The organism is Candidatus Thorarchaeota archaeon, from assembly GCA_013388835.1.
Lineage (GTDB): Archaea > Asgardarchaeota > Thorarchaeia > Thorarchaeales > Thorarchaeaceae > JACAEL01.
This window is the reverse complement of record JACAEL010000006.1, coordinates 57,672-115,342: the sequence shown is the minus strand read 5'-3', so window position 1 is coordinate 115,342 and position 57,671 is coordinate 57,672. Positions and strand designations below refer to the sequence as shown.

The following is a 57,671-nucleotide window of genomic DNA, read 5'->3' as shown; positions in this document are numbered from 1 at the left end:
CGGACTCTGCCCGTTACAAGTATACGACAAGGACATTGTGGACCGCAGGCTGGTACTTCTTCTCTGTGCTGCTTGACTCAGATACGATGTCTGCGAACAAGATTTACATCAATGGTGTCGACGAGACGTCGAGTGGTACCGTTGGGACTGCGAACACCGGCTCTCTGTCATTCAGTGGCGACTGGGGACTCGGCGGAGGGCGTGCCGACACGGCTGACCTTGCTTCGGGGTATGCATATCTTCCAGCCAGTAGCGGCATCGATGAACTACGTGTTTCCACTGTTCAGCGTGGTGCAGGCTGGATTGCCACCGAATATGCCAACATCAACAACCCAGGTGAGTTCAGGACTGTCGGTGCTGAGATCGAGCGGACCAGTCTCACACCCACATGGGTCAAGGTGCTCGACTCGACCGCTCCCGCAGGAGTCTGGACTGTAAGTGTCCACTACAAGGACGGCGCGACTGTTGATGACGGGACCGGCCTGTACGAGAGGCGCTTCATTGTGAAACATGCGACCTCCCTATCGCTGAAGTCACCCGGTGATGCCGTGGGCGATGGAGTTTCAGCAAGACTGACCGGCGAAGTCCTGTATGTAGAAGTCGAGCTGACCGACACTGTGAACTCCGAGAAGGTATCAGGCGCGACGGTGAAAATGAACTGGACTGTCTCAGGCAGCCCCCAGGTCAAGACGCTCAACGACTATGGCAATGGACGATATGGGCTCACACTCAACACGAGCGACCTTGTGGAGAACAGGCGCTGGCGCATTGACATCTGGTCGTCGCATGACTACTACATCGCTGCAAGCATGTACTTCAGTCTGGACCTCTCACACACGACCGAGCTCACTTACACAGACGTCACGACAACTCCTGTTGGTCAACCTTTCACGGTCACACTGGTCTATCGTGACACTTTCAGCTCCACTCCAATCACAGGTGCTACAATCAGGTTCTCAAACGGGACTTCCATAACGCCTGTGTCCGAGGGAGATGGCAGATACAACCTGTCACTCTACACTGGCAATCTGGCCCTCGGGGACCACTGGTTTGTGTTCGTCGTATCGAAAGCCGGGGCCTACGTTGCTGATGCCGAGGTGAATGTGACCTTCACGCTGAGATCGCACATCACGACGGTCTCTGTGCAAGGTGACCTTGTAACGCCTGCCAACATGAACACGATGCTGACCGTTGTCCTTGTCGACACGGACACGGGGACCAGTGTGCCGATTGGGAGCGTCTCCTCATTCTCCTTCACTTGGTCCGGTGGCTCGCAGACAGTCAACTCTCCGTCTAGCTACGAAGTGACACTGACGACAAGCACATGGCCAGTTGGTAACAGGTCGGTGACGATTGCGGTCGTGATGAGCGGGTCGACCTATCAGATCCCGACCAACTATGTCTTCAGCATAGAGATACGGAAGCACTACACTTCCGTCACGGTCACAGGTAGCCTCACAGCTCCCTATGGCAATAGCACCCACCTCCAAGTGGTCATAACGGACCTTGACACTGCTGGCACTCTCAGTCATGCCTACGTATCATCTCTGTCATTTGCCACTGCAGGCTATTCTGACTACAACGAGAACTCACCATCTGATCTTGATGTTGACCTCCCGACGAACAGCTGGACCGTAGGTACTCACACAGTTGCTCTGACAGTCACAATGACGGGCATCTACAACAACCCGAGCACCTACAATTTCGACATTGACATCACGGCCCTCTCGACGTATCTATACCATGAGCCAAGCGACCTTGTCTACCCCAATGGAGACGACTTCTACATAGTCCTGCGAATCGAGATCAGCCAATGGGGCCCATACTACGGACAGCTAGTCAAGGGTGAGACTCAAAGCCACTTCTCCGCAAAGAATACATCATACACCTATCCCATATCGCTGAGTGAGATCAGCGCTCCATCGGGCCGCTATGGTCTGACGATTAGCTATACCTTCTTCCCAGAAGGCTACTACACAATCACGGTCACCTTCACACCGACAAACGCCACTCTGCAGAGCTCAAGTCTGGTAATCACATTCAGGTTCAGGCCTGCAAACAGCGAGATGTCCTCACCTGACAGGGCCGTCACGACCCCATTCGACACTGACTTCTTGGTGTCCATCTCATACATTGATACTGACCGGTCTCTGGGAATCACCGGTGCGACCATCTGGGCCGCTGGCATCTCCATCTACAACCCACAGGACCTGGGCAGCGGCAACTACAGGGTAACCGTGAATGTCACAGGACTTGGAGCCGGTGAGCACCTCTACAACCTCACCATAGACAAGTCTGGGTATCAGCAGCAGAGCCTGTCCTTTAAGGTCATCATCAGAATAGCGTACACCTACGCCACCCCCACAGTTGGCGCGCTGGACATTCCTGTGGGTAATGACCCCGTGTTCTATGTGACCTACTGGGACATTGACCATGCGGTCCCAGTGACCCCCGAGTTCCCCTTCGTAATGACCAGCAACTGGGTGAGAGCTGTGACATGGGTCTATCTGCCAGGTGAGCAGCGGTATCGTCTGACCTTCCCAACGGAAGTGAACGACGTGCTTGAGCAGAACCGTGTCGTCACATTCAACTTCTCAAAGGGTTCCAACTATCAGTTTGGCATCTTCAACATAACCGTCACAATCCGTACGCACAACACGGACTTTCGGCTCGTGAGCGCAGTTGAGCCGACGAGTGTGACTGGAAACTTCACGATAGAGGTCTTCTATGGAGACCTAGATGACAATACGGGCATCAGGTCGTTTTACGTGAGTCACAGACTGGCCAATCTGACCAACCCATCTCTCATATCATACCTCTACAACCACACTGTACTCGGAGATGGCTACTACTATATTCATGTACCTGCTTCGCAGTTTGGCCTCGGCATACAGAACTTCACGCTCTATTTCAACTGGACAGGGCCTGTCTACACCTACCAGAACAAGACGATTCTTGTCACCGGAAACGTCATCGGCCAGGACTCGAAGTACGTGCTCCTACTGGCTGCAGAGCCCACGCCGTACCTTGGCAACATGACCTACTCCTTCTTGTATGCGGAGCTCTACAGCGGAGCCGGCAACACCAATGAGACAGGCAACGTTCACGTCTACGTGGTCTTTCAAGGCTACACTGTTGACCTCAAGAAGGTCACTATCTGGGAGGTTGACCGAGTTGGTGCGCCGGGCCGGTACTCCATCCGCTTCAACAACACTCTGCTAGGTACCACCGGTCTGGTGTACATGATTGTACACGTTGACTGGTCCAAGGGAGCACCCCCATATTACACGAACAGGACTGATACAGTCTCGGTGCGTATCCTAGCTAGAGACACACTTGTTTCACTGAGTCCGCCGATTCCGACAGCATATGGTGAGAACGCCACACTGGTGTTCACTTTCGACGATGTCACTGGCGAGAGCAGTCAGCCTATTGCCTACAACCCCCTGAATATGTCAGTCACCCTTAGCTTGGCCGACTATTCTATCACCTACAATGATGCTGACAAGTCCTTCACGGTGTCGTTTAACACCAGTCAGTTCGGCAGTCTGGGGACGAAGGTCTTCACGTTGAGTATCACATGGGCCGGAGCACCCTTCTATGCCAACCAGACTATGAAGCAGGTTGAGTTTACCATACTCATACGACGGACACAGGTTGACTTCCAGAATCCTGACCGGACCCCGTTTGGTGGCCAAGCAGTCTTCAACGTGAGTTATCTTGACATTGCCGGCCCCTCTGTGGTCGGAATCAGTGACGCAACCCTGACACTTCTCTATGGGGCGTCGACCATTCCAGGCAGCTACTATACTGCCACGACTGATGGTTATGGCACATGGACCGTGAGTTTCAATGCAAGTTACTTCTCGTTGCCCGGAACATATCTCCTCACTGTCAACTTCACCTATACGGGGACCTACTACCGAGCAGACGCTTCCGCAACGAGAAGTATTGAGATACGCCTCCGAACCACCATCCTCTCAGCGGAGCCCATAGGAAGCGTTCCTTACGGCACCAACATGGTAACGGTAGTTACCTTCCAGGATGCTCTTACGCTGGTCAATATTGGCAGCTCGACAACGCTTACGATTCTCAATGAAACCGGTGTCGCGTGGGCATTCAATCTGACATGGCGTCCTGCCTCTCAGGACTACCTCTTGTCCATATCCATGGTTGGTCAGCCGCTGGCCTTGGATGTGCAATACACCCTACATCTCAACATGAGTTATGCGTACGTGAGCCCCTACTACAGATGGGATGACGCATATGTGACCTTCTCGATCCGGGCTCGTGCCTCTGCACTGGACGTCCAGCAGTCTGCAGCACCAGCACCATACAACGAGTATGCGGTCTTTGTGATGTACTACTGGGACACTGACTCCGAGACCGGCATATCTGGCTCGGTTTCCTTCTTACTGGAGGAACATGGTGTCATCCCCACGGGAAGTTATCAGGTCACACCTGGTGCATCCGGAGTCTACACAATTCAACTGAACTCCACCGCCCTCACCACTCTTGGCATACACTACATTCGTGTCACGGCCATATGGACCGGCGGAGTGCCATATCACAACAACGCGCAGAGGAACACCACCATCAGAGTGACCGAGCGACCCGCGAACGTGGACATAATCTCGCCACCGTCAAGAACTCAGTTCCTGGACAACATGACATTCACGTTTGCGTATACAGACGTCGTCACCTTGGGATACATTGTTGTGTCGCCAGCTAACATCCGGCTCTACTCCAACGGCACGCTGCTCTTGCAGACCGACTTCATGCTCACTTCGCTTGGGTCCATCTTCGAGGTGAGCATAAACTCCACTGTGCTGGGTACTACGCCCGTCACCAATCTGAACCTGACGATAGTCGTAGACTGGAACTCACTGGTTGTCCCGTACTATACTGACGATGCGACCTTCCTTCGTGTGTCGACCACCGGTCGTTCGATGTTCGTTGAGCTACGACCAATCGAGGTCACGCCAATACTGGACCTGATGAACATCAGCTTCTTCATAGAGGACACCGACACAGGACGACCCGTAGAGAACGCCATTATCCTGTTCAGTTCAATCACCGTACCGGGCTCTATGGTGGAAGGAGTCACCTACTGGCTCTGGCGCGGCACAGGCGTGGATGCCGGCTGGTACACAATCCGAGTAGACACGGCAGTCCTTGTGACAACTGGCGACTTCCTGTTCTCCCTGACCGTACAGTGGGATCCGAACGTGAGCCCATACTATGCGAACCGGTCCGCCATCACGCTCACCGGCTCAGTTGACCTGATATGGGCGGTACTTCAGACAGACCTGCCACAGCCGTCATCGGTGCAGGTCACGGATGATGTCTTCGTGCTCGTTCAGTACAGGGACAATGACCACGGTCAGATTGGCGTGTCTGGCGCGTCGATTGAAGTCAGATACATCAACAACGGTCAGATACCTGCTGGTCTGACCATCATCGAGGTCTCGCCCGGTGTGTACAACGTCTCCTTTAGCACGATAGACATCACGACGACAGGGACTTGGACACTCAACATAACTGCCACAAGGTCCCTCTACACGAGTTCTAGCGTCCAGCCCACATTCACTGTGCGTCTCATAGACACTGCCCTCGAACCTCTGCAGACCACCATCATAGCCAACTGGAGCGCTCCTGTCACCCTGACCGCGAACTACCTCGACCTGCTACATGGCAACTACACATCCGGCGGGACGGTCACCTATTCGGTTGGAACAGTGAATGGCACACTGTTTGAGCAGGGCACCTCCGGTACCTATTCGGGAGTTCTCGATACGACGCAGGTGGGCTCGGGAACGCGCGTGGTCACAATGTCGGCCACTGCAAGCGGCTATGTGCAGGCTGTCGCTGTAATCACGCTGGTCCTGCAGCCACTGCCAAGTGATGTGAAGGCAATAGACCCAACCGAACAGATCATAGAGACCTCAAAGGGCTCGCCCGTGAACATCACAGTCTATCTGAGCAATCCGCTGACGGGTATTCCCATTCCCAGCATATATGTCCAAGAAGTGAAGGCTTACTGGGAGGGTAACGGCGTGTACTATAACTTTGCGTGGAACGGGACCGAGGGCTACTATGTTCTGTATCTGCCAGGGTCCGCTACGGGAGCGGCACCGACCGTCGGCACCTACGACCTCAGGGTCTCAGCGAGACTCATCAACTACAACCCTGGACTGTCGCAGTATAAGATCATCCTGACACAGACCAAGACCTATGTGGAGTTGGATGAGGAATCTGGTACGACTGAACAGATGTCAGCTGTGTACTCGCAGATGGTGAACGTGACAGTTCGGCTCACGGAGTTCTTCAACAGGAACCAGAGTATCAGTAACGCGACACTGACTTGGACTGTTACCGCGCTCGATGTGACTGGGCCGCTATACCCCACCGGCACACCTGGATACTTCAGCGCGCTGATCAACACATCAATTCTCGCGTATGGCGACCAAGCTGTGACCATTCGTGCGGTACCGGGCGACTCGGAGCTAGCCAACAGCTTCAGAGTGATTACTATCTCGATTGCGCGTATAAACACGGAAGTACTGCGACCGCTCGAGTTCGTAGTGCCGTGGGGATGGGCGGGGCCTCTGGACTTCGTCTACTGGGACTCTTCATTTGGCAGGCCCATTCTGAACGCAAGTGCCGCATATGTGTGGGGCCCATTCACAGGTAACGCCATCGAGCTGGGCGCAGGAGTGTACCGAGTGTATATCAACACGAGCCTCCTTGTCCCTGGGACCAAGTATCCAATTAGCATGAACTTCGTCAAGGCCAACCACATAGAGGGTAGCGGCACCGTGACGATGACCCTGCAGTTGATTGCGACTGAGGTGCTCATTGATGTCGACGAGCAGAATCAGATAGAAGGCAGCAGTCGTAGACTGCGAGTTCCCATGGGCGACACTCTGAACATAACCCTCTTCTATAACGACACAGAGATGTTTGTGGGTGGCATCGAGGGGGCATATGCGACATCTGAGAGCAGTCTGCGCAACCCCGATGCAATGGAACCGCTGCCGGTGATCCTGACCGAACTGGGCAATGGTTACTACTCCTTCATCTTTGATACAAATGACCTCCGTCTGTATTCGCTCCTGAACTCGACCAAGACAATACTCCGCGACCCGTACAGACTCACAATCCAGATTGCATTGGGCAACCGGAGCACTGTGGAGTTCAGGATTGACATCTACATCATTGAGATTCCGACCTCACACTCCGCGAGCGTGACAGGAACCACCTTCACACTGACTCATCTGAGCCCACTTGAGTTCACTTTGTACTTCAACGACACATGGCACGGGATGGGTGTTTCAGGCGCGGAGTTTGTCGTCGAGAGTACGAACCCAAGTGTGGCACTTGTGGCCGAGTCCCGACCTGTCGATGGCCAGCCCGGCCTCTACTACGTGAGGCTTGAGACTGTGGGTCTTGGTACCACCACGGTCATGATATCTCTGGGGAAGCAGTACTACAGTGACATCTCCTACTCCATAGTCATTGTGGTTGAGCCGAACGAGACCGACATACTCATCAGCCGCGTGACGACAATCGGGCTTCCAATCAGTCTGGTCGTGATACTACTGCTCGGTACGTACGTGAAGGTCTGGAGTGTCCCGAAGCGTATCCGTCAGATCAACGGCCAGCTGAAGGCAATCCGAAAGGGCCGGATGCCAAGACCAGTACCCGGTGTGAAGTCGCGTCAGGAGCTCTTGGCATCGCTCTTCAACAGCATGTTTGCAGAGATGGGCATTACGCGCACTGCTGCCCAGATGCCTGAGGAGTCGGTTGGTGTAGATATCCCTGAGATGGGTGAGCTGCTCATCCAGCTCTCAATTCTCACCCGGCTGAGCCCCCAGGAGCTTGGCGACTTCAAGGCTGACATCTCCAAGATGCGTCTGAGTGAGCAGGCCACGTTTGTGAAAGAGGTCATAACACAGGAGGCGCTTCGTGCTGCCCGGCGAGACAACAAGAGCGTCGAACAGGTCCTTGAGGAAGTTGCTTCCGAGGCCAAGCGCAGGCTTGGTGAGATTGAGGCCACTCGTGCTGTGGTGGCAGAGGAGGCCGAGGAAGAGGCTGTGATTCTGCGTCCGGAAGACGAGAGGCCTTCTACAGGTGGGCCTGCAGTGTCCGACAGGGACGTCAGGCCTCGGACTACTCCCTCTAGGGAATTCGAGACCACCACAGCCCCGTCGGAGCGACTGAGCCAGTTCGAGCTAGAGGAGCTGCGCAAGGAACTTGAGGCGAAGGGTGTGCCGCTCCATGAGATTGACACGATCATGGAACAGGCCAAGACTCTCCCACGTGACCTCGTGGAAGAGCTTGTCCGAAGCCTGACTGGTGATAAGTAGGAGACTCCTCCTACTTGTCCCTGCCAGTTGTTTCCCATGGTTAGTGGAACATGGGTTCTCGTCGGCCTAGGTGACAATGCTTGGTCTGGAGCAGTGTTGTGCTTGGAGCCTTGAGCCTGACATAGTTTGAGACAGTACTGCCTATTCAAGGCCATCTATGAAGTGAGAGAGTGGCAGAGTGGTACCGAAGTCGGACTGCTTGGTTCGCAGGACTTGTCTGACTGTATACAAAGGGTGTTTTGTAAGCGTGTATCTAAAGTAGGATTTGCTCTCCTCTACCTTGATGTGCACCTGAGCTGCGGATGCGAGGGTCCTTCCCCCCATTGGATGGTCGGGGTTCTTCTGAGAGGCCGGTGCAGTCACCACAGTCACAATCTCTCTGTTCATTGTGAATGTCTTCAGTCTGGATGCCATGTGGGATATCTGCTGGTTTCCATCTGCCGTCACACTTTCGGAGATATAGAGGTCTGGCAGACCTGCAACAATCAATAGTCTTGCTGCGACCCTATGGAAGAAGCCCTCCAGCTGTTCCATCACTAAGGAATAGGTCTGTGAGGCATTGAATGCACGGGACACGTATATCCTGTCCATCACATCCTCTGGTTCCAGTCCGAACTCGAATGCATAGTCCGTTATTCTCTCAATCTTGAAGGCGTTAGCACTGTCTATTATGACGGTGGGTGTAGCAAGACCGCCTTTGCTCTTGGGAAGCTGTGCATGAACTGCCAGTCGGAGAAGGTCATTGTGGAGACTCCGGCTCCCATAGAACAGATGTGTCAGTCCCACCTCCAGCCCGCCTCCAAGCAGGTTGTCCAAGGCCTTCGTTCCCGTACTCAGCAGAGTGGGAGGACTTACCTTGTCTGCAGTGACAAACCCGTACTTGGACAACTGATCGAGCGGACTCATTTCTGATACGTCTGTGTCTGTAGAGGGTTTTAACCACCCCCTGAACGGGCGGCTCGGATACGTTGGTGTTTAATAGCCCAAAGTGTCCAGCCTCTATTACACCGGGAGAACTGGAATGACGCGGAAGATTCGAGTCTGTCCGAGATGTGGCAGTACCAAAATAAGCGAGGCCAAGACCTCACTCAGTGGATGGCTTGTTCCTGCAACCTACTTCTGTAGTGACTGTCACTACTCCGGCATGGTCTACGTGGAGATAGACGCTGAGGATCTGGACAAGTTACAAAGCACAATTAACGGCGATTAGGGGATAAGGGAGACTCTCCGGGCGGCTCTGCTGAACTCAAGTCCAGAGTCGACAGAGGAAACCGCATTGCCTGATTTGCACCGAGTATGGACATCTAACGCCACCGTTCATTTTTGGTTGGACAGAGTTGGACATCCATGGGATGCCAACCTGTTCCGTCCAGGAGCGGCACTGGACATAGACAGTTGCGAGCAGCATTGATGTCAGCGTGAGCGTGCGTGTGATATTATGGGCAGTGGAAGTACTCTCCGCCTCTCACCTCGTGTGTGGACTGGAGGTCGGACGTTCGAATGCCCATATCTCCACAGACGTGGCACGTGCGAGACGTCCCTGCTGCGTTCACTGTCCATATCCCGCCGTACGGGTGGTGGCCCAGCGCCTGCCTCATTTACCGGGTGGTGCCAAGCACCTTTGCCCACAGGTTGGACGACAGGTCCCGTGACAGTGTCCGGTCGCCGGCGGGTGGCTGGTAGCTCTTCAGGCCCTCCATGTAGAGCGTGCGGACACCGTGTGCCTCGCACAGCCACACGAGTTGAGAGGGAACCTGTCTTGCGACCTCGGTGTCGAGCCTGCGCACCCGGGCCCACAGCGCGGAGAGTTGCCTCTCCCTCTTCAGGATGGCCAACGCCTCGCAACGATACCGAGAACAGCCGCAGGGAACTCTGGCGGACTTGGACGTTTGTGAGGCCTATGTGCCATTAGTGCATTCACTGAAGCTCACGTTGTCCTCGCTACGAAGAACAAGACCGCCTCTACACGCATCACCTGACAATGAGGAGAGGGGACGGCGTACAGGTCGGCTCTTGGAGTCCCTCTTCGTGGAGCTCTCAGGACGTGGAATGCACCTCGTGCACACCCGGCACAGAACCTCCAAGACAGACTCCCCATGCTGCGAGCACCAAGGCACTAGACGCAGGAGCGTAATCGCGACTTGACGAGGCTGACGGTCACACGACTCCATTTCCAGTTAGGTTTAATAGAGGTGTCTGGCTGCGGGTCTGATGACCCCTCAGACCTGCCGCAGTAGCCTAGCCCGGTGGGGCGCGAGACTCATAATCGGCCCGGCAGTGTCCGGGCTCAAGCGGGGTCATGAGAATAGCGCCCTATGCAAATGGGAAATCTCGAAGTCGAGGGATCGAAGCCCTCCTGCGGCACCATTTCTGTTTCTCTCCCGCGCACTGAGCCGGTGACGAGCACACTGCCAGTGGTACATGGAAGTCCTGTCTGGGCAACTGCTCCCAAGACCCTAAACTACTCTAGGAGAGCCCGTATCTCATTGAGAAGAATCTCCTTGACAAGACTGCCATCAATCTTGCCTCGGAGTTCCTTCATGGCGACTCCCATAAGCCCTCCAATTGCACGCTCACCTTGTGACCTGACATACTCGGCTCTGGACTCCACCAGGCGATGCAGAATCTCCTGTGCTTCTCTTGGCTCGAGTTTCCCAAGGCCGGTCTGATGCAGAGCACTTGTAACCGTTGAATCAGGATGCTCAGCGAGGTAAGACAGCACGCTTGGTATCGCCTCTTGTGACATTCCACCGCTTGTCACAGCTTGGAACAAACCCATGAAGTGAGCATCGGAGAGACGCTCGATAGGCACGCCCTCGCGATGAAGACTTGTCAGTGTATTCTCGAGCGTGGTTGCTACCAGCGTTGGTGATGCCTTGCACTCTCTTACCGCTCGTTCGAAGAGGTCTAGGTTCGCGGACCGCACTACTCTTGAAGCAAGGTCTCGACTGAGACCAAGTTCATTGATGAGTCTTGATTCTGTCGCGTCCAGTGTTTCCGGCAAGGACCTTCGGATACCTCTGAGGCGCGAAGCGGACACCCTTACAGGTCGGACGTCCGTTTCTGGATACATCCGTTTGGCACCAGGACGAGGACGAGCAAACTTTGTAGTTCCATCGGGCAGAGGAACTCGTGTTTCCGCCGGCACCCCAGTCACCGCCTCTTTGGCACGCCTAACAACTGCGTCCAATGCATCAATGCAATTCTGTCGGCCTGCCGCCACGAGGACTACTGCATCTTCTGGCTCTGCTTTGGTCGACAATCTCAGCTGCTCCACATCATTGTCAGTTATGCCGTACTTGGGCAGTTCATCAGTATGAAACAGACCACCCACTCCACCCCAGAACTTGGCATGGTCTGACATCTCCGTACCAAGACGACGACCGGGTTGAACCTCTCTTCCCAGAAGACCTGCGAAACCCCTTAGTCTGACAGCACTGACAATCCCATCAGAGTCAAGCGCCCTTCTAATCATCTTTGACTCCGTCTTTTCGAAGATACGAGTGACGTCGACAAAGTCAGGCACAATGTCCTCAGGACGCACTCCTCGCTCTATCAGTTCATCGCGTATTTGCAGAAGGTTGACCTGTCGCAATGACTCTAGCTCAACAACCTTACCCAGAAGCTCAAGTTCCTGCAGGCCCTTTATCTCGGTGATTGCACCACCCTCTATCGACACATTGACATCCTGGCGAATGGTTCCCAAACCTCGCTTCACTCGTCGGGTGGATCTCAAGAGCAGGCCCAGTGCTAATGCAACTTCCTGAGCCTCTTCTGGGGTGTGAATGTCCGGTGCCGTTGCGATTTCTATGAGAGGGATTCCGAGGCGGTCAAGACGGTACACTCTTGTACCAACTACATCGTCATCGGAGATTTTGCGAGCCGCATCCTCCTCAAGACTAATCGTCTGAATCCCAATCTGCCTGCCGCCAACTCTCATTTGACCGCCGAGTGCAACGACGGCAGTGCGCTGGAACCCAGTAGTGTTGCTTCCATCTATGACGATCTTGCGCATCGGGTGTATCTCATCCACTGGCTTTGATTTGAGAAGGCATGCTACCGTCAGACACACATCGATTGAGTCTTCATCAATACTATGGGGGGGCTCCTCGTCCGCTTCCACGAGGCAGGTGATGTCGTTGTAATACTCGTAATAGAATCTCCTGTTTCGTTGGAACTCGAAGAGAGCGGAGGGGTCGACCTCACCCATCTCGCTCTGAGTAGGTCGTAGCCTCCTGACAAAACCCCCATCAGGGTCTCTGTTGCTGACAAGGGCTGGACAATGGCAGAAGAGCTTTCGAGGTGAGTCAATCTGCTGATGGAGTTCCAAGCCCACTTTGAGACCTATCAGCGCGTACTTGTCGGACTCAATCGTTTTGCATCACTCCCTCAGGTGCCGGAGCCCTGATATCTCAGAACGAGCACTCATCTCGCCGGCCAACGGGCGAGTCATGAGTTCTTTCACGTCATCTGTACTCCTGCAGTTGGCGAGAAGCCACATCATCTTCACGAGGGCGGTCTCAGCGAGCATATCCGCACATGGAATGACACCAATCTCTAGTAGTTCCACACCAGTCCTGTACACACTCATGTTCACTCGTCCCCAGATACACTGCGAAGTCATAGCAACTACTGTACCTGAGTCAACAGCAGCCCTGAGGGCTGGAAGGAGATGCTCTGGGGTGTGACCTAGACCAGACCCTTCGATGACTATACCCCTGTGTCCAGAAGACACAAGGTACTCGATTGTGTCACCGCGCATACCTGGATACGTCTTAAGAAGAAACACATTGGGATCGAACTTTGGCTTCACTAAGGCCTTCCTGCTCAAGTCCCGGCGAAACAGGGGGAGGTTCAGCTCCTGTATCTTGGTGTCTTCGATTCGGAACAGGGGTTGCGAGTTGACAGAAACAAAAGCATCACGCCTGCTCGTGTGACACTTCCGCACCCGGGTACCTCTATGAGCGAAGGTGACGGTATCGTCAGTCTGGCCATGCATGATTACTAGGACCTCCCCCACATCCGCCCTTGCAGCAAGCTCAATGGCAGACACTAGGTTCAGGGCCGCGTCCGATGATGGTCTGTCAGAAGACCGCTGAGAACCGACCAATACAACCGGGACGGGCAGCTCTTGGACGGCGAAGGCGAGAGCGGACGCAGTCAGAGCCAGTGTGTCCGTCCCGTGTGCAATGACGATGCCATCGACCCCCTTCCGAATCTCTGAACCCACATTGCGGGCAATCTTGGACCAGTCGGATGGGAGTATATTCTCAGAGAGCTTGCTCATCAGCACCTTGACCTCAACAGCAGCATGGTGAATGATTTCGGGAACAGTTTCATACAGATCCTGTGCAGAGAGAGCAGGGTTTACTGCTCCTGACTTGTAATCGACCTTGCTAGCGATAGTACCACCTGTACTGAGCAGCGTTACATGAGGAAGACTTGACGCAATCGGACGGACTACTTGTCTTGAGGGTAGCGTCCGCGCACGCTCATCTCGTGAAATAAGAGTGACAATTGAGTCCTCAACAAGCCGGACACCTACGTTGTAGCCATTATCAAGTTTGACTACGACGTGAGCTGAATCACTGCCCACCTGTGCACGTGGCATCAAGAGACCGGTGTATTCTGCATCCGTCTGAACCACATGTATCCGGTCCCCTATATGTGCACCAATGGCCTTCAGCTTCTCGAGTACAATGCCACAGTACCCAGATTCTGCCAAGCTCAAGAGGTAGGTCACCCCGTACTCTCGGTCTTCACTGCCCGCCACGGACATAAACCTTCCCAAGAAACCTCTTACATAAATCAAGCGCAGCGGCGCAAGTCTTGCTTCAGTCGCACAGAATGCCCGGAGTCTTGATGCGCACCTGCTCAGCTTGGCACCATGCTTTGCTCGCGCTGCTCAGCGGACAGAAGCGGAACGAAGCTGTTTCTGTGCATTCCAATGGTCATACTCTGGCAACTTTCGAAGACCGCTCTTCACAGGATACCAGTTGTAATCAGCAAACCGAACACCACGAAAATCACACCACTTGCAACTCGAATGTGACGAGCCTTGACTCGCAGGGCAAGACCAGTTCCGGCGAAGACTGCCACCGCGTTGACAGTCAAGAAAGCCAGAACAGCTCCGGCAAACACCAGAATTGGAAGAGAAGACTGAGCCGAAAGAGCGAGAATCGCAAGCTGTGACTTGTCACCAAGCTCGGATATGAGGATGAAAGAGAACATGCTGGACACCGTGCAGGGGTTTTTGCAATCGATTGTATCTTCGAGGGAACTGATAGAGAGAGAATAGACGCCCAGGATGAGAAAGATGACTCCTGCAATAGTCGAGAGCAGGTCCAATGGCAAGATTGTGTAGAGCGTTGTTCCTATCAAGACACCTACAGCTGTCGCTGTTACCAGAGCGGACATTGTGGCTAACAATACAATCCACGGACGATGAGACTGAGCACTGAGGCACATGGTTGTCAACATCGTCTTGTCGCCCAGCTCCATAAGCAGTACCAGCGCAAATGCTACCAGGAATGACTGTGCGGGCAATGCAAATCCTCCAATGCTTCTCGCTCCAGCTAGCCGATGTATTTGGCCTGCATTTCCTCACTGATGGTGTTGCTTCGGATTATGTCACGGAACACAGAAGCACTCCGTCTAGGCCTGCGCTCCTGTGTCTTGTAGTCTACTTCGATAAGACCAAAGTGACTGCTGTAGCCATGAGCCCACTCGAAATTGTAGGTAAGCGACCACACCAAGTACCCCAGCACATTGGCACCCTCGCTAATTGAACGATGTACTTGCTGAAGGTGACTCAGGATGTACTTGCACCGCAATCGGTCATCCTGAGTGCCAATCCCGTTCTCTGTCAGAAAGATGGGACGTCGATAGCGCTTCCAGAATGAGTTGATTTCATGGTAGTATCCCAGTGGGTAGACTTCCCAATCGAGGCCTTCACACCGTTCAAGCCCAGGTTCCTTGGGCGGCATCTCACCTGCCAAGAAATCAAGTCTGCTGGACACCCTCATGCGGCTATAGTAATTCAATCCTATGAAGTCAGCTGAGTCAACCAGAGGTTCGTAGTGTTCCCAGTCTTCAAAGGGCTTCTGGAAGTCCGGGATTCTTGCTTCGACAACACCTTGGATCCACATATGGTTGTACAGGTTGTCAAGGTATCTTGCGAGATCGACATCCTCTTGATTATTCTCATCTGCTGGCATGAAGTGAGAAACGCTGAGAACAGGCGCGATTCTGGGCTGGTCTAGGCCACGTTCAGCATACACCTCACGAATCTGTAGGGCGGCTTGCCCGTGTGCCATCGCCAAGTGTCTTGCTGCAATCATTGCCATTCCGTAGTCTCGGTGGCCTGGTGGAAACTCACCGTAAAGATAACCCATGGCGACGAGGACCATAGGCTCGTTGATAGTGTTCCAGGTTATGTCATAGTCGCATAGTGCTTCGGCCACCTTCCTGCAATATGGAGCAAAGACGAGGGGACTCTTGGGGTTCAGCCATCCATCTGAGTCACGAAACCAGATTGGATTTGTGAAGTGATGTAGAGTAACCATTGGTTCTATCCCACGGTCGACAAGCGACTTTACAACGTCACGATAGTGGTCGATTTCTCTCTGATTCCATGCGCCGCGCTGTGGCTCAATGCGACTCCATTCAACTGAGAAGCGGTGAACTTGGTGTCCATACTTCTTGGCCAAGTCGAAGTCCTCACGGTACCTCTTGTAGTGCTCGCAGGCGACCACTGAGGAGGACTTGTCCCTTATCTTACCAGGTACCTTCTCCCACTCAGACCAGTCATTGTGATTGCCTCCTTCAGTCTGATGGGCGGAGGCAGCACTCCCCCACTTGAAGTCCTTGGGAAAAGTTAGTCGATGATATGTCACTCGCGTCCACCGTATTTCAGATTTCGGTGCTTCGTCATAAACGTTGAGGATGGTGCGGGAGGTGGCTCGATCCCACGAACTCCTGCGAGAGCGGATTTCTTTTCAAGGACCCCTGGTGCTAAGATCTTAAGTCCGCCGCCTTTGACCAGCTCGGCAACTCCCGCAATTCTAAAGCGTCTTCCAAGTCCGACGCCATACTGAAACCGGAGATATTTGGTGGGGTGGGCCGGAGATTCAGCTGTGACGCAGGACCGTCCGCAGCTTTTGAACCAGCGATCATCTCGGTGTAAGCGAGATATCATGGCCGGGCTAGACCACCACCCCGTTAGGGTATCTCCTAGAGTCGAGGGGCGTATTCAAGATAAAGGTTTGTCAGTTCATCTCACGTAGCGCGTTCAATTCCCGCGGTATGAACAGGTGAATGGGTACGCCGGTCAGCATTGGTCCAATGGAAGACACGATTCCGGACGCACGGGTCGAACGCTTGCATACCAACGAGAACTCGTATGGGCCAAGAGTCTCCACTTGATATACATCGGACAAGTGTCCTGACTTTGCAATAGCCCTCTCCAATGTGGCTTTATTGGCGCCAAAGACCAAAAGACGTTCATGATCATCGTTCGTCCATGCATTAACTCTGCGAAGAAAGGAATCGGTCAAAGCACCTTCAATCTTCTCAGTGCTGAGGTTCACATCCTTAATTGTCACGTTCACCGGGAGGTGTTCAACAAGCACAAGGGCCTTGGCAATTGCCCTCAGTGATTGCGTATGCATCTGCGCTTGCTCTCTCAGTGTGTGCAATGGGATTAGGACATCAACCGGGCGAGTCGTAGAAACACCAATGTCCGAATAGAGTCCGTATCCGACCCGGCATACATCGACTAGGCTGCCCCAGAGCTCCTGACCGTGAGTCAATTCAGCCATTACGGGGACTCGGCCATACTCGTCATAGAGAAGATTTGAAGCAAACTCGCAGTCCTCGCCAGTGACATCGAGGGTAACATGGCCGCGGGAGCTACAGGAAAGATGCTCGATTCTGATATCAAGACCGGAAGTAAGTTCCGCAATCTCAGAAGCGAGTTCGCGCAGGAGCCGGTCCTTCTGTGCCCCGTATACTCTACGTTTCAGTCTGAGAGAGACCAAGTGGTTCACCAGCATCTACAAACAGCAGGTATGACTACTGGTGCTAGATAGAGGAGGTGGCTTCGAGGTCCGCCTTCAGCTCTTCCACTCGCTTCCTCAGGAAGCTTATTGCTCGTTCGTTGTCTACATACTCCAGTTGGCCATTGCAGACCGAGCATCGAAAAGACAGGTTCATTGCCTCTTCAAACGGGACTGGTGATGAATCTCTGTTGACGCATGCATAAAGGTCATTGCTCGTTTCGTGTTCAAGCCTCTGTTCCAGAAGAGTGAGTACCATGCGCTTCTTCCTGTTAACAAGTGCCTGAGCCTTCTTCGGGTCGATGCGCCAATAGTAGAGGAACCACCCGGTGTTTGTATCCCGAATTCTACGATATGATGCGAGATGGTTGTCATGGAGCTTGTACAGGATCTTTCTGACAACATTTAGCTTCAAGTCTGTCTTCGTAGCTATCTCTTCGTCAGTTGTCTCCTCAGTGTTAGCGAGTACGGTCGCGACATCCACCCCTTCCTTGCCGGCAATCTCCTCGACTACGAGTCTGAACAGGTCATGATTGAATGTCGGATGTGCCATGTGTATGCCACCAGAATATGAGTTATCGGAGAGTGAGCAATCGTATCACATGTTGGAAACACACAGTTGACGGACGGGGGTCTATGCTTGTAGTATTATTGGATAGCCTAGTATATAAGAGCTCTGTCATGTCATGCCTAGGACTATCGCTTGGCTACTCTGCCTTCTGGCTCTTCTTCCGTTTGACCTTGACCACGTCGCCAAGAGTCGGACCAGCCTGCCCGGATTCGCGAGCTATCTTCAGAGCAGGGATTCCCACAGGTTCCAACAAGGATATACCCAGCTCGCGTTCCAGTCCTCGTGTCACCCGTCCCGTGGGCTTGATTCGCCCACTCTCAATGGCCTGAAGGGTTGAAATCCTCTCACCCACCTTCTGTGCCAGATCTTCTTGGCTTAGCCCTTTCCTCTGTCGGGCCGCTCGTATCAATTGTGCATAGTCCTCGACAAGTATCATGTCGTCAATCGTTGGAGCATCAGAGGGAACGCGCTTTGGTAACGGTTTCTTCGTCACGGGTCGAACAGGTCGTGGTGGACGAGGAGAAGCGGGAGGTTCGGCGCCCGACCAAGCGGGCATTTGTTTCGGACGAGATGGACTGGGTGCGGATGGACTCTCGCTCGGGGAAGCAAAACGCGCAGCACAGTCGACGCAGACGATGAGTCTTGCACCCTCGATAGTCACTTCTCGGCCGTGCCCCTTCATCGTTCTGCCACATAGCTCGCAGCTGCCAGACAACCTGCGTTCCTCACGAATCAGAGGGGACCATTGCAAATAAAGGTTGTCGGCAGAGGATTGATGCGAAGATAGCCTTAAAACATCAGGAACAGATGGGGAGCTGAGGTGTCGGATGTTGCCGAGTACTGCTGACGAAAAGAAGGATGAATCGGTTGAGGAGGGTGAAGAAGTCTGCTCGCAGAGCTACACAAGACACCTTGAGAGAAGACTGAGGGCGCTAGAGACCGAGAAGCAGATACTGCATGCGGAAAGGAGCAGACTCGAAAAGGAAACCCAGACTCTCAGGACTGAACTCGAGAAGCTTAGGCAAGCACCCTTGATTACCGCAAGCATAATCGAGATGCTTGACGACGGTAGAGCGGTTGTCAAGAGCTCAACTGGTCCCAATTTCGTGGTGCATGTTTCCTCGTCAGTGCCAAGGGAGAAGCTGCAGCCAGGGGCGCGCGTGGCGCTGAATCAGCGGTCGTTTGCTGTGACACAGGAGCTGCCTCCTTCTCGTGACCCAATGATTAGAGCCATGGAGATTGAGGAAGCACCTAACGTTTCCTATGCGGACATAGGTGGTCTAAGGGAACAGCTTCAGGAAATCAGGGAAACTGTCGAGCTGCCGCTATTGAAGCCAGAGGTCTTCAAGCAGGTGGGAATTGAACCTCCAAAGGGAGTGCTCCTCACAGGTCTTCCCGGTACAGGAAAGACCCTATGCGCGAGGGCAGTGGCACACGAAACCAAGGCTACATTCATCCGAGTCATAGGATCTGAGCTCGTACAGAAGTTCATTGGAGAGGGAGCTAGGCTTGTGCGTGAGATTTTCATGATGGCCAAGGAGAAGGCCCCTGCCATCGTGTTCATCGACGAGCTGGATGCCGTTGGGTCTCAGAGGCTAGACGTTGCAACTTCTGGGGACCGTGAGGTTCAACGGACACTGATGCAACTGCTTAGTGAGCTAGACGGCTTTGAAGCAAGAGGAGAGGTGGCAGTACTAGGTGCGACGAACAGACCGGACATTCTCGATCCGGCCCTACTGCGCCCTGGCAGGTTCGACAGAATCATAGAGTTCCCACAGCCAGATGAGTCAAGCAGGCGTGACATATTCTCCATTCACACTAGGGGAATGAATCTTGACCAGGATGTTGACTTTGGTGTACTTGTGTCTGCTACAAAGGGCAGGACTGGAGCAGACATAAAGGCCATTTGCACCGAGGCGGGAATGTACGCCATACGCGACGACAGAGTCATTGTCAAGCAGGAGGACTTCAGAAGGGCGATTCAGAAGATGGAGGGTAGGACCGGAGAGAGAAGTCCTGCGGGCATGTACTGCTAGTGAATCCTGCCGCAGCGTGGTAATGATGGACTATTCATCGTTCCTCAGGACGAGACTAAGCGGCCTGGTACCTGAGGATGCCAAGACTCCACCCGGGTATCATCTCGTAGGACATGTTGCCCTACTACGCATTGATGAGCAGTGGATGCCATTCGCGGAGGAGATAGGCAGGGCGACTCTCGACTACAGCAAGAGGATACGGTCCGTCGCTGTGAGAGAGGGACCCACAGCTGGGGTGTTCCGAGTGCCGCAGTACAGGGTGGTGGCTGGTTCAAGAAGCACAGAAACGACACACACGGAGTTCGGGGTGCACTATCGACTTGACCCAACACGAATTACCTTCTCGCCGGGTAACCTGAACGAGAGAAGGCACATGGCACGTTTGGTTCAGAAATCTGAGCGTGTAGTAGACATGTTCGCATGCGTCGGGCAATTCTCGCTTCCTATCGCACGAATTGCAGGCGCGGAGGTAACATCAATCGAAATCAACCCGGAGGCGTACTCCTATCTACTAGAGGGCATCCGACTCAACGGACTGCAACGCCGCGTCCATCCGATACTTGGGGACTGCAGAGACGAGCATCCGGTGGGAGAGGCGGACCGAGTCCTGCTAGGCTACTTACACAAGACCGAGGACTATCTCCCTCACGCACTCTCGACTCTGAGGGAAACAGGTGGGTGGATTCATCTGCATCGTGCGATTCATCCAAGTGAACTGAGCAGTTTCAAGTCTGAAGTCATTCGGAGATGCGAGGATCACGGATTCACCTGCACCTTACAGGTAAGGCATATCAAGACGTACTCGATGGGAGTCGTACATATCGTCCTTGACATTGCTGTTTCACGTTGACCTACGAACACTGAAGCACAAGCGTTTTATCCCATACATGGAATCTTGTTGATCGAGACACTAGTCAATCCATGCCGTTACGGCGAGGGGTTGGTCATGGGTTTTAGAGGAACATCCCCCAAGCAACTGGCCCGCATGATGAAGAGGATGGGTATCGAGCAGAAGGATCTATCGGGTGTCAGAGAGGTACTGATCCGTTTTGATGACAAGGAGTGGCTGATCAAGAGCCCTCAGGTCACAATGATAAGACAACCGGGGGGAGAGGTCTTTCAGGTGGTAGGCTCAAGAACAGAACGGCCTCGCACCAGTGGTGCTCAGGAAGAGCCCGAGAAGCTAGCTCCACAAGTGAAGCAGATTCCCATGGAAGACGCAGCTCTCGTGGCGGGACAGACGGGTGTTAGCATCGAGGCAGCGATGGAAGCACTCAAGGAAACAGGAGGCGACCTAGCAGCTGCGATACTGCGGCTGCGTCACTCCTGAGAGGAAGAATGTCCTGCTCGGAAGCCATATGCACATGTGAGCATGTCCTCTTTGGTACGTACCTTCACCGTGCTACACTCAGGAGTAGGACACTGGTGTGAGTACAATGCAAGTTTGCGTGGATGCACTCTATTGTTGCGGGCGTGCGTTTGAGATGCCATGTCGGGATGCCATGTGGGCCAAGCTACGCAGAGATTAGAAAGCCCGACTGTGATACTGTACACGTATTAGTAGTAATACAGTCAGCATAGAACGAGGTAATCTAGTTAGCGCCAAGAAACCGGATACATAGTAGGAACATCGCAGTAGCAGGACACAATCGAACTAGGCGTGGACTAGCTGCTGCTTTACAAGTTTGATGCGATAGAAGTCCTCACGCTCCCGTTCCTCCAATGCGAGTTTGATGAATTGTGCTGTGGCCTCAAGCCTGGGAATCACAACTGATTCGAGTGCTGAAACCCTTCGCTTGGTTCGTTCAATCTCCAGAGCCAATCGTCGGACTGTCGATTCGATTTCAGCAAGTCGTGCTATTGCCTTAAGAGCTGCAGCGAACTTGCTGCTCATGGAGTCGAGTTGCGAGCTCGAGTCGACGAGCGAGTAAGGCAGCTCCGGAAAACGTTGTCGGATGGATATCAAAGGTACACGGACGCCCATCATGGATCGCGTCGAGATGTCCATGTCAGTTTCAATTCTGCTAGCGTAAGAGAACTCCACCACGCGAGAAGGGCCCATTATCATCTTTGCCTTGGTGAGAGACGAAAAGGCTTCGGAGAGAGCCGAGTCGACCTGAGACCTAGCCTCCTTGATCTCGGCTATAGCATTGAAGAACTCCATGATCAGCGAGTCTCTCTTCTCTTTGAGCAAATCGTGACCACGCTCGGCAAGTCGCATGCGGTTCCTGAGTCGGAGAAGTTCCATGCGAGTGGTCTTGGTGCCGGGCAGTATCTTGCTCATTTCAACCAACCTGAGTAGGATAGGCTGTTTCTATGCTAGGGTGAAGACTATTGCTGAGAACAGCACAACAAAGGCACAAGCGGATAGCCACTGCGTCAGGTATCTACGGAGCATGGCCGGATTGTCTTCGATGCTGCCTGAAACCACAAATGTCATTATAGATATGAAGAGAAACACAAAGGGCAACGCGACTGCGCGAGGACTCAACGGCGTGTGCGTTGTCTGGATGACAAGCGCTAGACCTCCAAAGATGAGGAAGGAGAGAATCATCAAGGATGTGAGGACGTTCTGAACTGACTCCAGTTCCATAGATCTCGACTCCTTTCCTAGAGTGTAGGTAGTCACCTTCGTGGACGATTGAAAAAGGTTGTGTATCAGAGGACTCTGTTGCAGAAGTCAGGTAAGGAGTCTGCAGATTGGTCGTCGCACTGCCTGGTTCGTAAGAGATGACACACGGGGCCACCTCATATGCCGCTTCTAGCCCTGAAGTGAGGAGTTGATGCCAACCATGCAAAGTCCTGTGAACCGCATTGCTTATATTGGCAGCCATTGGATTAGGCTGTATTACGACAGATACCAGTGATACAATATTATGGAGATGATCAGTTACGACGATTGCCATTCATGAGAGTGCGCTCGTACGCCACTTCAACACCCGTAAGGAGGTCCTTCGAGCATGGGAAGAGAAACTAGGATTTCGATTCTCGCCCTTCAAGGGTTACAAGATGCCGGACTCTCGCACGTATGTTGAGTTTCCAGACTTCCTTGACAGCATAGTGGACCTAGTGCTAACGAACGAGCGTCACATCTTCATCAGGGGACCTGTTGGGTCCGGCAAGAGCACGCTCATGTTGCTTGCACTTAGAGACCTGCCCACACTAGCGGACCGAAAGGGAAACCGCTTCATTACTGGATACGTGGGCATGACTGGACTCTATGAGAAACAGATGTCAGCTGCCATCGCAGACTCCTTGAGAGTGAAGTACCGCAGGTCATGGGAATCAAGTCAGATTGTAGAAGCGGTAGCCGAGGAGTGTGTGAGGAGATACCTTGAGGAGAAGTATCGAACCGCACTCTTCATCGAGGATGTCGCTGACAATCAGGAGGCGGCCTTTCACAAGCTCAGATACCTTGCCGACTTGCCATCTCAAGAGATGGTCGACACTCACAAGGGAGAGCTCGACGAGCCAATAGTGACATTGGTAATGAGTGGGACAATTGAGTACTGGAATGCTATGCTCAGCTATCTGCCTCAGATTGCGGACAGAACGGAACCATTGGATGTTCCACCGCTAGATGATTTGAAGGCAAGGGAGTTCATAGGGAGAAGACTAGCCTATGCGCAGGGTAAGATAGATCGTTTCGACCCAGAGAACTTCAGCGTGTATCCATTCTCAGAGGAGACAATAGCAGTGCTAAATGCGGCAGCAAAGGGTAATCCCAGGGATTTGAGAATGCTTGCCAGAGGCTGTCAGCAAGTCGCTGCCGAGAATCTAAGGAGAACAGGAAGTCCGGAGATTGACACTGGAATAGCAGAGCTTGTTGCCGAAGCATATGCTGCAATCCTGAAGGAGGTCCACTAGATGAGTATCCTGGGGAAGTACAGAAAGGAAGCTGACAAGGAAACTGAGAGCAGCTCTGCCACAGAGGCTTCACAAAGGGAAACAGCACGAGTCAAGACCGTTGCAAAGACAGCGCCCCCCACGAAACCTCAGGGGGAGAGTGTACCCAACAAGGAAAGAAAGAGTCCAATTGTGTCGTTCTCAATACCTTCGGACCTCCGACAGTGCCTTCAAGCCATAAGAAGAGCAAAGGCAATCAACCTGAGCATGTGGGTTGAACGACAGCTGCGTCTTGCAATCGAAGAGGAGTTTCCGGATGTGGCCAAGCAGTACCTTGAATCGTAGTATTACGCGTGATACGACAAAGGTCAAGAAATGGGAGGTTCGGCAAAGCACCTTGAGCCATTCGCTGTGGGAGCTTGGCGGGAACTCAAACGATACGAGCATGCGTGGTGCAAGTGACACCTAGATGCTCTTGGCTGCGCGCGGCCAGTCTCTGTACACCTTTGTCACTTCGAATGAGATGGCTGAGAGAATCAGAGCGGAAGGAGCATAGCAGAGCCGACGTGAGTCAGGTGCTCTGCCATGACCTGAGCTCATTCGGGTGGGTGCTTCATGCTCAGAGAGAATGGTGCTACTCCGAGACTCTGCGGATAGCATGTCCGTGTAATTCCGCATACTCGGCGACTTTGGACATACACATTGCGGCTGTGGAGGGATCGTCATAGCATGGAATTCGGTTCATCTCGAGAAGGTCTTTTCCGGGTTTGCCAACTTCACCCGCAAGCCAAACGCCAACCACGGGCTTGTCAGTTTCCACGCTGCGTGCTCCCTCGATTGTTCCCGCGGCGTGTTCGGTCTGTGTCATGCCAGCAAAGGTTGGCACTGCGCAGATAGCAAGAAGCATGTCAATCCTAGGGTCTGCGAGGAGAAGCTCCGTAGCGGCCTTGTAATCCTGTCTCCCACCGCTAGCCACAACATCAACGGGGTTCTCAGTCGACGCAAGGGGGGACAGAAGCCGCTTGAGTTCCTGTTCGGTATTGTAGCTGAGTCGCGGGATGCATAGCCCATAGCTAGAGGCCGCATCAGCTGCCAAGACTCCAGCTCCGCCCGTATTACTAATGATACCAATATTACGACCTTTGGGAAGTGGCTGATAGTCGAAGAGCTTCGCTATCTCGAAGAGCGAGTCAAAGGTCGGAGCCTCGACGCAGCCAGTCTGCTTCAGGACAGACTGGAATAATATGGTAGAGCCAGCCATTGATCCGGTATGCGACTGTGTCGCTCTGCTCCCTGCCTCACTCTTACCGCCCTTTAGTACGACTACAGGTTTTCGAGAGGCGGTCCTTCGGAGCGACTCGAAAAGCTCACGACCATTATCAACGCCCTCGATATAGACGGTCACAACTGAGGTCCTCGTGTCATTTGAGAAGTAGTCCAGTATCTCAGTGAATGACACATCAGCTGCATTGCCTATGCTCGCAAACTTGCTTATCCCAATTCGCTTTGTCCTTGTAGTGTATATCATCATGCCTCCGAGTGCGCCGCTCTGGGATACCAGTGCAACGCTACCCCGTTCGGGCATCATTGTGAAGGTTCCATTGAACAGGCGGCTGTTTGAAACGCCGACACAGTTTGGGCCTATGACACGTACTCCTGCCGCCTTGGCAGCCTGTACCAACTCGGCTTCCAGCTGAGCACCCTCACCGCCAACTTCACTGAAACCCCCTGAGATCACAACCGCGCACCTTGCTCCCGCCTGCCGCACTTCCCGCATCAGAGCAGGACAATACTTCGCAGCGACTACCACAATCACTAGGTCCACGGGATGCGGCAATTCCTGAAGTGAACCATACGCTCTCGCGCCTAGTACTGTGGGTCGCCCCTTTGTGATTGGGTAGACTTCAACCTCGGACGCTAGCAGATTCATGAGAACAGTGTTGCCCAGCTTCCTGTAGTCCGATGAGGCACCGACAAGCGCAACTCGGCGAGGGTTGAAGAAGGGGTCAAGTTCGTGAGGAGAGGATGTGCCTGACATGACAGAGTGGTTCCCTTCTCATTCACGATTTATCTCTGCCGAGTGAGCTTGTATGACTCGTATTACGCATCATACATCTTGGTTTTCTTTGTCCATGACTGCTGACGAAGCAACAATCGCAGTTGTGATCTCCTCTTGCAGGAGCCGAGTGTTGCAGAACGAATCAGGGGCTCTGCCACGGGAGAGACCCTGTGAATAGCTTGGAGGGATGCAAGAGAGGCCTCTAGGCACTCGCGACGACTTGTGTTGCAGACTTGTTCAAGCAGTATCTCTACCGAGGACTCATGGTGGAAACAACCCAATGCATTCAGAGCAGGGACTGCGAGTCTGACATCTAGCTCTTTAGCAATGAGACCCAGTGTACTTGTAGATTCAAGTGCACGCACAGTGACGTGATCGCCCACTCTCGATAAGACTTCTCGATAGCGGCTGCTGCTTGGAGCTTCAACGTATCTTGACACCGACTCCCTAAGCATATAGTCCAGACGAGCGAGCGAGAGTCGACTACCCAGAGTTCTCATTTCGACCGTATCACAGAGAACTATCGAGCTTAGTAGCCGCGTGTAGAGGGGGTTGGATGGACCCCTTATACCACGAGCTTGATGAGCGCAAGCCGACTCACGGTTAGGGCGGCGTTGTAATACACGTATGCCATCTATTACACGAGAGTCCGACACGGAGTACCCCACCGCACCCAAGTCCGTCAGGAGCTGCCGCCCGCTCTCTGTGAACCACACACTGGTCACATCTTGAATACCGCTCAGATCAAGGGATGAAAGAAACTCCATCTCACGTAGATGTGCCCGTTCGATTTCATGATTGAGTTCCTCTGAGGCATGATTGGGAATAACCTCAAAGAACACAGAGTCACCGCCAGCAATCTGTTCTCGCGACTTTGCAAGCACAAGGGACTTAAAGCGCATACTCGCCTCTGCCAGCGAGTTGCATGAAGTCAGGTGGCCAAGCAATTCTGTAATGTCTATATCCGCCGGCTCAAGCCCGGAGCATGAGAAGAGCTCAAAGACTTGCTCACGATACTTGAGAATCTCAAGAGAAAGGGTTGGTCCACCAATGAGAGGTGGAGCTCTGTAGCGCTGCTTCTGAGCCGAAGCGAGGACCTCCAGCGCGCGGGGCCAACCATGCTCCTGTTCGAGATGACCAATCAAATCCACCAGGTCACGACTTCGCCGATCACCTATTGCATCTGCAACCGTCTGGATTGTACTCTCAATGGCTGCTGACTCTGCTATGTCATGTACCTTGGAAAGGAACCATGGCAATCTCTTGGCGCCACCCAAATGAATCACGCCCACTGACATTGCATTCAGAGCGAACAGAACCTCGACGGTCAAGTGCATTGAAAGGTTTTATTGTGAGCAAGTAGTAGTCGTAGGACGTGTAATACGATAGGACTCGTACACTCTGATGAGGACATGTCGTCGATTCAGTTGCCACTCTGGATTGTTCTAGAATTAGAACTATCTATGGGTTTGGTACTACCTAGCACGAGTGTGTCGTTAGACATATCGAAAGGCATACGATGGTAATCTTGATGCTGACGGTATCTCTATCTCCTCGTCAAGAACCTCCAAGAAGATCCGTGGCTTCAATGAAAACACTCAGAGTCGTGCCCAAGTGTTGATGTGTCTACGACACGCTCGTGCGATTTGTCCGGCGACAACCTCTTGCATATGCAACTCCAATCTCAAACAACTGACTCCTGTGTGAAGGTACTAGGGATATGAAGGTTAGTTGCCGCAGACATTCTTCAAGGTGCACGATTAGCTATAATCTGTGAGTGACAGTCCTATCGAAACACAGACACTTCAGCAAAGGTTGTCCGATGCCTCAATCAACTTTGGAGAGGAACCGAAGTGCCTGCATCTGTACATGACAGGACACTTCCGACAGACCGAATCAATCCAACAGTAATCAGTCTCGCACTGAGGGTCTAGTTTCACACGAATTACAACTAGTGCGCGGCAATTGAGGCAACAATCATTACATACGAGTAATACTAGTATTACATCTCGCGCATTTGACTAGCGCGTGACTTCAGGACCAGCGGCAGACCTAGGCCCTCGAGGGCTGAAACAATGGTTTCCTCAGCGACCCTGTACACTTCGAGATCCTCGCTTGTTAGAGTGCTGCGTCCCGCTAGAGCATCCCTGATGCGACGGTAGTTGCCAATCCGAGCTGCTATCTCCTCAAACGGACGGAAGACCGGTTGGTCAAACAGTCCCAGATATGCGAGCAGCAACATGGTGTAGATGCTTTGAATCACGTTTCTTCTCGCTTGGCGTAGTGTCCTGTTGTATGAGCCGCGTGAAACACCCCTCTTGCTACGACTCTTGCGGGTCCTAAGAGAGGCCTTCTGTTCATACGGAACATGGGACTTGAGCGCGTCTTCGATGACCAAGTCGAGTAGTAGAGTCTCCAATTGTGCCTCAGTGAGGTTGGAGTTCCGTAGCAGGATTTTCATTACAGGCTCCCGAAGGACTTGCCGGGGCGCGGTGGCTGCGTCTCGAAGAGCCACATGTATGTCTTCAGTTCTTGTCACTCGTTTCGACCACCCACAGAAGCCACGAATCATTCCTCTGGAAACGCGTCCGAAGCGGTTACTGACGGCCGAATGGGCTGTCAATCTCCGTTTCAGAGAGATACCCGCTACGGATACACTTTTGTATACACCGGAGCACAACCTATAAACCTGTCTGGGGAATGGGTCGCAAGAACAAGACTCCGCCAGACATTCATCCACCACTTGTCAATCGGATGGCACAGTCCAATCTAAACTGGAAGAACCTCGAACGAAGCCAAGAATAAGGTTCCCCCGGATCTCGTCGAACTTGAAGACACCAAACACATGGCCCTCCCTTGCGGAATCCCATTGGAAGCGACCTCGCGCAAGAAGATACTGAAAGAGTGCTCTGCACTGCTTGCGAGTTGTAGCAAAGAGCGTCCTGAAACGTCTGCGCTGTGACGGCCTGATGCCCCATCGCTCATACACAAAACGATTTGCAAGTGCATTGCTGGAAACAAGAATGGACTTTCGCCCCGGGAGGCCATCCTTCCTGGCCTCAAGCAAGACTCTCCTAAGGCAGTCAGGCAGCGTAGCCAGTGCCGACTCTGTGACCCTTGGTTCAAGGAATGTAGACTCATTGTTCCTCTCAAGTGTACTCAATTCGCATCACAATACTGTGCGCACAGCACTTTAAGAGCCCCTACACAACCCGTATTACGCGTATTGCTTGTATGAATACCAATAGTAGTATGAAAGTGCAGTGTGTTTCAGTTACGCAAATCAGATGAGGGAACTGTCGTCCGGTTGGTCAACAGTGAGATAGCACCGGGCAACTCTGTGACTGCTTCACTGACTTAATATGACAAGTACGTGCCTGTACCGTCGGGTCTTTCGAGTTGCAAGTCAGAGCAGAGATCTCCATCACGGGTGTTGTGCAAGGAGTCGGCTTCAGACCCTTCGTATACGCTATTGCGAAGGGTCTTTCACTCGCAGGATATGTACTGAACCGCGGCGACGCCGGAGTTCTCATTGTAGCTGAGGGAGAGCGGTCAAGGATTGAAGAACTCATTCGCTGTGTGTCGACAGACCCACCTTCCATCGCGCATATTGAGTCGCTCGACGTGGTCTGGCGGGACTCTATCCAAGGACTCACAGACTTCACCATCAAGCCCTCCACGATTGAAAGAAGGACGAATGCAACACCAGAGATACCACCAGACATAGCAGTTTGCAAGGATTGCGTGCGCGAACTCCTCGACCCAAGCTCAAGGTGGCATGAGTATCCGTTCACATCTTGTGCCGCGTGTGGACCAAGATACTCCACCATCATGTCGCTTCCATATGACAGACCAAACACCACGATGGTGGACTTTCCACTGTGTAGTACCTGTAATACGGGTTATACGAACCCAACAGACAGAAGGTACCATGCACAGACGACTGCGTGTGGTGTCTGTGGGCCATCCTACCGACTACATGACCATAGAGGGGAACCTGTCGTAACAGCCAACCTATTTGAACACGTAGGTCGCCTGATTGATAACGGGCAAGTCCTGGCTGTCCAAGGAATCGGTGGCACACATCTGGTTACCAAGACGACCGAACCTGAAGCTATTCTTGAGCTTCGCAAAAGGAAGAAGCGGTCTCAGCGTCCCTTTGCGATAATGGTCAGAGACCTGACGATCCTTAAGACGTTCGCGAATCCCACTTCAGAAGAAGAGGAGATTCTCGTTTCTTGGCGGCGACCTGTCGTGCTGGTTCGCAAGCGAGAGAAGGGCGAGTCAGATGACTATGAGACCATGTTACGCGTATCAACGGTAATACCGCACGAGTCACTTGAAGCCATATCGCCTGGACTAGACACTATAGGCGTGATGCTACCATATTCGCCATTACAGTACATGCTCTTCAGATACTCACGGGAACCAGCACTTGTAATGACAAGCGCCAATCACTCAGGAACACCCATGCACATCCAGCCAGAGACAATCATCTCCAGCTTGCAGGGCGTTTCAGACTACTTTCTTCTTCACAACCGCCGCATAAGTCAAAGAGTGGATGATTCTGTGATCAAGATGGTCGGATCGAAACCGCTCTTCATTCGGAGAGGACGTGGCTATGCACCAGAGTCGCTTCGCCTGATGGCATCTTGGAAGGAAACAGACGTCATTGCAGTGGGCGCTGAGGAGAAGATCACTGGGTCCATACTGAAGTCCAACGTCCTGTATCAGACCCAGCATATCGGAGATGGAGATAGGGTTGAAACACTTGATTTCCTCTCAGAAGCTCTCACACATGTCAAGCGTCTGGTAGGCGTGGAAAGAGTAAGCGGAATAGCCTGCGACCTTCATCCTGAGTTTCTAACCACCGAATATGCAGAGAGGTTGGCCTCCTTGGAGGGAGTGCCTTTGTTCAGAGTACAACACCACCACGCACACCTTGCAGCACTAGTATTGGACCACGGCTTTCCAGCTGATACCCGTATTACGTGTATCACCGTTGACGGGTATGGATACGGAGCCGACGGAAATGCATGGGGAGGGGAGATTCTGACAGGAGGACTCTCCCGATTCCATAGAGATGGGGGTCTCATGGAGTGGGAGATACCATCAGGAGACCTCTCTGCAAGGTATCCTGCTAGGACTCTGCTCGCATTGATGAGCAGAAACCTTGACAACAGCATCATTGGCTCACTGCGAGGCTGCCGGATTGCCGAGAAACTCACCGTGACAGAGGAGACTTGCTCCATAATAGCTGAATCCATCAAACACCACATCAATGTAGTGACCACCACAAGTGCAGGCAGGTTCCTTGATGCAGTAGCCCTCATTCTCGGGATTTGCTCCGAGAACAGCTACGACGGCGAATGCCCGATGAAACTTGAGGCGGCGGCCAGACCTACGGACATCAGGATAGAGCGCGAATACCACTCTACTGATGGACGAACTCAACTAGACACAGTCGCGGCATTGACCACAATCCATGACCTGATGAAAAGGGGTGTGCCTAGGGCCCAGCTGGCATACGCCGCCCAGTTCTTCCTGGGCGATGGATTGGCAGAGCTCGCCTGCGACATTGCAGAAGAATCTGGAACAATTCACATCGGGTTGTCAGGTGGAGTCGCCCTTAACAGGATAGTGACCGATGCAGTAGTTGCAAGGGTGCGATCTCGTGGCCTACAACCTCTTGTACATACGAGAGTTGCTCCAGGAGACCCCGGTGTATCTGTAGGCCAAGCAGCAGTGGCTGCAATGAAGCTTGCCGTTTAGATGAATACGGGTAATACGCGTAGTACCGCAGCATTCGCCTATGTTGACAAAGCTCGGCGGGCCATTTCAAAGCCGCTACTGAAAGCCGCCTCATTCACTGACCTGAACCTGCTGGGAAAGGAGGAAGTGATGGTGTCCAGAGCCGTATCCCTTCGAACGGGTACCACCCCAGAAGCTATGATTGCGCCCATCATGACGATATTCAACGACGCAGTACTGCCCGCTTGTTGTGCGATCTCAGTTGCATCGAAATGAATCACGCTACTCGTGCGAGCATGAAGCTTGGATAGTACGACATCCTGGGGAGGATACTCGACTGTACCCATGGAAACCGCGACAGGGCATACGACATGTGTGTTCATTATGACGTGACCGCCCTCTCTAAGGAGATGCAGCTCTCTGAGTGTTTCAATAGGCTCGAAACCGACGAGGACGTCTGCAGTTCCAGCATCAATGATTGGACCTCTAACCCCCAACCCAATCCTGACGGTACACATGACATGTCCTCCGCGCTGAGCCATACCGTGAATCTCCCCGACTCTCACATTGTGTGACTCAGCCATGGCCGTTTTAGCAAGCAACTCGGCTAGAGTCAAGACTCCTTGACCACCCACGCCGGTGATCACCGTATCAGATCTCTGCGTCGTATTACCCGTAGTACGTGTAGCAGCCATAAGCAACATTCACTCCTTCTGCCTGATTGCGCCCTGAGGGCATACTGAGGCGCAGACCCCACACAAGTTGCACATAGTCTCGTCAATCATAGCCTTCTTCGACTCAGGGTCTTGGTACATGGCTGGACAAGAGAGTCGGTTCAAGCATCTCTTGCATGCAGTGCATGTCTCCGGGTCCACGTAGTATGGAGAGATGCGCACTCCCGCGCGGGCACGTTCCGCGGCGGCAATGAGCGCGCAGGGTTCGATTGACACAAGCACTGCAGGGGCTCTGTTATTGCGAACCCACGAAACCAGCTCTCTGACCTCCTTTACAAGGTTCGCTAGAGAAGCAAACGGACGAACTGTTCGAACGTTCTTCACGCCAAGGCCCCTACACACCGTGGCTATGTCCAAGGGTTCAACCTTCTGTTGCATACCAGTAAGACCAGTACCAGGATGTGGTTGGTGACCGGTCATTGCAGTCGTTCGATTGTCCAGTACAACTATGCAGACTGGATGGCTATTGTATACTGCATTGGCAACACCTGGAAGACCAGAAGCAAAGAAGGTGCTGTCGCCAATGGTTGCAACCACATCCTGACCTGTGACCTGAGCAATGCCGCACGCAGTAGTGATTGACGAACCCATGTCGAAAAGCAGATCCGCGGTCTCAAGAGGTGGAGATATGCTCAGTGTGTAGCACCCGATATCGCTGGGGTAGATAGCCTTGCCCTTGGTCGCTGTGCGGATTGCATAGTAGGTTGCTCTATGTGGGCAGCCAGCACACAGCAGCGGAGGACGAGGAGGAAGGCTGCTTAAGCCCGTATCTGTCCTCTCAGTCCTCTGCAGGTCTGTAGCTGTATCACCAGTAATACAACGTCTTAGGCCATCGCGTACTATGCTCGGGCTGTACTCATACGTTCGTGGAAAGTAGCCTTGCTCTTTCCCCTGTATCTCAACGTCGACCGAATGAAGTTGTGCGAGTCTGCGAGCGTGTGTTTCCAGGAAGGGTTCGAGCTCTTCCACAACCACCAATTGTCTGTGACGCCTCATAAACTCGACAAGCATTCTCTCCGGAACAGGATGAGTCATTCCCAGCTTCAGGACCTCTGCGTTCAGGTTCATGCTGGCCAACGACTCAAGCACATAGCAGTAGCTTACTCCGCTGGTCAGGATTCCCAGCTTGCCCTGACCCACAGTGAAGTTCAAGGGGGTGGTCTCCGAAATCTCCTGCGCCACCTTGATCTGACCCAGAAGCCAAAGATGCCTATTTCTCGCCACTGAAGGGATGGGGACGAATCGGAAGGGCTCCTTCTGGAACTCCACCTTGTCAGGTCGGTCTCTTATTGGGCCAAGCTCAACAGGAGCTCGAGTGTGATTCACTCTTGTTGTTGTCCGAAGCAGAACCGGCAGCTGAAGCCTCTCGGATATCTCGTAGGCCTGTAACAACATACTCTTTGATTCCTCGGGATCGGACGGCTCAAACATCGGCGTGTTACTCATCAGAGCATAGTAACGAGAGTCATTCTCATTCTGCGAGCTCCACATACTGGGGTCGTCCGCAACAACAATGACCATGCCAGCCCTTACCCCCACGTATGCAAGACTCAGCAGTGGATCGGCCGCCACATTGAGGCCAGGCCCCTTACAAATCATCATCGAGCGAACACCTGATACCGCCGCGGCCCCTGCAACCTCCAGCGCCACTTTCTCGTTGACGCTGAACTCAAAGTAGAAGTTCTCAAGACTAGGAGACATTTGTGATAGCGTATTGCCAATCTCACTACTCGGGGTCCCGGGGTAGCATGCGACTAGTCTGACACCAGCCTCCAGTACACCTCTAGCTATTGACTCATTCGCGAGAAGCAACACTCGCCTTCCGACTTCATTCTGCAGTAGGGTGCTTGCTTTGCTCATCAGAATACCCCAGGGTCACTCAATTCGTACACAGACTTCGATTGGCGGGGATGTTAAGATATGTAATAGTCTTCCGGTATTGCCGCGGGCTACGACCACGTGTTCCAACTGACAAATCACCCCCCGGTTTCCAGTGGAGAAGGAATGAAATGTTGAGGCCGCAGACGTATAGTATGGAATATAGAAAATGTAGATAAAGAACAGATGAACAAACCACTATATATACCTTCTTCCTCCACCAGAACCTAAACACACCAAGCTCTCCACTGGAAACACAGGGGTATCCTCTCCCTCCACTCGAAACCAGAGCGTCCAACCTCTTCCTCCTCCCCACCCTATGATCCTCAACCATAGCTTGCCTTGCACCACTACCTCCACTCGTCGTCTTCTCGTACACCAGTAGCATTAGTCGAGCGTGGAACACGTGTTCTGCGACTCGGGTCGTCTGCGTTCCTCCATTACGAGGTAATTGCTAACCTTCAGTATGTCACTGTATCGCGCGAAGAACGCGTCGAATGACTCTCTGGCCTCCTCGGGCACCAAAACTGCTGAGTCAGATACGATCTCAGTCCCCGGATGCGCTTCCAACAGACCGGGTCTTCTTCTACGTTTCACTCCGCTTCGGGTCTTCCAGCTGTAGACGAACCCGTACAGTTCCTTTGTAAACGCCACTCGCCTAGCATTGTATTCGCGAGCCTTCTTGCAGTCATAGATATAGATGACCCGCTTCATGTCATATCATTACTACGACCACGTGTTCCGTCTTGAATGCTGGTATTACGAGTATTATGTGTCTGTGATTCGTATGAAAAGGTTAAAGCGAGGCTCTGCTGGTCCCCACACATCGCTCTCCCGCTGGTGGAGGTCCCTGCATTGAATGTCATCGGAATAAGAAAGGAGGAGAAGCCTTTCGAGGCTCGTGTGCCCATTATTCCAGCCCACATTGACCGACTCTCGTCGGATCACGGCCTCTCATTCGTTGTAGAACCAAGCACACAACGCGCCTTTCCCGTTGAGGAGTTCTCCAGTGTGAACGCACTCGTTTCTCCCCTGATTGATAGCAAGGCCAGCATAATACTTGGCATAAAGGAGATGCCAATGGAATTCTTCGAACCTTCTAAGGTGTACATGTTTTTCAGTCATGTGACCAAGGGCCAAACACACAACATGCCAATGCTGAGACGAGTAATGGATGTTGGCGCCACGCTAATTGACTATGAGCATATTGTAGATGACAAGGGCAAGAGACTGGTCTTCTTCGGCAATTGGGCTGGCATGGCAGGTATCTCCGACACACTCAGGGCACTTGGTGAGCGTCTGAAGTATGAGAATGTCGCACCAAACCCGTTCGCAGAAATGCGTGAAACACGCAAGTTGCGCGGCCTGCCTGAGCTGAAGCAGGAGTTCAAGGCGTTAGCTGACCGTATTTCTGATAAAGGCCTGCCGAAAGACCTGCTCCCCTTTGTAGTGGGATTTGCCGGCTATGGCAATGTTTCGAAGGGCGCCCAAGAGCTCTTCGATATCCTTCCTCATGAAGTTGCTCAACCCCACGAGCTCCCGAGTCTAAAGTCATCCCCGAACACCCTCTACAAGTGCGTCTTCAAGGAGGAGGACATGGTTGAGCCAATCAACCCTTCCAATGAGTTCGACCTACAAGACTACTATAACCACGGATCTGTCAAGTATCATGGCACTTTTCAAAGGCACGTTCCATACTTGACTGTGCTTGTCAACTGCATCTACTGGTCTGCAAAGTATCCACGTCTTCTCACAAAGGAGTTCATCAAGTCACACTGGCGAGCCAAGAATCGCAGACTGCGGGTAATTGGTGACATCTCCTGTGACATCCAAGGAGGAATCGAGTTTACGCTATATGCCACCAACCCTGCCCAGCCCACTTTTACATACCTAGTTGACAAGGATGTCGCAGTTCCGGGGGTCATGGGTGACGGTCCAGTTGTCATGGCTGTTGACAACCTTCCGTGCGAGCTGCCACGAGAGTCCTCCACCTCCTTCAGCTCGAGTCTGCTTGGTTTTGTCCCTGCACTTGCCAATGCTGACTTCTCGGTGCCCTTCGAAAAACTGTCACTTCCTCGTGAGCTCAAAGACGCTGTCATTGTCTATCGCGGTCAGCTCACTCCCAGGTATCAGTACTTACAGCAGTTCCTACAATAGGTGATAAATCAAATGAGCAGAGTTCTTTGTCTGGGGGCAGGCCTCGTGGCTCGCCCGTACATCCGCTATCTTTCTGAACATGGATACTCTGTTGTTGTGGCCAGCCGAACACTGAAGAAGGCCGAGCAACTCATTCAGGGGTGCGGGAATGCCGAGGCAGTGGCCTTCGACATAGACCGAGATGACCGCCTCCTAGACAAACTAACACGTGAAGCAGACCTTGTGTGTTCTCTGTTGCCATATACTTATCATGTTAGGGCGGCCAAGGTGGCTATTCGTCATCGCAAGCACTTCTGTACGACATCATACATCTCCAAGGAGATGCAGGAACTCAATAGTGCTGCAGAAGATGCGGGCATAGTTCTCCTCAATGAGTGCGGTGTGGATCCCGGAATCGACCACATGAGTGCAATGAGAATAATACACGCTGCTCACCGTGATGGGGGGAAGATTGAGAGCTTCACCTCATTCACTGGTGGTCTTCCAGCTCCTGATGCTAACAACAACCCCTTGGGCTACAAGCTGTCATGGAGTCCCAGAGGCGTACTACTTGCAGGTCGAAATGACGCCCATTTCCTCTTGGATGGAAAGGAGGTTGTGATACCCGGTTCGGTTCTATTCGACAACTGCCATCTGTACGAGGTGCCAGGTCTGGGAGTATTCGAGGGCTACCCAAACCGAGATAGCATGTCGTACATCGATATCTACGGTATTCCCGAAACCAAGACAATGCTGAGGGGCACCTTCAGAAACACTGGATGGTGTAATACAATGAAGAGGGTATCTGAGCTCGGTCTACTCGACCTGACTCCGAGAGACCTCACTAACACCACCTATGCACAGATGTTATCCCAGCTGCTCGGACTGAAGGAACAGGGACTCAAGTCCCAAGTCGCACACCGTCTTCGTGTCCCTATCACTGACCCAGTGATTACTAGACTAGAATGGCTTGGCTTGTTTAGCTCAACAAGGATCCCTTCTGAAGTCAGTACACCTCTTGATGCACTCTGCCATCTCTTTGAAGAGAAGCTCCAGTACTCCCCTGGTGAGCGCGACATGATCGTCATGCATCATGACTTTGTGATCAGGTATCCCAACCGACGTCAGAGACTGACGTCCACGCTGATTGACTATGGGATACCTCACGGGGAAAGTTCCATGTCTCGTACTGTGTCTCTCCCTGTCGCCATCGCAAGCAGAATGATACTTGAAGGCAGTATCAAGCTCGTGGGAGTGCAGAGGCCTGTGATGCCCGAGATATATGGGCCCGTCCTAGAGGAGCTCGAATCCCTAGGAATCACATTCACAGAGCAAACCAGTTCTGTATCCGCAGAGTGACAATCGCCAAGTATCTCGGCGCTCTACCTCTTGGTGCCGAGGTGCATCGAAGCCAAGGTGGTTTCTGCTTTCTCCACCTCGATCTGAACCTCTTGAAGTTCGGTTCTCAGACGATAGGTGTAGCCAGAGCGGTTCCCGTATCTCTCCAAATGCCCATGGCCCTCGTTGTAGAACCTTGCTAAGTATGTCGACGCTGTGCTTTTGGGCAGCTCCTCTTCAAACGTAGCCTCGTATATCTCAGCTACATCGAGCGAGGAGAACTTTCCATGCCTGAACGAGGCGTACACAATGAGCTGCATCTTCTCGTAGTTGCTCATTGATTCCTCACTGGTAAACTCTGTCCTGTCTACTGCCTCGGCCTTTCTGCTCACTTTATATCCTGTACTAGTTTCCAGGAAGACCTCGAACTTCTCAAGCATGTCATCCACAGATCCACTTACCTGAAAGCTTGACTCTTCTTTCGATACCTCGTCCAAGACACGTATTCTAAAGTCAAATGCTGTTTGTGTGAGAGAAACGATTCTCTTGAATCGAGAAAGTGCCTCGAGTGGTGTCACATACTTGCACTGAAATACCTCTCGTAGACCTAGACCGGCACTGTACGTGAACTCATAGACGTAGTTCGTACGGTCCGCATCAGGCATCTCTATCACTACTCACTATGCTACTTAGCTCATTCACACTACTAATGTCCTTTTCTCTTCATAAGTGTGAGTATGTGAATTGGCAATATCACCATATTCGCTCGATAATTCCATATCGAATCCTAGTCCTCTGCAGTCCATCGCCTAACATCAGTAGCGCGCTATTCGGGCTCCATTTCCACTCTGCAGTGCTATAATCAGTCTGTTTTGCCCACAAGCCACATTCTCCTCCACTTATGCAATTCACTGTTCTTCCATGCCTGTGAATCAAAAGCAGCACGCAAACAGACGTGCTTACCGATTTCCAGTGGAAGTGACGGGGTGTACACATTCACACAAAAACGGCTACTATGACCGCTGTTTTCACTGCACAGGGGCACGAGACTTTTCATTCAGGAACGTGTATTCACATGATGAGCGCCTTTCACACACCGCAACTGTGAATGAATGTTGATGTGTTTGTCGCCGGACTCGGTTCTATTTGATTGGAACCATGTAGTCCGTGACTCTGTCTCCCAGAACTATCTGCTTGAAGACTTCTCCAGAGTCCATGCACTCTACTGACTCAAGTCTTCCCTCCACCAATATGCGCTCCCCCTTGACAGCGTGTTCAGTGAATCTGCCGCGATAGCTGGCGACCAGTTTCAGATCCGGTATCTCCTTGCAGGTCACAATGTACTCACAGGGAGTGAAGATGGAATCCTTGTCCTCAATGACCCTGCACATGGCCTTGGTTTGACCCTCGTACCGCACTACAGTAGAGTCATATCTACGATTCTGTTCGCCGTCCTTCTTCACCGCTCTAATGAAGAAGTCACGATTTCGAAAGACACCTTGCAGACACTTTCTCTCCTCGAGCTCTCTCATCCTTTCAAACAGTGATTCAAGCGTTCCCCATCTGTAGAGTACATGATTAATGAGCCGCTTACCTGCGTATCGATGAACCCCCTTCACTCGCGCTTCGCCCTTCATTGTTGCATACAGCTTCCTCGCAGCTTTCTCACCATACACAACCAAGTCTATGTCTGACCGTTCATTCTCTAGTCCCGCAAGTTGTGAGCCCGTTATTCCCATGTGTTCCCTCTCTATTCCTGCTGCCTCCACAAGTTTCTCAGCCAAATCCAGAGCGTCGCGTCTAATCCCCCGAAGATACGGTCCTTCGCTTCTCATGCTGTTCAGAGCATCGACTGGGTCAAGTATGTACGCGATGCTCTCCATGGGTACCGCCTGCATCTCTCGTCCTTGACGGGGATCTTTCCAGATATACTGAGGATACATCTCTTTGACTACTCTTTCTGCACCTTCTAGAGAGCTAATCTTTACGTATCTAACACCTGTCAAGGACCGCCTGTCCCCTCTTTCATCGGGCAGATACCTGAGGTATGCAACGATGCGATTCTCGGGTTGGACTACTCCCTTTATGTGGAATATGAGCCCGTCGTGTGTGACAATGAGAGCTCCTTCTATTGCATTCTTGGCCAGCACGGTTAAGTACTAAAGCTAAACACCCTGCTTAAGCGTACTGGAATCATCTCTATGACGCTTCCTCTTGATGTCCGAAAGGACTTCCCGGTCCTTCGCAACATACCCTCTCTTGCGTACTTCGATTCTGCCAGCACTTGTCTAATGCCAGACCCGGCAATAGACGCTATGGTTCATTTTCTTAGAACGAAGGCAGTCTCTTCAAGACGAGGGGCTCATCGACTTGCAGTTGAGGGCGCAAACACAGTCGAGGAATGTCGAGCCAAAATTGCGGCTTTGTCGAGGACGGAACCGAGACTGCTCTCGTTTCAGCATTCTGTTGCCTTGGCTGTTGCTTCTGTTGCCTATGGATATGATTGGAAACGCACGGGACGCACCAAGATAACAGTATCACAGACTGAGGACCATGATGTTGTCGCGCCGCTCATTAGGGCTGCTCAAGTACTGAGACTCCGCTTGGAAACTATACCACTTAGGTCAGATGGCACCTTGGACCCTGACACGGCAACGAGGATGATTGACAAGGATTCCGGCCTGGTTGCGATTTCACCTGTTTCACCTGGGACAGGAGACCTAAACCCCATTAGAGAGCTCTGCCAGAAAGCCCACGAGGAGGGATGTGTCGTGATCTCGGACTTGACTCGTTCAATGGGGTTTTCGAGTTTTGAGTTTCAGTCTGTCGGCAGTGACATAGTGCTCTGTTCGGCGAACTCGGGTCTTCTTGGTCCCCCTGGACTGGCCATACAGTGGATGAGTGATGAAGCAGGCATGGCGATTCGCCCTGGGATTGCGGGGAGCTCTGCAGTTTCAAATGTAGAGGGTGACTCCTTCGACTTCTCACTGCCCCCAGACATGTTTGAGCCCGGCTTTGTCAATGTTCCTGGGGTCGCAGGTCTCTCTGCGGCAATCGATTACATTTCTAGTCTGGGTGTGGGACAGATAAAACATCAGATTCGCTCCATCTCCAATCTGATGTCCGAATCGCTGGGGCGCATTGATGGCTTGATACTCTACGGAACGCACCACAGCGAACGGACCATCTTCTCCTTCAACGTTGGCAATCAGACTGCAGACAATGTGAATTGTCACGATGTCGCTCTTCTGCTTGACGAATCTGACATCGCAGTACGGAGTGGCTTCCTATGTGCTCAACCACTGGTTCATACACTCTCAGCTGACGGTGTGGTTCAGGCTTCTATACATGTTTACAACTCTATCGACGATATGATTCGGCTTCGAACCGCTCTGGAAGCCATTGCTGGGCAGCTACTGTGAGTCCGACTCTGCAGATGCTATCCGATAACGAAAGCTGGAGGATACGTTGCGAAGTACTGGACGACTATTGAGAGGATGATGCCGCTGAAAACCAGTCCCTTTCCCCTGTTGGCATTGACCTCTGTGAACCAGAGTATGGCCCCGGTCATTATGATTATGACTCCTGACAGTCTGCCTATGAACATCAGAAACCCCCAGATCTCGGCAAAGTAGGCGGCAATAAGGTCTGCAAAGTCTGCCAATGGACTGAGTAACGTGCATGGCATGTTGGTTTCCCGGTAGTCTATCCCTCAGTTCGTTATTTAAGGTCCTAGAGCACAGTGACCGACTTCGCCAGATTCCTAGGCATGTCCGGGTCGTATCCTCTCTTGGTAGCCACGTAGTAGCTAAGGATTTGGAGCGGCACCACATACGCAATTGTAGAGAACTCCGGTTCGACTCCCTCGGGAATCTCAAAGAAGTGATCGGAGAGTCCTCTCAAATCCAAATCTCCTCGCTCTATGACTGAGATGACCCTTCCACCTCTTGCCTTCATCTCCATGAGATTGCCAATAATCCGATTCCTCGTTTGATCTCTTGGAGCGACAAACACCACTGGGTACCCATCTTCCACTAGTGCGATGGGGCCATGCTTGGATTCGCCTGCCGAGTAGCCCTCTGCATGACTGTACGATATCTCCTTCATCTTTAGAGCCCCCTCATACGCAGTAGCCACTGAAACTCCTCGCCCCAGGAACAACATGCTCGGAGCCTCATGGTACACTCCTGCCACCGTCCTTGCATGCTCTTCGTTCCTCCTGATGACTTCAGAAACGATTTCAGGCATCCTTTCAAGTGACTGTCGTTTCTTGTCCAATTCTTCTAGGGTCCTGAACCCGGTCAGTCTTCCGAGCGCTATCGACAGCAGTGATAGCGTTACAAGTTGGACTATGAACGTCTTCGTTGCTGCAACTCCAATCTCCGGACCTGCTTGGGTCACTATCGTATGATCCGCAACCTGTGTGATTGAGCTGCCGACTACATTGGTCACAGCGATTACCTTTGCCCCGAACCCTCTGGCGTATTTCGCCGCGCTTATGGTATCGGTGGTTTCACCAGATTGTGTAATAGCAATAATACAGTCCCCGCCCGTCAGTGACTCGCAGACTGTATCGGGGAAGTCGCTGGCAAGTTCAAACGTTGGCACCACGCCCGACAGTGAGGCGAACATGTATCTGGCAGCCATTGCAGCATGACCAGACGTCCCCATTGCCACAAGGTATACTCGCTTGGCATCATGGATGATACGCGCAGCTGCGTCTAGGGTGTCATCCCTGATCTTCAGCGTGTTTCTGATGGCCTCTGGCTGCTCGTGTATCTCCTTGAGCATGAAGTGGGGATATCCATCCTTCTGGGCTTGGTCGGCAGTCCAGCTGATGATAATCGGGTCTCGCACTACTGGTGTGCCATCTGAGAGCTTCCTAATTGAAACGCCCTTTGATGTGAGTACTGCTATCTCTCCGTCCAATAGGAGAATCATGTTCCTAGTCATGGGCAGGAATGAGGGGATATCAGATGACACATATGTTGCCCCCTCACTCCTGCCTATCACAAGTGGATTCCCATCTCGGGTACAGACAATCATCTCCGGGTGACTAACCGACATTGCGACAATTGCGTACGTCCCCTCAATTCTATCCGTCACTCGCTTCAAAGCGTCCGGGAAGTCCAATCCTTCACTGATATACTCCTCCAGAAGATGTGGTATCACTTCAGTGTCCGTTTCAGACTCGAACCTGTGCCCTCTCTTCAACAGTTCCGTCCTTATCTCAAGGAAGTTATCAATCACGCCATTGTGAACAACTGCAATTCTGCCGTTACAGTCGAAATGGGGATGAGAATTGTGAAGTGATGGTATGCCGTGAGTAGCCCACCGAGTGTGTCCCACCCCTGTTGACCCGGGAAGGTCATCCAAGTTCAGCTTCCTGTGGACCTCGTCAATCTTCCCCTTGTCCTTCTTGGTATACAAGACCCCTTGATACAGCGTGGTCACTCCAACTGAATCATAACCCCTATACTCTAGGCGCTTCAGAGCCTGATGAAGGAACGGCGCTACATTGTTTCTGTCCTGCACCACACCGATTATGCCACACATGTATTGATGCCTCTCTTGAGTTCTTCGCAGCCCAAATCATATGTGGCAACCCAAAAGGAGCTTGCGCCTACTGTCAGCCAGTAAGCTCTATTTCAATGTATACTGAATCAGGAATCCTAACCCTCATTATCTGCCTGATTGCTCTGGGGTCTGCATCTATGTCAATGAGCCGCTTGTGTATCCTCATCTCCCACTTGTCCCAAGTGTCTGTTCCATCTCCACAAGGGGTCTTTCTTGTGGGTACTACCATGCGACGCGTAGGAAGTGGTATCGGTCCTGCCATACGAACACCGGTCTTTCGAGTTATCCTCTTTATCTGGTTGCATACGCTGTCCAGGTGTTCGGTGCTCGTGCTAGACAGTCTGATTCTTGCCTTCTGCGTCATATGTAATGCACGGCTCCAGACTAGTGGTGCCCCGGCCCTCCTGCATTGATTCCGATAAAAAGATTGTCTTGTGTCTTGACTTTGCGCTGGCTAACAATACCTGACGAGTCCTACTGGCTGGAGCTGACATTCGCTAGCGTCGTACAGGAACCTCCATAAGCGGCTCGAAGAACCACCAGTTTGGTGCAAGCGGTGCGCTCTCTTACTGTTGTCAAGCTGGGAGGATCTGTAATCACGTTCAAGGACCGGACTCCTCCGCAGGTCAACAAACCTGTAGTTGAAAGACTCGCTGCGGAACTGGCAGGACATAATGGGCCCATGATTATTGTGCTTGGAGGAGGTGCTCACGGACATCAGCCAGCGCACAATTACGGATTCGGAGACTTGTCAACCACCCCAGCAAGGTTAGTGGCTGGAATACCCCATATCCGACACAACATGAACATCCTATCGCTGAGCATCGAAGAAGCGCTTCTCAGACGAGGTGTACCTGTGGTCTCACTGGCCCCTTTCTCTATTGCTAAGCTGAAGAACGGAACCGTATCGCTCTTTGATATGGAACGCGTCAGCTGTGCTCTTAAGTCCGGACTCGTGGTAATGACACATGGCGATGTGTGTTTTGATAGCGAGCGGGGCGCATCCATACTCAGCGGTGATTCACTGGTCATGCTCTTGGCAAACCATTTCGCGGCGGATACAGTGTTGATTGGTACTGATGTGGACGGCGTTTATGACCAAGACCCTCGGTTGACTCCTGCTGCCCGACTCATTCCAGTCTTACATATGGACGAGATCGGCCACGCGGCCTTGCATGCCGGTCCTTCAGTATCGACTGATGTCACTGGCGGGATGGAGAACAAGATTCTCGAACTGAAGCACTTGACCAATCAACGTGCCAAAGTGGCTGTGTTCAACCTTGCTGTTGCGAACCGTCTTGCCGACCTCCTCGCTGGGAGGGACACTGTATGTACAATAATCAAGCTCGGCACACTAGAGGACCACCGCAGATAGGCCCTCCTCCACTGTCCTGAGGAGCAATTCTGGTGTAGCAACTGCATCATCTCCTCCATACTCTGCAGCGGTGAGAACACAAACGGTCTTACGCGAGTGGCACTTCCTGCAGTGCTCTCCCTTCCCAATCCTCATCACCATGTTCAGCTGGTGTTGCGTGGGAAACACGATATACGATACGCCGCCTGAACACAGATCATACTCATCATGATTCCTCCAGACTGGACCGTGTTTGTGCTTCAGCTCGTCCTGAAGCGCCTGGACCACGCTCTCCCTCAAACTCGTGAGGGTAGGTCCGTTGACCACCCAAAGCCCCTCATCAAGACTAATGAGTCTTCTGTCTTCACCTGCTCGAATTGCCACAAGGACCTCGTCAGCAAGTAATCGCTTTAGTGCGCTCTCTCCAGAGTTCCGGCTGAGAGGTAGTGCTCTTGGCAGACTTGACTGGCGAGCAGTCGTTTCTATGAACTCCAACGCCTCCGCCCATCTGACTTGGCCACCTCTGAGTTCAACAAAGTCCTGCAGTAGACCCGCCCAGAGACGAAGCTGTACGCTTCCTGGTCTTGTAGGCTCCACCTCACAGTATGATTGGATCTGACTAGGAGCATCCGTATCTATCTCTTCTCTCGCCACGCAAGAGTCCTCTGTCTCCTCTTGTCTCGCCACGGAAGCTCTCCCAGCTCGCTGTACCAAGTCCTGTACTGCCTTGTCGAGCGAGCTGGGGAAGACTGAGATTACCTCAACAGCATCAAACTGATCCGACTTGTCCATTAGTTCCCTCAGCTTTGCGGCAGCAACACTGCCCCTGACAATGACGATGAGCCCCGCGGTTTCGTTTCCAAAACGACTCATGTGACCTCGAATGCGCTCCACCGTGTCGTCCATCGACGTTGTCTTCAGGTGTTCGGGAAACACGATAATGGCATGGTCGTCAACGAGTAATTGACTGCATCCATCCTCCAACTCCTTCTCTTGGACCTCAAAGCAACCCCCTAGTCCTTCAAGTATGTAATCCATGATTACGCGCTTGACTGCTCTATGCCCATTTCCTGGCAGAGCATAGACAAAGCCGCCCTCAACAAGAGGAATGGCCTCTCTCACTATGCTCCCCTTTGACACCATCTCATGAACCAGTGCTGCAAAGTCGTCATCTGTAAAGGAGTCCACGGCTGAGAGCATTCGGCGGATTTCACTCACGGTCGCATAGGTCTTTGACGCCAACAATGCAGCAATGTGATTGCGAATCTCAGTGGCTCCCTCTGGCACGACCATTGATGTCATCGAGTCCTGTGGACTAGCATGAGACTCTGATGCACAGGATACTTTCCCTTCGCGGTCCTCATCCTTGACTCCCAAGTCCGATTCGGGTGACTCCTCCTCATATGCTTGTGAATCGAACCGTGATATAATGGCTTCCTCTTGCAGTCTTTCGGATGGCAAACGTGGCGCCTCAACTTGGTACTGTTCAACATTGAAGGGCTCTGTGGACACCTCGAATGCTTCCAGAGAAGGAATGGATGCCAAGGCGCGACCCACTCTTAATGATCTGAGATGCCTTTCTTGATGTTCATCGATTGACAGGAGTTTCGCTCCCAGACTGCTGTCATATGGCAGGCGAAACACAAACTTGGTTGCAGTATTTGCCAACACATTGGATGATACATTGGGGCGAGTCGATACAACAATGACCCCTTGTCCCGTTGCTCTCTGCAGCATCACCATGGACTCGCCAGTTGTGACATCGGCAGCAGTAGACCTTGTATAACTCTCGGGAATCAGGTTGCTTGCCTCCTCTAGTACAACAACATGACGAAGTCCCGGAGATATGCCTCGTTTCATGCCAGCATCGAATATCCTCTTGGCAACCAGATTGTACAGTAGTCTCGCAGCCTCCATACCTCCACTGCGAGCTATATGTCTAAGGTCAAATATCACCCGCTTTCCCAAGAGACTAGATATCTTGACAGCGTCCTGACCCCCTCTCAGTACTCTTCCGAGGGGCTCCCCTGATATGACCTCAAGTCTGTTCAGCAGTGCGTCTCTGGTCATCACTCCGATGCGGTCTTCTTCCGAGAGTCTTCTCACGCTTTCTACCAGAGCTTCTGCAGACCCCGACCCCTTTCCCCTTTCCACCATGTCCATGACTGCCTCTTTCAGCAGGCGCTCCATCGCTGGAGACAAGTCTGACGATGTGTTGCGTTCGCGTATCAGCTCTCTAAGAATGGTGAACGTGGACTGGGGTGTATCCACCTCTGCATCGACGAGGTCTATTGTGAACGCGGGATCAATGCCAGGTCTTAGGACAAGTACATCATCTGCACCTACAGTTGCCAGTTCGGTGTACTCTGAACCCTTCACATCAAAGATCCACCAAGGCACATTCGTTTTGGTGCTGAGCTCGGCTATGATTCGCTTTACCAAGGTGGTCTTTCCTGTCCCGGTGGCACCAAGCACAGCCACATGTTCCCTAAGCCATTCGGGTTTGAGCCCGACCGGATTCAGAAGCCGATTCCCATACACAGTCCATCCGACATGTATCTCGTTGTCCACCAGCGACTTGTGAGGTATCGGAAACGTGGGTGGAGGGGTGCTTGAAACAACAGGTATCTGTTCATTCGGTGTGTTCACGTACGCTGCAAGTGCATCGGCATATAGCTTCTGGGGCTTAAGGTGTCGCCTTGTTAGCATCCTATACTTCAAGGCCTCACTGAGTTTGGTACATGTTGCAATCTTGAGACCGTTTCCGCCCCAGATGGATAGGGCTAGACCAATGGCGCCGTCCTGAACCCCTCCCATTGAAGCCTCTCTCGTACTCACTATCATGTAGGATGACACATCAAACCACCCCTCCTCGTTCTGAATTGTCTGATATCTGTCCAGCAGGTGTTGCTTGCGAGTTTGGTCCCCAAGGGAGTCGTTCTTCTTCTTCTCCTTGTCCCGAATTGCTCGCCACTCTCCTTCCAGTCTTCTCTTCTCTCGACGAGAGTCTGCAGATGAAAAGGTGCACGAGAACCTTGCTTCACAACCCTGTTTGAGAAGACTGGACAGAAGAGCGCCAATCTGAGAGCGGTTAACAGCTGGCGTGACTCTAGGAACGCCCTTCAGAATGATTAGGAGAGTACCCTCTGCCTGTGCTCCCGTACTGCCCCGGACTGCCCCACCCTCATCATCAATCAGGTGTTCTGAGATGACCTGTTTGAGAGACTCTCCCCTTATCTGGGAGATCTCGACGCTGGCTAGTGATGCAACCAAGACCGCCTCAAGCCTCATTGCTTCTCTTCTCAGTGTTTCCCTGATTTCGTCCATGCTGCTGGACTTCGCAGATATTAGGAGCCGGACGAATGGTTCGCCACCTGATACGCCAACCTCATAGGTTGTTACGGTCCCCTTTGTCATTCCGCTTCGCATAGCCAACAACATACTCGTGTTGTAGTGTGGTGGCGCATCAGTCTCATATTGCACTGAAGAGGAGACTGATGTCAGTTCCAGAGCAGTTGTACCAAAGAACTTGCTGCCCAAATGAAAGTAGACGATGTCGTCCTGAACTTCTGTCCGGGTATCATGCGCGCGATTCGAGATTGCCGCATTCAACATTGAAACGACACACAGCACCACCACGATGATCACTTCGAAGGAGTACTTGAATCCGTAGGCCGGGGGCGCAAGCATACCGCCCAGAGGGAGTAGGTACGCGGTGACATAATACACCCCGGTGCATGCGAGTACAAGAAGCCAGCAGATTCTTGGGACCATCTGGAGGTCAAATCGCTGACCCCGTGAATGGACTGTCCCCGTGCGTTCTTCTCCGTCTGTCATTCGTTGTGCCATCCGCCCCTGATGTGCTCAGGTGACTTGGGTCCGTGAAGGCTCCACCACTCGGTGCATCACGAAGCAATATGAACCCCCACAAACCTCCTACCCGCCCGTAGCGCATTGTAGGAGGTTATATTCTATTGTCGAGGCACTCAGTCGTGATTCATTCCAAGGATGTAGACGTTTCGACGATTGAAAGATGCTAAGGGAGCTGGATTCAAAACCATGAGATTGAGGTGTTTCATCGTCGGGCTTGTCGCAATGGTGCTCTTCATGCTGGGTGGTGGAGTTGACGGTGTTGCAGCAGACGAGGAACTCGTCGTCGTGAGAGGCGAGGATGTGATACTCGCTGCATATCTTCTTCAAAACGGTACATATGGCAATCCTGTTCCCGATCAAAGGGTCGAGTTCTTTGATGAAACCACCAATGAGTATCTTGGCTTTGGTATAACTGACAATGAAGGTCGTGCGAGCATTCTATGGACTCCAGCCTCCAATCATCCTCTCGGCTTCACGGTAATCAATGCTACTTTCAGAGGAAACGAGTCACTTGCCCTCTGGCCAAGCTGTATGCAATCTACATTCTTGCTCTTCGCTCGGACCACAGTTCATTCAAACATTCAGACCTCTGCTCTAGCCCCTAGTGATGACATTGTGCTCACAGTGACTCTATTGGATGATTCGGGTACTCCAATCATAGGGGGGCTTGTGCAAGTCTATGGCAATGACATGATGCTTGCACAGGGCGTTACTAATTCGACGGGCTACATTGGTTTTCGTATACCATGTCTAGATAACTGGTACACTCTGGGCGACAATGAGATACGAATTGTCTATCCCGGAAATGCGTCCCTCTTCCTGATGGGTGCAGAGGACTCTCTCACAGTCACCATTCAGCGGCTCGAAACCTCGCTAGTAATCGCCTCTGAACTCAGGACTCATGTCCTCCTGAATGAGTCAGTCAATGTGCATGCGAAGCTCCAAGGTGCTCCCCCTTCAGCGATAGGAGTCTTTCTTGACGGCATCAGGATTCTTGAAACCTCCTCCAACTCCTCTGGCGATGTGCTGTTTGTTCTTACAATTGACCGACAGTTCACCTTGGGCTCCCACACTCTATCATTGCAGTACTTGGGCAACGAACGTTTTAGTGGTTGCTCGATATCCTTGGAGTTGTCTGTATTCGGAAACGCCAGAACTAATGTTTCCATTTCGGAGAGGCTCGTACTTGGAGAGAACTCTTCGTTCATCATCAGTGTTACTGATGACTTCAATCGAGGTCTGCCCGGACTTCCTTTCACCGTGCTAGACCTTGCATCTGGATTCAGCTCATCCGGTGTATTGGGTCCTACCTCCACTGGTGAGGCGGTCGTGTATGTCTATGGACTGGTGGGTCCACGAGGCTTTCTCATTACCCTCTCGAACCCATACTTGTTCAACTCGACAGTCCATGTTTACACTGAGGTTTGGATTCAGCCCTTCCTCGTCTTTCTAAACAGCAGCATCATCTCTATAGCATCTCCCAACCAGCCCGTCACTGTCTGTTTGCGTCTTTCAAGCAGTAGCGGCTTTCTCGTAGGTCGACAGGTCGCTTATGGTCTAGAGGCCCAGAACACAAGTGTGTGTTCAACCGATGGGCAGGGCGTGGTAAGGTTCACCATCACAGCCCCCAAGACTGACGGTGTCTATTCAATTCTGGCCTCCTATGAATTGAATCCCCATGCTTATGAGCTGGGTTGCACCTATTCGTTTTCACTGCCCGTGCAGAGACTCATGCCTGTTCTGTTGGAGCTAGAATCCTATTCGGTTGTAGCCCCTCTTCAGGAGGTTCGGGCGAAACTGATGGCGCGAGCACTCAACGGGACCATACTGTCCGGTCTGGAGGTGATCTTTGAATGGCTCTCGACCCAATTCACTTCATCTACTGACAATGAAGGCGTCGTGACTCTGTTTCTCCCTGTTCCAGCAAAGCCTGGTGAATGCATCCTTCTCTACTCAATAGAAGAGTCGTCCTGTCTCTCCCGTTCGACTGGCTATGTTGTCCTCGCGTTCACGCCAGACCAGCTAATGTCTGCTCAGGGCTTAGGTGTATCCGTGTTCACGTTTGGTATCTTATTCTCGGTACTAATCGCCCTACTGCCCTCAATCGCTCGAAGGTCACTCGTCGAATGAGCCCCATGGTGCTCCGGCCGGGATTTGAACCCGGGTCGGAGGATCGAGAGTCCTCCATGCTGGGCCGGACTACACTCGGCAACACCGCAGAAAGATGTGCGATGACTCTACCGGAGCAGTGACACCAGTCCGGAGCAGAGTCCAGACGCGGACTCACCCAAAATAAGGCTTTCCGTATTGGTGACTCTGTTGCATAAGTCTTGTCCCGAATCTGCAGAGGGATTGTCGCGCTGCCTGATTCGTACGAGCACGGCACAAAAGGTCATCCCATGTGCCAGTTCCAGACCTAAGGTGACCGGTAGGAACGATTCATGCAAGAGTCCGTATCGGTTCACGGTCCAAAGAGGTCGGAGAGGTTTGCCCAGCTATCCTGCAGAATCTGCATCAGGCTGTTGACTATGTTCTGTGCCCAACCCGTTGCCTGTAAAATCACGGCAATGACAATTGAAACAGTCACCACAGCGATTCCAAGGAGGAGACTCTCCTCAACAAGGGGACCTCCTCCTTCGTCAGTGCGGATTCCTTCTCTGTCTAGATTCATATACATCACTATCAGCGTGTTTTCCAGCGGATATTAAGTCCCCTGAAGATTGTGCTGAAACTGCATGGGGTTTCCACAGCTCCACAGGATCTCCCCAATACGTACTTCCCCTGGACTAATCCCCTGACTGTACTCATCTAGTAAGCGAAACACGTTGCTGAGAGCTTCAACATGCGTTCCCACTCCCGCCTCTCTTGCTCTCATCAGAAAGGCCCCGTCTTTTGCCCATGATTGACTTAGGACACCACACTTCCAATCGAATACCTCATTCAGCCCGAGGAACTCAACGACCCCGTCCTTCACAGTCCGTCGCACCTCCACAATCTGGGACACCCGTCTTGCAGAACTGCCTGGTGCTGGCTTCACTAATGTTACAATCATGTCTATCATGGCCACACTGGACGGCTTGATCCCGTGGTCGTTGATCCACCTCGTCACCAGACCCGGAGCTGAGTCACTATGGCAGGTCTGTATGGTTCTCAGGCCTGCTGACATGGCTTGGAATAGCGCTTGACTGTGTTCAATACTCTGTATTTCACCCAGAATGACATAGTCTGGTGAACGATGAAGGGTCTTGATTATCTCACTGCTCTTGCTGAGCTTTCCCCTGCCCTCATCGACCGGGTCTACCCTGAACCTCACTTGATGCCCCTGTTCAGTCACTCTGCTTTCTACTGCATCCTCTATGTAGATCTTTCTCCAGTGTCTAGGAGTTGTCATGTCAAGCGCGTTTAGCAATGTCGTCTTGCCAGAGCTCGGGCCTCCCGTTATTGCGATGTTAAATCTGGCAGCGACAGCTAGGACAAGCAAAGCCCCAACATCGCGAGGCATTGTTCCATTGTGTATCAGTTCTCTGATTGTTAGCGGGTTACACCGCGCCTTTCGAATCTCCATGTGAAGTCCATCAGTGCTCAGAGGAGGAAGCGCCACGGAAAACCGCATGCTTGAGTTGCCGAACGACATGTCCGTCTTCAGCGAGGGATTTGCTCTGTCTAGATGGAGGTTGCTCTCAGAGCGAATTAGCGTGCACACGCGGCTCACATCCGAAACTGTCAGATATGCAGACGACACGCACCTCCCCAGCTCACTGTGGTCAAAGTACAGGGGCAGACCGGGTCTGTCAAGATAGATTTCCTCCACATCATCGTCGAGCAGAAGCGCGAAAATGCTTCCTAGAGCTGTGTTCCGATGGGCCGCCACCTCTGAGACGATTGCCCTTGTCCTATGACTCACTTCTGGTAGTGCCTCAGTAACTCTCGCTTCGTTCATCTGCATACTATTTCGAATTCTCTCTGAAAGTGGAATCCTACGAGGAGGAAGCCCTGATTCCACCGGCTGCGACATTGCACAAACCGTGTCTAGCAGCCGACTCTCAAGTGCTGTGCGGACAAGTGGGAAGAAGAAGTGAAGGTTCTCCGCAGAGTTCTCTTGCCTGCAGAAGATCGAGAGATACGGACCTACGGTGTACGCCCGGATGACATTGTCCAGCAAGTCGCTCTTCTGGGATAGTCCTTCAACGTAGACTGACTCCCAGTCGCCCCCTTCCCAAGGAGGCGCCTCTGGTCGAATTTCATCCCAGCGTGCCAGGTGTATTGTGTTTCTCTCTGGTTCAAGAAGCATGACCGAGTCCGACCTACCTTCTCCACCTGACACGGGATTGTCAATGCAATCGGGAAACGGCGCGTCAGCACATTCTGAGCACCTTGACTTGGGACACAGCTTGGTTCTCGTGTGACCTTCCATTGTCATTCACTATCGCCTTAACCGTCACAATGTTTCATCTTATGCTCGTAGAGCATCTTCACGCTTGGTTTGGCACTGCGAGTGTGGCCGCTGCTTCTACTGCGTCCTTCATCATCCCAAAGTGATCTCTGATGCTGTACTCGGCTACCTGGGTTGCTCTTGATACAAGTTTCTGAGTTAGTGCCGCCTTTCTGCCAGTCTCCTTGGCAATCATGCGGTCTGCAGCGTAGGCTGCGGATACGGTGAAGATGAAAGGGTTTCTTCCACCTCGCTTCGAAGGGGGGATTAGACTTAGGACCTGAGCTATTCGCTCGCGAAGAAGAATCTCGTAGTCTTTGGGGTTCCAGCTCCGCACTCTCAACTTGCTCAGGACCTTGGAATCGTTCATTAGCATTGATATTACTCGAGGTATGTAGTCCTCCGGCTTCCTGACAGACGGACAATATCCAGTAAGCGACCTCAGTCGAGAAGACTCCCGGACAATTGCCCTGACGTTCACTCTATGTCCACACTTCTCGAAGACGTCTGCAATCTCCTCGAGTGTTATCGGTGCTCCCTCCCTGAATTCTCGCACCGCCGTCAGAAGACACACCGCCATTAAGAGTATGTTGTTGCTGACTCTTTCCCCTGACTCTGCAATCTTCTTGTACAGGTATGCAGTACGGTCACGGACCTGTTCCGTGAGCATAAGAAGCTTGGATACGTGGTTCAGCGTTCGCAGAGCACGGTATTTCGCTTCATCGCGACCAATCCTCACACGAGTGCTGTAGACTGACTTCAGGCGCTTAAACTTGCGTTGGTCCTTCCCTGACATAGCTTGACCGTGCGCATCCCTAAAGTACGCATCCCTGTGGAACCCTATGTAGCTCCCTAGTCCATCGACTATGTGCATCCGGTTCCCGAGGGACACGTATGATGTAGCATCGTGACCATCACTGTCATAGTTTTCTCCCATCTGATACGTCGGGTGGACATACTCTCGCGAGTTCACAAGCCCGCACTCTGCACACACAACGTGACCTCTGTTAATCACAAGATTCCCGCCGCACTCTTGGCATGACCAAGAAGGGCTGCCGTATGTTTCACATGTTTCGTCTACCAAAGACCACACCCAAAAGCAGTAGTGCATCGAGTTCCTAATTGTATTTCATACACTTCATGTCTGTTCGCCTAGGTGGTGTGTCCTCTGAGATGCACATGGAACGCCATACACCGGTCTGCGGTGGCTTACCGAGAATCGGAGGTGCCCGAAACTATTCGGGCTACCATGGAATACCTTCTCGAAGCCGTCAGAACAAACCGAAGTAGAACTTGCCCTGACTAAAGGTCTTCTTCTGGGAGGGTGTAGCCTTGACCAGACTAAGATGTATTCGCAGCCCTCCGACTGTACCTACCAATTCGTATGTGCCCTCTTCTGTCACCTTATATGCCACACCCTCTCCATAGACTCTAGCTTTGTCTCCGTCAGCAATAGGTTCTTCGTCAAGTATCACATCCACCGTTTCACGAGCAGAGAGTCGGCTGCTAAGAACATCTGGAAGTTCAATGGAGAAAACTGCTCCACCCTCCTTGCTGGTCGCCGTAAGAATCCTCAGTTTCTTAGTTTCAGTTTCGTCAATCGACTCAATTAAGGCGTCCTTCAGTCTGACAACCATTCTTGGACTCTCCATCAGTGGTCTTGGATGAACTGCTCCCTGTTCTTTTGAATTAAACTTGTCGAAAGATGTTGTGCCCTTTTTTAGGCATCATCAACACACCACGATGGTGGTTTCTTGAAACTGAGAGGACCCATTATCTCTGCTATCGCCGTTGTGTTGGTACTAGGTGCGATTGAACCTGTTGATGCGCTCTACCTCGAGTTCCGCTACTTCGAAACTGACAAGCTCTCATATCAAGTAGGAGAAACAATCAACATGGTTGCTTCGGTAATCGCCGACTTCAGCCCAGAAGGCTGGTGTTATGCATCGTTTGCAGCAGTCACTGATATGGGTCTTGTCTTCACTGACGGTTACTTCACATATTCCTCTCCAAGCCCTCAGCTCCTCACTTCGGAATACGTCATCTTACCCAACGAAACCGCTCCTGGTTCGCTTGGGACCACTGCGGACATAGTCTTCAACATCGAGGTCTTCGATCAATACTCCCAGGTTGACGGCAAGACCGTGGTTGTGCAAATCGCTCGTGGTCCCTTAGTAGTCCATTTCCTCAGCCCATTGGCATTTGAGGCAGGAAACACCTTTCCGATGGACTTCCTAGTCATCAGCCCACACAACTCCATAGTGGGTCTCTGGGGAAAGCAAGTCACAGTGGAAATCCACGACTCGAACGGTTCCCTCGTCTACTCAGGATTGCACGTCACCGATCCCTCGGCCAGAGTCTTCAGTATGCTCCCCTCTGAAAACTGGGCTTCAGGAACCTACAACCTCAGCATCAGCTATCTGGGGGACGAGGCCTTTCTCCCATTGCACGAGTCGCTTGAGCTACAGGTCGAGTCACCCGCTTCAATGTTGACCGTACATGCTGCCCAGAGTACTTGCATTGGAAAGTACCCCGACGGGTCTACTTGGGACTCTGTTGATGTCACAGTGAAACATGAGGACATACATGGCGTTGCAATTGATGGTAGTTCCGTCAAGTGGGCCGTAGGCCTTTCAGATGGCACGTTTGCCCCTGTTGGCAATGGCCTCTATAATGCTAGCATTCCATTCAATACAGAACCTGGGCTGTACACTGTAGTCATCACCGCCACGAATCCCCTGTACAGAGCTGCTTCGTGCACTCACAACGTATCCGTTGTTCCCCGTCCTCTTGCACTCACCTACAACCTGACTCCGAACCCCGTCGCAGGCTCAATATTGTCTGCCGTGATTCAGACTCGAGACTCGACAACTGGTCGCTCTGCCGGACTCCTGTCTTTGTCAGTCAGGTTAGTGATTGAGGGGGTGCCTGTTCTCCACGTAGCAGGTACTTCGAATGAATCGGGTATTTGTATTCTGGATCTTGACATCCCGTCTAGCGCGTTCGGAATCGGATACCTAGAGGTCATTGTGGAAGAGTCAACGTTCTTCTCTCCCCTCAACGAGTCGGTTCCAATGCACGTCCTGTTTAGTCCTACCGTCCAGACCAGCATTCCTGTAGTGTTTGTTTCCGGCCAGTACGCTCAACTCGTAGTGCGAGTCCTAGACCCATTCGGTAATCCCCTCATGGGTGCTCTGATTGAGGTATATGATTCTTCACTTGGGCTGCTCGACCGCAAAGTCAGCGACTTCAATGGCACCTCCCAGCTAGCCTGGGTGTTTCCAGCGGGAATGGAAGGCGGTTTCCGGAACATCACTGTTCATCTGCCTACAAACAGCACTCTGCACATCGTAGACACATCTAGTTTGCTGTTTCCCTTCCTGTATAGTCCCCTCTGGTTAGAGGTTCCAGACGGCTTATCGGGAGTACGGGGTAGCAACATCACATTCAGCCTTCTCTTGCACTCCAACCTGAGTTCTCGAGCCATTGCCGTCCAGATAACCAATACTCATGGTGATTTCAACATCCTCCGGTCTGTCAACACGAACCAGCTGACAACACTTTCCTTCGAACTATACTGTAACCTGACTCTCGGTTTCCAGCATTTGGTGTTCATCACGACTGAACACGGCTTCCTAATCATGCCTCCGAATGAGTGTCCTATTACTGTTCTAGGCGTTCTGAACCCTCAGGTCACTCTTCCTGAGCTGTACTACGGCGAGGAATCTACCCTCCAAGTCACGGTCTGGGACGACTGCGGCAAGTATGTTGACGAGTTTGAATTCTTCGTGCTCATCGACAATCACACGCTCCTTCATGGGACATCAAATCACTCTAGTTCATGTGCCGTGACAATGCTCTTGCCTCTGAAGATTCTCCCCGGCCTTCATGACGTGACCCTTCAGATCTCTTCCGGGACTTACCTGCCGTTCGCCCAAACACGCAGGGTTCTAGTATGGATGCGAACCTCCATAATGATTGTGGTCACTCAACACAGTCAGTCTTCCCAGAGCTCCAGTTATCAGCCACTCGCCCCTCCTGTCAACACCGCCACCAACTCGTCCGGTTCTATCATCAATCCACCACCCACCTTGTTCAACGGTACCACTTCGACCCTTCCGCGCACTGAGCGGATCACCTCTCCCGATAGTTGTCCAAGATTCAGCTCGGGTACCAGTATTCTGTTCACCGTTTCAGAGAACGCTCTGACTTCTGCCTCTGGGAATGGCCATACTGTCCTCAGTTTCATCGACCTAATTGAAACTGTACTTGGCTTGATAGTCATTACCTCATCGACTGTTCTGGATGTACATCCGAAGGAAATGATTCCCCAGTCCGCCGAGGGTGGTCCTTCAATCAGGTTGTCCACCAATAGCATACGGGCATCGTCCACTTTCTTCTTCAATCGTCGAACAAGCAAGTCATGAATTCTAGCTTCAGACGTCTTCCGAAACCCACGTTCGTCGTGCGTTGACCCGGTGACCATCAGGTTGTGACCATCGCCGAATCTAGGCATGATTGACCGTCCGTCGCAATCAGTCCCTCCTTGGTGGGGCTCACCCTTGCGTCCGAGCCTTCTTCTTACGTCGTAGGTCAACGAAGGATCTACAACCACCTTCTCCCTCGAGTGTGCGACCACCTCATCTGAAAGCAGAATCACA

43 protein-coding genes and 4 tRNA genes (2 of these 47 cut by a window edge) are annotated in these 57,671 nt (G+C 52.3%); 14 read left to right on the top strand and 33 right to left on the bottom strand.

Annotated elements, in window-relative coordinates:
• Positions 1–8,369 carry part of the coding region annotated (locus HXY34_01220) for a hypothetical protein (GenBank protein ID NWF94739.1) on the top strand (this coding region is incomplete at its 5' end). Its footprint begins 1,824 nt before the window's first position, so 8,369 of the 10,193 annotated nt are shown.
• 141 nt (positions 8,370–8,510) lie between these two features.
• Here HXY34_01220 and HXY34_01215 read toward each other — a convergent pair.
• Positions 8,511–9,275 carry a hypothetical protein gene (locus tag HXY34_01215; protein ID NWF94738.1) on the bottom strand — a complete coding sequence of 255 codons (765 nt, stop codon included), beginning with the start codon at positions 9,273–9,275 and terminating at the stop codon, positions 8,511–8,513.
• Between the two features lie 115 nt (positions 9,276–9,390).
• On the opposite strand from HXY34_01215, the gene HXY34_01210 reads away from it, so the two are divergent.
• The gene (locus tag HXY34_01210; GenBank protein ID NWF94737.1) at positions 9,391–9,579 is read left to right on the top strand and encodes a hypothetical protein; all 189 of its coding nucleotides are present in this window, start codon (positions 9,391–9,393) and stop codon (positions 9,577–9,579) included.
• 388 nt (positions 9,580–9,967) lie between these two features.
• On the opposite strand, the gene HXY34_01205 is transcribed toward HXY34_01210, so the two are convergent.
• A complete protein-coding gene (locus tag HXY34_01205) occupies positions 9,968–10,156 on the bottom strand; it encodes a hypothetical protein (protein NWF94736.1) in 189 nt (62 codons plus the stop codon).
• Between the two features lie 440 nt (positions 10,157–10,596).
• Between HXY34_01205 and HXY34_01200 the strand changes: the two genes are divergently transcribed.
• Positions 10,597–10,736, top strand: a tRNA-Met gene (locus HXY34_01200).
• A 94-nt stretch (positions 10,737–10,830) separates the two neighbouring features.
• On the opposite strand, the gene gatE is transcribed toward HXY34_01200, so the two are convergent.
• The 9 genes from gatE to HXY34_01155 all read right to left on the bottom strand — a co-directional run bounded on the left by gatE (position 10,831) and on the right by HXY34_01155 (position 18,678).
• Positions 10,831–12,741, bottom strand: coding sequence for a Glu-tRNA(Gln) amidotransferase subunit GatE (gene gatE, locus HXY34_01195; protein ID NWF94735.1), 1,911 nt, complete (start codon positions 12,739–12,741; stop codon positions 10,831–10,833).
• A 9-nt stretch (positions 12,742–12,750) separates the two neighbouring features.
• A complete protein-coding gene (gatD, locus tag HXY34_01190) occupies positions 12,751–14,148 on the bottom strand; it encodes a Glu-tRNA(Gln) amidotransferase subunit GatD (protein NWF94734.1) in 1,398 nt (465 codons plus the stop codon).
• Positions 14,149–14,351: 203 nt separating this feature from the next.
• Entirely contained in the window at positions 14,352–14,915 is a 564-nt protein-coding gene (locus tag HXY34_01185; protein ID NWF94733.1) for a TMEM165/GDT1 family protein, read from the bottom strand.
• A 29-nt stretch (positions 14,916–14,944) separates the two neighbouring features.
• Positions 14,945–16,264: a family 1 glycosylhydrolase gene (locus tag HXY34_01180; protein ID NWF94732.1), complete on the bottom strand. Its 1,320-nt coding sequence runs from the start codon at positions 16,262–16,264 to the stop codon at positions 14,945–14,947.
• Positions 16,265–16,314: 50 nt separating this feature from the next.
• Positions 16,315–16,428: transfer RNA gene (locus HXY34_01175), tRNA-Leu, on the bottom strand.
• Positions 16,429–16,478: 50 nt separating this feature from the next.
• Positions 16,479–16,588: transfer RNA gene (locus HXY34_01170), tRNA-Val, on the bottom strand.
• 48 nt (positions 16,589–16,636) lie between these two features.
• Positions 16,637–17,407, bottom strand: a complete 771-nt coding sequence (locus HXY34_01165; GenBank protein ID NWF94731.1) for a DUF2110 family protein — start codon at positions 17,405–17,407, stop codon at positions 16,637–16,639.
• Between the two features lie 43 nt (positions 17,408–17,450).
• Positions 17,451–17,978: a transcription factor gene (locus HXY34_01160; GenBank protein ID NWF94730.1), complete on the bottom strand. Its 528-nt coding sequence runs from the start codon at positions 17,976–17,978 to the stop codon at positions 17,451–17,453.
• 154 nt (positions 17,979–18,132) lie between these two features.
• Entirely contained in the window at positions 18,133–18,678 is a 546-nt protein-coding gene (locus HXY34_01155) for a TIGR00270 family protein (GenBank protein NWF94729.1), read from the bottom strand.
• 145 nt (positions 18,679–18,823) lie between these two features.
• Here HXY34_01155 and HXY34_01150 point away from each other — a divergent pair, with 145 nt between their 5' ends.
• From HXY34_01150 to HXY34_01140, 3 genes are all read left to right on the top strand, one after another.
• Positions 18,824–20,032, top strand: coding sequence for a proteasome-activating nucleotidase (locus HXY34_01150; protein ID NWF94728.1), 1,209 nt, complete (start codon positions 18,824–18,826; stop codon positions 20,030–20,032).
• A gap of 22 nt (positions 20,033–20,054) precedes the next feature.
• Positions 20,055–20,882, top strand: a complete 828-nt coding sequence (locus HXY34_01145; protein NWF94727.1) for a class I SAM-dependent methyltransferase family protein — start codon at positions 20,055–20,057, stop codon at positions 20,880–20,882.
• A 90-nt stretch (positions 20,883–20,972) separates the two neighbouring features.
• Complete coding sequence (locus tag HXY34_01140; GenBank protein NWF94726.1) at positions 20,973–21,362, top strand: Nascent polypeptide-associated complex protein; 390 nt, start codon at positions 20,973–20,975, stop codon at positions 21,360–21,362.
• Positions 21,363–21,686: 324 nt separating this feature from the next.
• Here the strand turns inward: HXY34_01140 and HXY34_01135 are convergent, their stop codons facing one another.
• Together HXY34_01135 and HXY34_01130 are read right to left on the bottom strand one after the other, a co-directional pair.
• A complete protein-coding gene (locus HXY34_01135; protein NWF94725.1) occupies positions 21,687–22,316 on the bottom strand; it encodes a V-type ATP synthase subunit D in 630 nt (209 codons plus the stop codon).
• Between the two features lie 30 nt (positions 22,317–22,346).
• Positions 22,347–22,625: a hypothetical protein gene (locus HXY34_01130; GenBank protein NWF94724.1), complete on the bottom strand. Its 279-nt coding sequence runs from the start codon at positions 22,623–22,625 to the stop codon at positions 22,347–22,349.
• 416 nt (positions 22,626–23,041) lie between these two features.
• Between HXY34_01130 and HXY34_01125 the strand changes: the two genes are divergently transcribed.
• Positions 23,042–23,899 (top strand): hypothetical protein, encoded by an 858-nt coding sequence (locus HXY34_01125; protein NWF94723.1) that lies wholly within the window; start codon positions 23,042–23,044, stop codon positions 23,897–23,899.
• Positions 23,900–24,223, top strand: a complete 324-nt coding sequence (locus tag HXY34_01120; protein ID NWF94722.1) for a hypothetical protein — start codon at positions 23,900–23,902, stop codon at positions 24,221–24,223.
• A gap of 289 nt (positions 24,224–24,512) precedes the next feature.
• Here HXY34_01120 and HXY34_01115 read toward each other — a convergent pair whose 3' ends face one another.
• The 4 genes from HXY34_01115 to HXY34_01100 form a co-directional block, all read right to left on the bottom strand.
• The gene (locus tag HXY34_01115; protein ID NWF94721.1) at positions 24,513–25,916 is read right to left on the bottom strand and encodes a CoA-binding protein; all 1,404 of its coding nucleotides are present in this window, start codon (positions 25,914–25,916) and stop codon (positions 24,513–24,515) included.
• 62 nt (positions 25,917–25,978) lie between these two features.
• Positions 25,979–27,196 (bottom strand): hypothetical protein, encoded by a 1,218-nt coding sequence (locus HXY34_01110; GenBank protein ID NWF94720.1) that lies wholly within the window; start codon positions 27,194–27,196, stop codon positions 25,979–25,981.
• Positions 27,197–27,939: 743 nt separating this feature from the next.
• On the bottom strand, positions 27,940–28,476 hold the full coding sequence (locus HXY34_01105; GenBank protein ID NWF94719.1) for a hypothetical protein: 537 nt from the start codon (positions 28,474–28,476) through the stop codon (positions 27,940–27,942).
• Between the two features lie 207 nt (positions 28,477–28,683).
• Complete coding sequence (locus HXY34_01100) at positions 28,684–29,100, bottom strand: hypothetical protein (protein NWF94718.1); 417 nt, start codon at positions 29,098–29,100, stop codon at positions 28,684–28,686.
• Between the two features lie 236 nt (positions 29,101–29,336).
• Here HXY34_01100 and hypF point away from each other — a divergent pair, with 236 nt between their 5' ends.
• Positions 29,337–31,709: a carbamoyltransferase HypF gene (hypF, locus tag HXY34_01095; GenBank protein ID NWF94717.1), complete on the top strand. Its 2,373-nt coding sequence runs from the start codon at positions 29,337–29,339 to the stop codon at positions 31,707–31,709.
• A 38-nt stretch (positions 31,710–31,747) separates the two neighbouring features.
• On the opposite strand, the gene HXY34_01090 is transcribed toward hypF, so the two are convergent.
• From HXY34_01090 to HXY34_01080, 3 genes are all read right to left on the bottom strand, one after another.
• Positions 31,748–32,305, bottom strand: a complete 558-nt coding sequence (locus HXY34_01090) for an indolepyruvate oxidoreductase subunit beta (protein NWF94716.1) — start codon at positions 32,303–32,305, stop codon at positions 31,748–31,750.
• Positions 32,306–32,392: 87 nt separating this feature from the next.
• A complete protein-coding gene (gene iorA / locus HXY34_01085) occupies positions 32,393–34,282 on the bottom strand; it encodes an indolepyruvate ferredoxin oxidoreductase subunit alpha (protein NWF94715.1) in 1,890 nt (629 codons plus the stop codon).
• 405 nt (positions 34,283–34,687) lie between these two features.
• Positions 34,688–35,014 (bottom strand): hypothetical protein, encoded by a 327-nt coding sequence (locus HXY34_01080; protein ID NWF94714.1) that lies wholly within the window; start codon positions 35,012–35,014, stop codon positions 34,688–34,690.
• A gap of 36 nt (positions 35,015–35,050) precedes the next feature.
• Between HXY34_01080 and HXY34_01075 the strand changes: the two genes are divergently transcribed.
• A complete protein-coding gene (locus HXY34_01075) occupies positions 35,051–36,457 on the top strand; it encodes a hypothetical protein (protein ID NWF94713.1) in 1,407 nt (468 codons plus the stop codon).
• Between the two features lie 12 nt (positions 36,458–36,469).
• Complete coding sequence (locus HXY34_01070; protein NWF94712.1) at positions 36,470–37,795, top strand: saccharopine dehydrogenase NADP-binding domain-containing protein; 1,326 nt, start codon at positions 36,470–36,472, stop codon at positions 37,793–37,795.
• A gap of 23 nt (positions 37,796–37,818) precedes the next feature.
• Here HXY34_01070 and HXY34_01065 read toward each other — a convergent pair whose 3' ends face one another.
• A complete protein-coding gene (locus tag HXY34_01065; GenBank protein NWF94711.1) occupies positions 37,819–38,271 on the bottom strand; it encodes a hypothetical protein in 453 nt (150 codons plus the stop codon).
• 645 nt (positions 38,272–38,916) lie between these two features.
• Positions 38,917–39,924: a hypothetical protein gene (locus HXY34_01060; GenBank protein NWF94710.1), complete on the bottom strand. Its 1,008-nt coding sequence runs from the start codon at positions 39,922–39,924 to the stop codon at positions 38,917–38,919.
• A 51-nt stretch (positions 39,925–39,975) separates the two neighbouring features.
• Between HXY34_01060 and HXY34_01055 the strand changes: the two genes are divergently transcribed.
• Positions 39,976–41,196: an aminotransferase class V-fold PLP-dependent enzyme gene (locus HXY34_01055; GenBank protein NWF94709.1), complete on the top strand. Its 1,221-nt coding sequence runs from the start codon at positions 39,976–39,978 to the stop codon at positions 41,194–41,196.
• A 17-nt stretch (positions 41,197–41,213) separates the two neighbouring features.
• Here HXY34_01055 and HXY34_01050 read toward each other — a convergent pair whose 3' ends face one another.
• The 3 genes from HXY34_01050 to HXY34_01040 all read right to left on the bottom strand — a co-directional run bounded on the left by HXY34_01050 (position 41,214) and on the right by HXY34_01040 (position 43,715).
• Positions 41,214–41,438, bottom strand: a complete 225-nt coding sequence (locus tag HXY34_01050; GenBank protein ID NWF94708.1) for a hypothetical protein — start codon at positions 41,436–41,438, stop codon at positions 41,214–41,216.
• A 68-nt stretch (positions 41,439–41,506) separates the two neighbouring features.
• Positions 41,507–43,330, bottom strand: a complete 1,824-nt coding sequence (gene glmS / locus HXY34_01045; protein ID NWF94707.1) for a glutamine--fructose-6-phosphate transaminase (isomerizing) — start codon at positions 43,328–43,330, stop codon at positions 41,507–41,509.
• A 73-nt stretch (positions 43,331–43,403) separates the two neighbouring features.
• The gene (locus HXY34_01040; protein NWF94706.1) at positions 43,404–43,715 is read right to left on the bottom strand and encodes a 30S ribosomal protein S10; all 312 of its coding nucleotides are present in this window, start codon (positions 43,713–43,715) and stop codon (positions 43,404–43,406) included.
• Positions 43,716–43,907: 192 nt separating this feature from the next.
• Here HXY34_01040 and HXY34_01035 point away from each other — a divergent pair, with 192 nt between their 5' ends.
• Positions 43,908–44,726, top strand: coding sequence for an isopentenyl phosphate kinase family protein (locus tag HXY34_01035; GenBank protein ID NWF94705.1), 819 nt, complete (start codon positions 43,908–43,910; stop codon positions 44,724–44,726).
• Here the strand turns inward: HXY34_01035 and HXY34_01030 are convergent.
• On the bottom strand, positions 44,706–48,542 hold the full coding sequence (locus HXY34_01030) for a DUF853 family protein (protein NWF94704.1): 3,837 nt from the start codon (positions 48,540–48,542) through the stop codon (positions 44,706–44,708). The two genes, HXY34_01035 and HXY34_01030, sit on opposite strands and share 21 nt — an antisense overlap.
• 222 nt (positions 48,543–48,764) lie before the next feature.
• On the opposite strand from HXY34_01030, the gene HXY34_01025 reads away from it, so the two are divergent.
• On the top strand, positions 48,765–50,708 hold the full coding sequence (locus tag HXY34_01025) for a hypothetical protein (GenBank protein ID NWF94703.1): 1,944 nt from the start codon (positions 48,765–48,767) through the stop codon (positions 50,706–50,708).
• A gap of 6 nt (positions 50,709–50,714) precedes the next feature.
• Here HXY34_01025 and HXY34_01020 read toward each other — a convergent pair.
• The 7 genes from HXY34_01020 to HXY34_00990 all read right to left on the bottom strand — a co-directional run.
• Positions 50,715–50,796: transfer RNA gene (locus HXY34_01020), tRNA-Glu, on the bottom strand.
• 243 nt (positions 50,797–51,039) lie between these two features.
• Positions 51,040–51,249, bottom strand: a complete 210-nt coding sequence (locus HXY34_01015) for a hypothetical protein (protein ID NWF94702.1) — start codon at positions 51,247–51,249, stop codon at positions 51,040–51,042.
• A 33-nt stretch (positions 51,250–51,282) separates the two neighbouring features.
• The gene (gene tadA / locus HXY34_01010) at positions 51,283–52,992 is read right to left on the bottom strand and encodes a Flp pilus assembly complex ATPase component TadA (protein ID NWF94701.1); all 1,710 of its coding nucleotides are present in this window, start codon (positions 52,990–52,992) and stop codon (positions 51,283–51,285) included.
• A 58-nt stretch (positions 52,993–53,050) separates the two neighbouring features.
• On the bottom strand, positions 53,051–54,094 hold the full coding sequence (locus HXY34_01005) for a transcription initiation factor IIB family protein (protein NWF94700.1): 1,044 nt from the start codon (positions 54,092–54,094) through the stop codon (positions 53,051–53,053).
• Between the two features lie 187 nt (positions 54,095–54,281).
• Entirely contained in the window at positions 54,282–54,647 is a 366-nt protein-coding gene (locus tag HXY34_01000; GenBank protein NWF94699.1) for a hypothetical protein, read from the bottom strand.
• A gap of 2,034 nt (positions 54,648–56,681) precedes the next feature.
• Positions 56,682–56,828: a hypothetical protein gene (locus HXY34_00995; GenBank protein NWF94698.1), complete on the bottom strand. Its 147-nt coding sequence runs from the start codon at positions 56,826–56,828 to the stop codon at positions 56,682–56,684.
• 203 nt (positions 56,829–57,031) lie between these two features.
• Positions 57,032–57,671 carry the 3' portion of a 2-oxoacid:acceptor oxidoreductase subunit alpha gene (locus HXY34_00990; protein NWF94697.1) on the bottom strand. 503 nt of this gene lie beyond the right edge of the window, so only the last 640 of its 1,143 coding nucleotides appear in the window; its start codon lies beyond the right edge, outside the window; the stop codon is at positions 57,032–57,034.

Excerpts from the sequence above, each read along its gene's own strand:
- HXY34_01215 (NWF94738.1), bottom strand. The coding sequence starts at position 9,275 with ATGAGTCCGCTCGATCAGTTGTCCAAGTACGGGTTTGTCACTGCAGAC.
- HXY34_01080 (NWF94714.1), bottom strand. The coding sequence starts at position 35,014 with ATGAAGCGGGTCATCTATATCTATGACTGCAAGAAGGCTCGCGAATAC.
- HXY34_01040 (NWF94706.1), bottom strand. The coding sequence starts at position 43,715 with ATGACGCAGAAGGCAAGAATCAGACTGTCTAGCACGAGCACCGAACAC.
- glmS (NWF94707.1), bottom strand. The coding sequence starts at position 43,330 with ATGTGTGGCATAATCGGTGTGGTGCAGGACAGAAACAATGTAGCGCCG.
- HXY34_01155 (NWF94729.1), bottom strand. The coding sequence starts at position 18,678 with ATGAAGGGGCACGGCCGAGAAGTGACTATCGAGGGTGCAAGACTCATC.
- HXY34_01070 (NWF94712.1), top strand. The coding sequence starts at position 36,470 with ATGAGCAGAGTTCTTTGTCTGGGGGCAGGCCTCGTGGCTCGCCCGTAC.
- HXY34_01025 (NWF94703.1), top strand. The coding sequence starts at position 48,765 with ATGAGATTGAGGTGTTTCATCGTCGGGCTTGTCGCAATGGTGCTCTTC.
- HXY34_01125 (NWF94723.1), top strand. The coding sequence starts at position 23,042 with ATGCCGGACTCTCGCACGTATGTTGAGTTTCCAGACTTCCTTGACAGC.
- HXY34_01115 (NWF94721.1), bottom strand. The coding sequence starts at position 25,916 with ATGTCAGGCACATCCTCTCCTCACGAACTTGACCCCTTCTTCAACCCT.
- HXY34_01210 (NWF94737.1), top strand. The coding sequence starts at position 9,391 with ATGACGCGGAAGATTCGAGTCTGTCCGAGATGTGGCAGTACCAAAATA.
- HXY34_01135 (NWF94725.1), bottom strand. The coding sequence starts at position 22,316 with ATGAGCAAGATACTGCCCGGCACCAAGACCACTCGCATGGAACTTCTC.
- HXY34_01030 (NWF94704.1), bottom strand. The coding sequence starts at position 48,542 with ATGACAGACGGAGAAGAACGCACGGGGACAGTCCATTCACGGGGTCAG.
- HXY34_01000 (NWF94699.1), bottom strand. The coding sequence starts at position 54,647 with ATGGTTGTCAGACTGAAGGACGCCTTAATTGAGTCGATTGACGAAACT.
- HXY34_01015 (NWF94702.1), bottom strand. The coding sequence starts at position 51,249 with ATGAATCTAGACAGAGAAGGAATCCGCACTGACGAAGGAGGAGGTCCC.
- HXY34_01120 (NWF94722.1), top strand. The coding sequence starts at position 23,900 with ATGAGTATCCTGGGGAAGTACAGAAAGGAAGCTGACAAGGAAACTGAG.
- HXY34_00995 (NWF94698.1), bottom strand. The coding sequence starts at position 56,828 with ATGAAGGAGCGTGTGATTGTCGATGAGCACGAAGAATTCAAACTCGTC.
- HXY34_01130 (NWF94724.1), bottom strand. The coding sequence starts at position 22,625 with ATGGAACTGGAGTCAGTTCAGAACGTCCTCACATCCTTGATGATTCTC.
- gatD (NWF94734.1), bottom strand. The coding sequence starts at position 14,148 with ATGTCCGTGGCGGGCAGTGAAGACCGAGAGTACGGGGTGACCTACCTC.
- HXY34_01075 (NWF94713.1), top strand. The coding sequence starts at position 35,051 with ATGCTGGTATTACGAGTATTATGTGTCTGTGATTCGTATGAAAAGGTT.
- iorA (NWF94715.1), bottom strand. The coding sequence starts at position 34,282 with ATGAGCAAAGCAAGCACCCTACTGCAGAATGAAGTCGGAAGGCGAGTG.
- HXY34_01160 (NWF94730.1), bottom strand. The coding sequence starts at position 17,978 with ATGGCACATCCGACATTCAATCATGACCTGTTCAGACTCGTAGTCGAG.
- tadA (NWF94701.1), bottom strand. The coding sequence starts at position 52,992 with ATGGAAGGTCACACGAGAACCAAGCTGTGTCCCAAGTCAAGGTGCTCA.
- HXY34_01055 (NWF94709.1), top strand. The coding sequence starts at position 39,976 with ATGACGCTTCCTCTTGATGTCCGAAAGGACTTCCCGGTCCTTCGCAAC.
- HXY34_01150 (NWF94728.1), top strand. The coding sequence starts at position 18,824 with ATGTTGCCGAGTACTGCTGACGAAAAGAAGGATGAATCGGTTGAGGAG.
- HXY34_01145 (NWF94727.1), top strand. The coding sequence starts at position 20,055 with ATGATGGACTATTCATCGTTCCTCAGGACGAGACTAAGCGGCCTGGTA.